We start from the raw sequence: 57671 nt of genomic DNA on the forward strand, positions 1-57671 counted from the left end.
GAGATAAACTCAGTGCAAGGAGTTTTGATAGCCAAGTGAATGAGATCCATGCACGTGTAGCAGTCCTTAACAGATTTACGGAATTAGGTCGCCCACTTACCCAAGTTACGCCTTAAATTTGGCTCAATTAGGGGCGCTTTGCATTTCAAATCTTTGTGCAACAAAGCCCTCCTAGATCCACAATCTACCACTGATATTACAAATGGCTCAGGGATAGCAGTAAGCGTTTTGACAATTATTTCATTGTTAGTATCGTTGGCTATTGGTGGATTTGTTGAAGGTTAATTGGCTCAAGCTGATGGTGCAATCCATGGCTTTATTGTCTGGTCACTTTCATTGCTGTTAGGTATCTGGTTTGGTGCAATGACCATTAGCGGCGCGGCAAAAATTACTGGTAGTGCGATTAGTTCAGTCAGTAGTGCTGCGGGTAGTGTAGTAACAGGAATTGGTCAAGGTGGCATTAATTTAACTCAGATCGGAGTTCAAGCATTTGAGGAGTTAGTTCCTTTACCAAAGCTCGAAAATAGTGATGAAAAGATGTCTGAAGCATTGTACAAAACTGGGATTGAGGAATTGCAACCCGAATTCTTAAAAGCGCAGGGTGAATGGGCAAAGGAGCAAATTAAGGTTGCCGCAAAAGAGTTGATGATTCATCCAGATAACAGTGATGCTATTATTCAAAAGTTATCAGAACAATTAAAAACTCGTGCACAATCTGTGACTGCTTCAATTAATAAGAATGAAGTCAGTGCTGCTTTAGCGAAAAATTCATCTCTAACTCCGCAAGAAGCGAATCAAGCTGTCAATAATTTCCTTATACAGCAGAATAAATTCTTTAACGATTTAGAGGCGAATATTCAATCTGCTAAATTAAAATATGCTGAACTTAAAGATCAAGCACATGAAAAAGCAGCTGATGCGACTAAAGCTGCTGCAAAAGCTGCTTTATGGTCATTTATTGGTATATTGATTGGATTGATTGTGACGATTTTTGCTGGACGTTTTGGTGTAAATCATTCAAATAATCGTTCACGTTATTTGGCTTAATTCTGAGCTTAAATTTAGAAATAAACGTTGCCCCATTAGGGTCGACTTTTTTAATAAGGTTTTTGTCTGTATTCGCGAAACCTATTCTTATCTATAAATAAAAAAGTTCAATTGTATTTTTTTAATACAGTTGTTGAAAAGTGTTAAAGTGACTTCACATCACATATTGAAAGTATTAAATTAAAAATCACAGTAGGTTGTAAATATTCAACGCTACTGACGAGTTGGACGGATCAATGACAGTTAGTTGAGTTCAGTTGAACAATAAATCTAACACTAGCCTTCCAACATAAAGCCCGCGTAAAGCGGGCTTTTTCATATCGGAATTATGCTTTAAACATGACCTCAACATCATATTTTCGAAATTCACTGAGCAGTTCTTGAATGATCGATCCACCCGTTTGTTCTGAAGCATTGAGCAGGACTTCTTTATTTTCAAGGCTATCAAAGCATTCTATGTGATTGATTTGCCATTGATGTTCTTGATCAGCTTGCTCAATGATAATACGTCGAGGCTGCAACGAGCCATCTGCTTGACGCGGAATAACATTGGTAATGGCGAGCTGGATTTTCTCCACCTGGTCATGGGCATGCAAGAAGGTGAGTACCCAATTTCCGACTTTTTTAAGATACATAGGATTATCTAAAGGATCAAATTCTAGAATTTGGCTGAGTTTAGACATAAGGCACCTATTTATACCGTTGTTGTATGATCGCATTAATATATTTATGACAACGATGTTCTACTTCGCCTTAGTCTAATAGCGGATGAGGTGGGCAGTGTTGAATGAATAAAAATAATAAAAAATATTTGATTATCATGTGCTTATATTATTTTAATTATTGGTGTAAATTTTAGTTTAATCGTTTAAAAGTATTAAAAAAATAGTTAATTTCTCACTTTGAGCTTTAGGTTCAAAGTGAGAGTCTTGAAATATTGCTTAAAGCGTATCAATTAAAGTTTTTTCTAAGGCTTTTTTCAAATAGGGATCCAAGTCTTGTTGTCTTAGTAACCATGAAACATAATCACTTGGAAGATCTACAATGGCTGTCCCACGATGTTTACCGAAGTTAATTGTACGTGGAATACGTGCATCTTCAGATACTTCATAGAGTTCTTCAATGTTTTGAATACCCAAATGATGAATAATGTGCATTAAGATATTTGCAGTCAAAATAATATCTGCGTCAGCTCGATGGGCACCTTTTAACATCTCTCTGGCTTTGCTACTGCCTTTACTAATCATATAAATTAAAGCAGAAATGTTGTGTGCTTCTGCATGAGGCCAAACTAGTCGAGAAAGAGCGAGTGTACAGATGGCTTTAATATGACTTGTTTCAACGCCGCATTGCTGAATAGCTCGAATATCATAATCAATATTATGACCAATAATATACGTCGTTTCTTGAGGTAACTCGAAAGTTCCGAAGTTGGGTTGATCTACTAAATCGCTTTCAAGAATATGATGAACCGCCATTGCAGCATAGGAAATTTTTTCGTCACCAATGCTATATAGTTGGTCAAAGATTTGTTCGCGATCAAGACTTAATTTGCCTTGTTCAATCTGAATAGGAGCATATGCAATTTCTATGGGCAAACCATTTAATGTATGGGTTTCAGTATCCAAGATAATGACTTGCATGCAAATGTCCAAGTAAATGATAAAGATGTAATTAATTTAACATTTTCAAATCTGAGCTCACAGTAATAAAGTCAATGAATTGTATAAATTATGCTGAATTGAACGAATTATGGGAATTATTTAGATAAGGTGCTCATTTAAAGAAATTTCATTTTCTATGATATTGACGCTGCAAGTTTAGACTGTACATTGTTAAAAATAATTTTCAAAAATGAATAAATTTAAAAAGAATAGTCATAATTCAGATATTTGTTTTTAATAGTAATAGATTGAACACACAAGAATTAATCAAATTTAATTGCAAACTGTTTAAACTTCATTCTCGAAATTTAACAAGTTCATGTTACAATACGCGCCAATCTTAGCACGGCTTAAAAGCCCTACATTAATAGGACCTCGCTAATGTTTGCCAATATCTCTATTGCTGACTTTGATCCAGAATTAGCTCAAGCTATTACGAGTGAAGATGCTCGTCAGGAAGCTCATATTGAGTTAATCGCTTCAGAAAACTATTGCTCTCCAGCAGTAATGGAAGCTCAAGGTTCAAAACTCACTAACAAATATGCAGAAGGCTACCCAGGCAAACGCTACTATGGCGGTTGTGAATATGTAGACGTGATTGAACAATTGGCAATTGACCGTGCTAAAGAACTCTTTGGTGCTGATTACGCGAACGTTCAGCCTCATGCTGGTTCTCAAGCAAACTCTGCAGTTTATCTAGCGCTTCTTAACCCAGGCGATACTGTTTTAGGTATGAGCTTAGCTCACGGTGGTCATTTGACTCACGGTGCTAAAGTTAGCTTCTCTGGTAAAACATATAATGCGATCCAATACGGTTTAAATCCAGAAACGGGTGAAATCGATTACGAAGAAGTAGAGCGTTTAGCTGTAGAACACAAGCCACGTATGATTGTTGCAGGTTTCTCTGCTTATAGCCAAATCGTTGATTGGCAGCGTTTCCGTGAAATCGCAGACAAAGTAGGCGCTTATCTATTCGTTGATATGGCTCACGTTGCTGGTCTTGTTGCTGCTGGTGTTTATCCAAGCCCAGTTCAAATTGCTGACGTAACAACAACGACGACTCACAAAACACTTCGTGGCCCACGTTCAGGTTTAATCCTTGCAAAAGCAAACGAAGAGATTGAGAAAAAACTTCAATCTGCTGTATTCCCAGGTAACCAAGGTGGTCCTTTAGTTCACGCTGTAGCGGCTAAAGCGATCTGCTTCAAAGAAGCAATGGCTCCTGAATACAAGGCATACCAACAACAAGTTGTGAAAAACGCGCAAGCAATGGCTGAAGTGTTAATCGAACGCGGTTATGACGTTGTTTCAGGCGGTACGAAAAACCACTTGTTCTTGTTGTCTCTCATCAAACAAGACATTACTGGTAAAGACGCTGATGCTTGGTTAGGTGCTGCTCACATTACTGTGAACAAAAACTCTGTACCAAACGATCCACGTTCTCCGTTTGTGACGTCTGGTATCCGTATCGGTACTCCAGCTGTAACAACTCGTGGTTTCGGTGAAGCAGAAGTACGTGAACTTGCAGGTTGGATCGCGGATATTTTAGATTCTAAAGGCGACGAAGCTGTCATCAATTCTGTGAAAGCTAAAGTTGAGACTGTATGCGCTAAATTCCCAGTTTACGCAAAATAATCTTCGACTTGAGAAAAGCCCCCTCAAGGGGGCTTTTTTATTGAATATTGGAATGTCAAATCTGTCATTTTTCAATAGTTCTGATATAACTGATGTATCTATTAATTATTCAATTGTCGTTATACATTTGAATTGGAGCAGAAAATGAGCCATCCAAATATTATTATTTCTGAACAAGATTTAAATCGTTTAGAAACCATGTTGGAGCATCAACCACAGTTGACTTCAACGATGGAACATTTAGAAAACGAGTTGGCTCGTGCTGAAGTAGTACAGCCTAAAGATATCCCTGCCAATGTAGTGACGATGAATGCTAAAGTGCTGATAACGGTTGCACCATCGACTGAACCTACAGAGATTGTGCTGGTATATCCCCATGACTTTAAAGGTGAAAAGGGGCAGGTTAATGTGATTGCACCCATTGGCGCAGCAATCTTAGGTTTGGCGGAAGGACAGGAAATTGAATGGCCTCAGCCTGATGGGCAAACAATGAAAGTAAAAATTGATAAAGTGCTCTATCAGCCTGAACGTGAGGGTATATATCTTTAATTAAAAAAATAAAGCCTCTTATAGAGGCTTTAAACTTTTATTGTTTCATGGTGGTTTGTTGCATATATTTATTTAAATAAGTTTCACGTATTTCCTTGCGCTGCTCGGCAGTCGTCGCGTTCATCATTTTTTTACGTAAATCATTTCGTTCACTTGAACTCATCTGTTGCCAAGTTTCACGCATTTGTATCTTTTCTTGTTCAGGCAGTTTAGTAAACCAATCCATTCTTTGCTGTAGAACAACACTTTGTTCTTCAGGAATTTCTTTCAAATTTTGATAGCGTTTAATCAGTGCTTTTTGTTCATCTTCAGAAAGAGATTCCCAAGATTCATTAAGTTCAGAATTATTGTCTTTCGAGAAGATCCAAAAACGTTCATAGCCTGCAAAACTGGTTTGTAAAAAACCTAATGTGCAGAGTGCAATTGCTAAGCCTTTAGCTGCCATGAGCTGATTTATCCTCACCAAAAACAGATAACATTTCTAGATCTTCCATCATTTGCGGAGAAAGTTTAGGGGTGACAATCACTTGTTGTGGGCTTGGAGCTTCTTCCAAATCAAATGCATTTGGAAGTACCACAAATCCTGTGATCGCGGCTGCTAATGCAAAACCAGTAACTTTCCAAGTCATCAACTGAGAAAATAACGGTTTGTCTTTAATCTCATCGAGTACATGCTCCATCACGACCGCTTTATTGCGATGTTGTGATGCCAGTACATTCAATTTTTCAGTCACTTGTTTCGTAAATTCATCATGATTCATCCGATGATCCCCCGTCAATTGGGTTTAAGTGAGACAAAGCAGATCTTAAGCCCTGTATAGCTCGATGGTAATGGGTCTTTACACTGCCTTCTGAACAATTCATGATTTCGGCTGTGGTTTGTGTATCAAACCCTTCCCATGCTCTCAACATAAATGCTTGTTGTTGGCGAACAGGTAACTTAGAAATTGCATTTTGAATCTCCTCAACAGCCATCTCTTGTGCAAGAAATTGCAGCGGATTAGGTGTTGATTCATCCACAATATTGATGGTTTCGTCATCATCTTCATCGTGGTTATTTTTTTTAAATAACGAGAATGGAAAAGCCCGTCGAGATTCTTTACGACGCCAATCCTGAAGTTTGTTATTTAAAATGGTATAGAAAAGGGGATACCACTCTGCAGTGGATTTATCAGCATAAGATTTATGCAAAGATATAAAAGCTTCTTGGACTAAATCCATGGCAATGCCATTGTGTCCTTGAGTTGCACTTTCCATCATCACCAATGCACGCCCAGTGACGTCTTGCATAAAATATTTAAGACGTTGTTCGGCCGTATTCAAAAGAACACTCGAATCTTCAGGCTTGACTTTTTTTGGTGCTAAATCCATAGAGATGGAAAATCCCGTCATTGGGTACCCACCATTATTTTCTAATCGTTATTTATATAACGTCAAAACATAATGGTAGGTTGACAATCTAAGCAACTATTTTTTAGCAGTTTAATAGATTTTTTTATTTTCAGTGGTTTCGTTAATATATTTTAACGAATCATATCCGTTGGCGTACCATTTCAAAGAAACAAATCGATCCGGCAACTGCAACGTTTAATGATTCTTGACCACCCGGTTGGGGAATGGTAATTGCTGAAGCATGTGCTAGGGCATATTCCGAAACGCCTTGACCTTCATTGCCCAGTACCCATACGCAAGCTTGAGTTAAGTCTTTTGCATATAAACTTTCTGATTCATGTGAGCTCGTGACATACACGGGAATTTTGAATTGAGACAGCACATCTTCAAGCGCAACGTTTTCATAGGTTTTTAATGAAAAGTGCGCACCCATTCCTGCTCGTAATACGCGAGGAGACCACAAAGATGCTGAACCTTTGGTGCAAACAATTTGTTCAATACCTGCAGCCGCAGCTGAACGAAGTAATGTACCCACATTGCCTGGATCTTGAACATTTTCAAGAATTAAAGTGTCTTGAGTATAATCTAGAGCATCACGTTGAGTTGGTAAATCTACAATCGCTAAACATGCTAAGGTGGTTCCTAGCGTGCTAATGTCTTTATAGAGTGATTCACTAATAACAAACACTGAACCTGTATAGTGTTGTGCGATTTCGTCAAAATCGGCGTGTTCCATTGCTTTTTCAGTGGTAAAAATCGAATTCAGCTTACGATTTTTTTCTAACCAAGCTAAGCACAAATGTGTGCCTTCTAGAACAGTTTGGCCTTGCTTTTTACGGTAACTATTTTGATCAATTAAACCACGTAAATGTTTAATTTTCGGGTTGTCTTTAGATTCTAAAAAGATAATGGCCATTCAGTTTGACTTCCATGAGAGCCTAAATCAATAGGCTCTCAATTGTAAAATTATTGATGATAAGCAGTAACAAGCTCAACTTCATTTTTTGAACCAATAACGACTGGTACACGTTGGTGAAGTTCAGTCGGTTGGATTTCCATAATACGCACGCGACCTGTTGTAGAAGCACCACCTGCTTGTTCCATGAGCATACTCATTGGATTTGCTTCATACATAAGACGTAGACGACCAGCTTTCTTAGGATCTTTGGTATCGTAAGGATATAAGAAGATCCCACTACGGCAAAGAATACGGTGGATATCACCAACCATGCAGGCAACCCAGCGCATATTAAAGTCTTTTTCACGTACAGATGTTTTACCCGCTTGTAGCTCACCAATATAGCGTTGAACAGGTTCTTCCCAATGACGTTGGTTTGAAGCATTAATGGCGTATTCTTTTGTATCGGCATCCACTTGGATATTTTCAGTCGTCAACAGGAATGTTTTTGACTCTGGATCAAATGTAAAGAAAACAGTACCTGCACCAACGGTTAATGCCATCATAGTTGATGGGCCATATAACACATAACCAGCTGCGACTTGTTCAGTGCCTGCTTGAAGGAAATCTTCTGCTTGTGTCACTGAATTTTTGGCAGGCAAGATAGAGAAGATGGTGCCAACACACATATTGATATCGATATTACTTGAGCCATCTAGTGGATCGAATAAAACTAAATACTTACCGTTCTCTTGTGCTGGGGTAAACTCATCGAGTTCTTCAGAAGCTAAACCGCCTACATTTTCGTTGTTTTTTAGCGCATCAATTAAATAGTCATTTGAAATAACATCTAATTTTTTTTGCGCTTCACCTTGTACGTTTTCATTACCAGCACTACCTAACACACCCGCTAAGGCACCCTTTTGCAATGCTGAATCGATGGTTTTACACGTTTCAGCAATGGTTTCAATCACATTAGAGAGTTCAGGCGTTAGATTTCCTTGTTGTTGTGCAAGATATTGTGACAAGGTGAGGTATGACATTACAAGGACGCTCCTAAAAGCTTTAAAAGAATAAAATTTAGATCTTGGGCTATTTTAGATGAGTTCAGTGCAAAATAGAAATTATCCTGCGTTATTTGTGGTGATTTTGCACTTGCCAGAGTTTTAGAACATGGTATGTTGATAGGAGGATGATTTTAAAAGGAGCTTTAAAATGAGCATTCAAAAGTTTGAAGCAACTCCAACGCCAGGTGAGGCAATCGACTTAAACGAAATTAGTTCAGAGAGTTCCAAGGAAGCATGGAAACAGTACGAGGCTAAACCTGAATATAAAGAGTTTAATAAGCATGACATGATTGAGTCTATGCAAGTGCCCATGCCAGACTCGCAAAGGTCTTAAACCTGATATAAAAAAGCGCTCGAATTGAGCGCTTTTTTTGCATTCATTAGCGAAGAAGTGGTGGCACTGCTTCATAATTGAGTTCTACACGACGGTTTTCTTTCCAAGCAGCTTCATTGTTACCTGTATTAATTGGCATTTCTTTACCATAACTCACAGCTTCGAGTTGGTCTGGATTTACACCATTTGTAACCAAATAACTTTCAACTGCTTTGGCGCGTCGCTCACCCAAAGCCATATTGTATTCACGCGTTCCACGTTCATCGGTATGACCAGTTAATGCGATTTTAGAGTTTGCATTTGCCAATAAAAATTGTGCATGTGCTTGGAGGGTTTGATAGTCCTCAGTAGATAGCTCACTGCTGTCATAATCAAAGTGAACAACACGTTTAGCCAAGAAAGCTTTATTGGCTTCAGTTACCCCTTTAGCAGAAGCACCCGTTAAGTTTTGAGCATTTAATGCTGCATCTTCACTGAGACCAGTCGTATTCACAGAGGTGGACGTTGATGGTGGTGTCATCGTAGTGGTATCTGTAGTTGCTGGTTTACGGCTTGCGCAACCCGTCATTACTAAACTTACAGCAATGAGTGGAAGAGCAAACGTTTTAATCGCGTTCATGTTCATCTCCTTGAAAGATTAAATTCGATTATTTAGGTGCCCAAGCAGGTTCACGAACTTCACCTTGTTCGCTAGGTAGGTTCATGCGGAAGCGACCGTCTGTAGACATAATCGATAACAATCCACGGCTGCCTTCACGTGTCGCATACACGACCATTTGACCATTTGGTGAAAAGCTTGGTGATTCATCTAAACTGGTTGGCGTTAAAATGTTCGTGATTCCAGTTGAGATTTCTTGAATTGCTACCTTATAGTTGCTGCCTGAAGGGCGATGTACTAAAGCAACATATTTACCATCGGCACTTAAACTGCCACGTGCGTTGAATGCTCCGCGGAAAGTCAAACGTTTTGTTGAACCATCAGCAAATGTGTAATGATAGATCTGTGCTGAACCACCACGGTCTGAGGTAAAGATAAAACCTTTACCATCTGGGGTATAGCGAGCTTCTGTATCAATTGCTGTATTATTTGTCATACGCTTCACTTGGCGCGTATTTAAATCCATTTGATAAATTTCAGGGTTGTCATGCATTGAAGCAGTGAACAACATGCTTTTACCATCAGGGGAAAAACTTGGCGCACCGTTTAAGCCACGGAAGCCAGCTAATTTTTCACGTTGTCCAGTCGCTAAATCTTGAACATAGATCGCTGGACGTTTGGTTTCGAATGAAACATAAGCGATTTTTTTGCCATCAGGCGTCCAAGCAGGGGATAAAATTGGATCGCGCGAACTCAATACAGTGCGTGGTTGTTCGCCGTCCGTATCTGCGATTTGTAAAGTGTAGCGATTATCAGGAGTCGCAGGATTTCGCAAAACATAAGCGATGCGACCACTAAAGTCACCAGGAATACCTGTTAATGCTTGGTAAATCGCATCACTAATCATATGTGCTGCAGATCGAATGCGTGATGGTGGTACAGTTAATAGTTCATTGAGCAAATATTGTTGTTTTTGGACATCATAGAGTTGGTAATGAACAGCCAATGAACCATCAGGATTGGTTTTAACTTCACCATTCACAACATAAGGTACGCCTGCAGATTGCCAAGCAGCACCATTGGCTTGATTGATGGTTGCTGTTGCAGGTAAATTTTTAGATGAACTGGTAAAGCGACCTGAACGGTTTAAATCTTGCTCTACAACAGGGTATAAGCGTTGATCACCTACGAATGGCACGATAGCAATTTTGGGTGCTTCTTCAGGTGCTTTAGCAATTTCAAGATGAAGCTGTGCATAAGAGGTCGTAATGAGAGCAGGGCTAAATGCTGCCAAAATTGCTAAACCGAGAAGATGTTTTGAGATCATTTTCATGAGAGGTCACGTACTCAAGATACTAATTTTTCGAATATTCTAGCTTTTTAGCATATAGCTCCGTACCGAATCTATATAAAGCGTGTAATTATCCGCAATTCATGAAAAAACCTTTCGACGAATCGAAAGGTTTTTTTATTATTTCACGGTGAATGAAGAAGTGAAACTACGAGCTTCACGCCTTGCATCAGGATCGGATGGCATCGGATATGGTGCTGCTGCACGAACAGCCTGTTCGACACTGGCTTTGACATCTGGATCTGATGCATTGACGATGACCGAAGTCACAGAACCACTGTCAGATAATGTCACGCGTGCTGTCGCTTTTTGACCTGAAGAGCCTATTGGCATTCTCCAAGCACCTTTAATTTTTTGCTCAAAGTCTCTTTTTGCTGAAGAAGCGATGCGTTTAGATTCAGCTTTTTTGTTGGCTGCTTCTTGTCTAGCTTTTTCAGCGGCAGATTCTCGAGCTTCAGCTTCGGCACGCTCTTTGGCTTCAGCGTCTGCTTTTCTTTGTGCTTCCTGACGAGCTTTAGCATCAGCCTCTTGTTTAGCTTTGGCATCAGCTGCAGCCTTAGCTTTACGATCAGCATCCTGTTTGGCTTTTGCATCTGCTTCCGCTTTAGCTTTACGATCAGCATCTTGTTTGGCTTTGGCTTCAGTAGCAGCTTTGGCTTTCCGATCGGCTTCTTGTTTGGCTTTAGCATCGGCCTCTGCCTTAGCTTTCCGGTCAGCTTCTTGCTTAGCTTTGGCTTGAGTTGCCTCAGCTTTAGCTTTTCGATCAGCTTCTTGTTTCGCTTTTAAAGCAGCATCAGCTTTCGCTTTTTGCTGTTGTTCCTGTTTTGCACTTTGCTCTGCTGCTTTGGCTTTTTGGGCGGCCTCAGCTTTAGCTTTACGATTCGCTTCTTGAGTTGCTTGACGTTGTGCTTCAGCCGCTGCTTTACGTTCGGCTTCTTGTTGAGCTTTAACCGCAGCCGCTTGCTCAGCTTTACGGTCGGATTTTGGCTCTTCAACTTTTGGTTGAGCTGGAGGAGGTACAGCAGGTGCAACAGGAATCACTGGTGAATTTTGAATCGGCTCATTGGTCTGTTGAACATTTTCTTGAACGTTCTGGTGCGCTGTATCTGAATGATCAGATTCAACCAATAGCGTGGGTTCAGGTGGTACTAGATCCTCAGGTTTCACTAAAACTGTTTTAACAGTTTTAGTTGGCTCAGGAGGTTGAGTCAATCCAAGAAACAATAAGCCTGTGATCGCAATCACATGGACCGCAACAGTGAATCCGATTGCAATTTTCTTTTCTTTTGAAAAGCGGGAGTTAGATTCTTTCATAGCTTATTGAATCGGTTTGGTCAGCAAGCCAACTTGATTGATCCCTGCATCTTGTAAGTTAGACATGAGCGTCATCACCTCACCATAAGGTCTAGTGTTATGACCATTAATGACGACACTAAATTGTTTATTCTCACGTTCAGCAGTTTGTTGTGCATCACGAAGTGTCTGTTGTAATTCCTGCAAGCTCAGTGGACTTGGTTGGCTACCCTTGTATTCTAAAAAGTATTGTCCTTGTTGATCTAAAGTCACCATAGCTGGTGCATCCTTAGATTCAATCGGTACACTGTTTGCTTCAGGTAAATCAACTTTTATGCCACTTGTGATCATTGGTGCAGTCACCATAAAAATCACCAAAAGTACTAACATTACGTCAATATAAGGAACTACATTCATGTCACTGTTAAGTGGTTTTTTGATGCGTTGGAAACGCCCTGAACGACGAACGGCCATTTATTCAGCTTCCTGTGTAGAACCCACAGAACGACGTTGTAAAAGCGCCACCATTTCTTCAGCAAACAAGGAGCGATCTGAGTAAATTTCTTCACTTTTGGCCGTATAGTGGTTGAATGCAAGTACTGCAGGAATCGCGGCAAATAAACCAATAGCAGTCGCAATGAGGGCTTCCGCGATACCTGGTGCGACAGTTGCTAGTGTCACTTGATCAACTTGGGCTAAGCCGATAAAAGCATTCATAATGCCCCAAACTGTACCAAATAAACCAACATAGGGTGCAACTGAACCAATACTCGCAAGCGCACTGAGACCTTGTTCCATACGGCTCTGATCTCGGCTTAAACCCACCCCAAGAATACGCTCTGTGCCATCAATGACTTGTGCTGTTTCTGCTTTGGTTTTTTTGAGTTTGAGAAACTCTGCAAAACCAAGATAAAAAACATCTTCCAAACCTTCACGCTTAGAGTTGACTTGAGCATTGTTATATAAGGTGTTGAGTTCTGCACCAGACCAAAAAATCTTCTGAAAATGATCATCGCCTTGGCGAGCTTTCTTAAACGTCATATGTAACTTGGCAATAAGGTACCAGCTAAAGAGTGAAGCCAGTACCAACACCAGCATGACCAGTTGTACGACTGGACTCGCTTGAAGAATTAAATCTGTGACGTGAAGTGAAGATTCGAGTTGTGTTGCCATAGTTACATGTGCCAATCATATTTTTATGCGTGGGCTAATTCTTTTTCGATTAGATCACGGATTTCATTTGGAATTCTCAGCGGTTTCATTTCAGCGCTAATACACGCCAATTCTACTTCCCCTGAAGCTAGCATGATTTCACCACGATAAATATTTTGTTGCAATACAAAAGACGTTGCTTTACACGAAACTACACTTGCTGTAACAGTAATTAAGTCATCCATTAATATTGGACGTGAATATTTAAGCGCTAATTTATGCACGACAAAATTGTAATCTTTTTGATGCCAGTAATGTGAAATCCCTGAAGCGCGTAACCATTCTGTACGTGCGCGTTCCATAAAGCGAATATGATTGGCATGATAAACAATGCCTCCTGCATCTGTATCTTCAATATACACTCGGATTTGAAATTCAAATTTGTTCGCCATACAGGTGTTCCATTACTTTAAATAGTCCAGTGTTTTGCAACATTCTTGACAAAGAATGCGAAACGCTGATTGATACAATGTTTGAAAGGCTTGAAGTTTAGCACTCCATTTTTACAGACCAATGGCACAAGATTTCAAAAATAGCTGTAGATTGGGCGAAATATTTTAAGATGAAAATGCAGATCTAATTGAATTTTATTCATGTTTGGCATAGGGCTTGCTTAAATAATTTCACATGAAATTTATAGTTGGATTTGGGTGTATGTTAAAAAAGTTAGCTTTATCGATTTCGATTGCTACATCGATATTAAGCCTTTCGACCATGAGTTTGGCTGAAGATTTTAAAATTTTAAAACAGATTGAAAGCAAGCCAACTTTACTAAAAAAAGGTGAGTATGCTGGACACTATTATATTCCAAGCACACTCAATACCATTCAATGGGGTTATCTACCGAATAAAGACGCCAAGCCAGTTTTAACGGTTCCATCAGGGAGTCTTGTGACTTTTGATACAGTGTCACATGAAGGTTTATTAGAAGATCAAGGGCGTGATGCTGAAAAATACTTTACATCTAAAGGTGTTAAAAAAGAGCACATTTTAGATGAAGCGAAATTGATCACCCGCTCTAATTTAAAGCATGATTTCCATAAAGATGGCCCACACATTATTACTGGTCCGATCTACGTTGAAGGTGCAATGCCGGGAGACGTGCTTAAAGTTGAAATATTGAAAATAGAACCGCGTGTTCCTTATGGTGTTATTTCAAACCGTCATGGTAAAGGTACATTGCCTGAATTCCCTAAACGTCAAAAACATGATCATGCTTCGCCAGAAAATCCAGATGCTTATGGCAATGTTTCAGTATTTACACCCATTGCTCAAAATAAAGAGGGTGTATGGGAGGGGGTGATTCAAACAGAATCTGGTAAAGCGATTCGTTTTCCATTAAATCCGTTTATGGGAACCATGGGTGTTGCACCGAATACCAGCGAACCTGTTCACTCAGTTCCACCCTCATTTTATGGTGGAAATATTGATATTAATGATTTAACTGCTGGGGCAACCGCTTATTATCCTGTTCAAGTTCCAGGTGCATTATTCTACACAGGTGATAGTCATTTTGTTCAAGGTGATGGTGAAGTTGCATTAACTGCTTTAGAAGGTTCAGCGCGTGCAACGTTTAAAATTAGTGTGTTAAAAGCGGGTAAAGATCATATTCCAGGTAAGCAACTTTCTCAGCCATTAGGTGAAAACGATCAATTTTGGATTACACCTGGCTTAGATGAAGATTTGGATGAAGCAATGCGTAAATCTACGCGTGAAGCAATCAATTTCTTAGTAAATGAATATGGCATAAGTGAAGAAATTGCATATGCTTATCTCAGCGCTGCGACTGATTTTGAAGTTTCTCAAGTTGTAGATAAAACCAAAGGCATCCATGCGATGATTCGTAAAGCAGATTTTAAAGAGTTCATCGAGCAGAAATAAATTTTTGAAATAAAAAAATCCTCCATCAAGGAGGATTTTTTTTGACTGCTGGAGTGTATCTTTGATGCCATGAATGAACTCCCTTCATTCTCAACTCCTTTATAAATTCATGTATATGTGAGAATTAGAGTTAATTTAGTGAAAACATGAATTTTTTTATTTAAAAAATAAATATTTATATAAAAAACATGTAGTTAAATTTTGGCACGCTCCTTGCGAAGTATCTGGTGGCTTAGATAGGACATTTAAGCATAAGGATAATTTAAGAACACTGGAGACGTTTCATGGATAATTTAAGTATTTTAACAAAAGGTGTGGACACCTTAGTGACGGTCGTTGGTGCAGGGTTTACTGGACTTTATGCCTTATTCAAACTGCGTGATCAGATGAAAGTTCCAGTACGCGTTTTTGAAAGTGCACCGGATGTCGGTGGAACTTGGTACTGGAATAATTATCCCGGTGCACGTTGTGATATTGATAGTGTGCATTATTCCTATTCATTTGATGAAAAATTACAGCAAGAATGGACCTGGAGTGAGAAATTTGCAGCCCAGCCAGAAATTCTACGATATCTCAATCATATGGCAGATCGCTTTGACCTGAGAAAGTACATCACCTTCAATACCAAAGTCACGTCTGTGGTCTGGAATGAACAAGAAAAAAATTGGACAGTAACGACCAATCAGGGTGAAGTCATTAAATCTCGTTTCTTTATTTCTGGTGTAGGGACATTGTCCGTGCCGAAAAAACCGGAATTCCCAGGTGTAGAAAACTTTAAAGGTCCAACACTGATTACCGGCAACTGGCCAAAACAACCAATCAGCTTGAAAGGCAAACGTGTTAGTGTAATTGGCACTGGTTCTACGGGTATCCAGCTCATTACGGAAATTGCCAAAGAAGTCGGTGAGTTATATGTGTTCCAGCGTACACCAAACTACTCCACTCCATTAGGTAATGGGCCTACTCAGGCAGAGGAAGATCTCGAGAACAAGGCCAAATATACATTAATCCGACATAATGCCCGCAATCATTTCCTGGGGGTGCCTTATAACGAAGTACAGCCTTCAGCACTGGCAGTTTCCGAAGAAGAACGTTTAAAAGTTTATGAAGACCGTTACCAGCGTGGTGGTTTCCGTCTGTTTATTGATAGTTATCAGGATATCTTGTTTGATCCGAAAGCCAATGAAACTGTATCCGAGTTTATTCGTCAAAAAATTCATGCTCGTGTGAAAAAGCCAGAAGTAGCAGATTTGTTGGTACCGAGAGATTATTGCTATGGCACTAAACGACCCCCCATGGAAAGTGGATATTACGAAGTATTTAATCAGGACAATGTGCATTTAATTGACGTTAAACAAACTCCAATTTCCCGTATTGATGAGAATGGTGTTGTGGTTGGTGATCAGTTGCATGAGGTGGATGTCTTGATTCTGGCGACCGGTTTTGATGCCATGACTGGACCATTATTTGCGTTAGGGATCCAAGGCAAGAACCATGAAAAACTGACTGAAAAATGGAAAGAAGGACCACGTACCTATTTGGGGCATACCGTGAGTGGATTCCCGAATTTATTTTTTGTGACAGGTCCACAAAGTCCTTCGGTGCTATATAACATGCCTTTAGCGATTGAAGATCATGTTGACCTTGCGACAGGCATTATCCAACACATGATTGATCATCAGTTACTTGAAGTTGATGCAGATGCTCAAGCGGAAGAAGAATGGGTGGATCATGCCAATGAGCTGGCTCAGGCAAGTCTGCTGCCAAATACGGATTCTTGGTATATGGGTGCCAATATTCCGGGAAAACCACGCCGTTGCCTGGTGTATTTAGGTGGAGCACCGAAGTATCGTGCGATTTGTGATGAGATGATTGCTAAAGGTTATCAGGGTTTTCATTTTAAAGCAGGCGATCCTAACAGTACTTTACTTCAACAAGTGTCTTGATCGGTCAGGAGAATTCATATGCCAATTACTCAAGAAATTGCAACTCTACTCGGTCAGATCCAAGAAGCAGGGGTGAAACCTTTTCATCAAAGTCAGGTAGATGAAGTGCGTGCAGTAGTTGAATCTTTCCAAAACATGCAAAAGCCGGTCGAGGTGAAAACCAAGACGACCGATGTTGAGTACCGCACAGGAACTTATCTGCGCATTTATCAGCCAGAACTTGCAGGAAAAACACTCCCTGTGCTGGTGTATTATCATGGAGGTGGCTTTGTCGCTGGTTCGCTGGCTGTAGCCGATGAAACTTGCCATGTGCTAGCGCAAATGAATCAGCATATTGTGGTGTCTGTGGATTACCGTTTGGCGCCTGAGCATCCGTTTCCAGCCGCACATGAAGATGCCAGACAGGGATTGGAGTGGGTGTTTCAACATATTCAAGAATATGGCGGTGACGAGAATTAAATCTCAGTCATAGGTGACAGTGCAGGAGGAAATCTTGCAACGACATCTGCATTATGGGCTGTATCACAGGATATGAAGATTGCCAAACAGATCTTAATATATCCAGTGATACAGCCTGAGATGGATTCTGCCTCAAGAAATGATGAAAATGGTTATCTAATTTCGCAACAGGATATGGACTGGTTCTGGAAAAATTATCAGATCCAAGATGGGCAGTCTGTTCAATATTCACCTTTACAGTATGACAATCTATCCGCTGCGCCAGAAACTTTAATTGTGACCACCGAATATGAAGTATCGCGGGATGATGCGGAATATTATGGATTCCGTTTAATCGAGCAAGGTATAACCACCACCATCAAGCGTATTCGGGGTGGTGTACATGGTATTTTCTGGCTATCTGCAGTCGTGCCTGAACACCAGACGATTCGGGAGGAAATTGCTTGATTTTTAAAGAAATAACTCCCATTCAAAACCAGCCAGTGAATGGCTGGTTTTCACATTTAAAGCGCATTAATCTTATCGATATGTGCTTGATATGCTCGATGAGATTGAAGAATGAATCAAAGGAGCAAAACGTAGTGTTTTGTAGTTTTGTCATCTTTGACACTGTATTTCTAAATTGGCGATCTATACACTGACCTAGAAACGTCTGCTTATTTATAAAAATAATAATATATTCAAATAGTTCAGGAAATTTGAAATTAATTGAGGGATGGAGTAATACTCAATGAAAAATTATATGGATATATCGGTTAGCGATTTTATTAGTAAAATTTCTTTTGATAGTGAGGACGGTAAAATCTGGTTCGATGGAGATCGATCACTTCTTTTTAATGCGAATAGTTTGTATACACTGAAGCATTTTTTAATTGATGAATATGGGATTGATCTAGCTAAAAAAGTTATCTATCGCTGGGGTTATGAAATTGGTAGTGAAGATGCTGTGCGAGCGCTCAAACTGCGTGCAGATGATCAGTTGTCAGCTTTTGTGGCCGGACCTCAACTGGCCAAGATTCGTGGCATGGTAAATGTTGATATTGAGACGCTGGATTTCAATCCCAAGCAGAACAAGTTTAAAGGTATATTCAAATGGAATGACTCCTATGAAGCCTATGCACAAATTAAGAACAGGTCTTACTCGACACACTGTTGCTGCTGGTGGTTGACGGGTTATTCCAGTGGTTATACCTCAAAATTTTTAAATGCTCCCTTTCATTATGTCGAAACACATTGTGTTGCCAAAGGAGATGAGTGTTGCCGGATTGAAAGCCATGAAGGTCAGGACCGTCATTTTGGCCTGAAATCTGAATATTTCATTGAAACTATTAAACCATTATTTTCCAACAGCTACTTTGATGCCATAGGAAAATCCAAGACCTTTGCCAGAGTGTGCCAGTTATTGCTCAAGGCAGCAGAGTCGGATATTACGGTATTGCTACAAGGCAGTACAGGGGTTGGGAAAGAAGCATTTGCGCGTGGTATCCATCAGAATAGTGCCCGTAAAGATAAAGAATTTGTCGCAATTAACTGTGCCTGTCTGCCAGAGCAACTGATTGAAGCGGAATTGTTTGGTAGTAATAAAGGCGCATTTACCGGGGCGACTGAAAACCGCATTGGTAAATTTGAACGGGCAGATGGGGCACCATTTTCCTGGACGAAATTATCGAGCTATCCCCTAAAGCGCAGGCGTCTTTGCTTCGTGTTTTGCAAACTGGAGAGTTTGAACGGGTGGGGGATACCAAGACCCGCAAGACCAATGTCAGGCTGGTGGTCGCTTGTAATGAAAGTCTGAAAAAAGCAGTAGATGAAGGACGTTTCCGCAGTGATTTATATTACAGGCTTGCCACTTATCCAGTATTAATCCCATCATTGAAAGAGCGTCGGGAAGACATTAATTTACTGCTGGAATATTATATTCGGTTCTTTGAAAAGCAGTACGAGAAGACCTTCAACGGATTTAGTGACCGGGTTTATGCTTTCTTCAACAGTTATGAGTTGCCAGGGAATATCCGCGAACTGCGAAATATTGTGGAACGGGCAGTGCTATTGTCCAATGATGCGCCATTGGACTTAGAAGACCTGATGTTGGAAGATAATGTAATTCAGAGCTTTGTTAGCCAGCATAAGCAGAAAGTGAATGGCATCAAAGGCATTGCTACTCATAGTGATCTGGATCAGTTAATTGAAAATCTGATGCACAATTCAGAACAGCTAGATATTGAATATGTCGAAGCCACAATTTTACAAACAGCTTTGCAAAAGTATCGCGGCAACGTGTCGAAAGCTGCACGTTATTTGAATATGACACGAAGTGCACTGGAATACCGGTTAAAAAAGCACGCAGTAATATAAGTTGAGGGTGTTTGGGTATGAAATATAGAGCCTTAGGATAAGGCCCTATATTTCTTTAAGCGATAATCCAATGTTGCCCGGCTAATGCCGAGTAAACGTGCTGCTTCGGAGACATTGTTCTGACTCTGTTGCATGGCTTGTACAATAATCTGCTGTTCGTAATGCTCCAATGAAAAGTCAGGAGTAAATAGTTCTGCAATTTTTTGTGAATTAAATGATTTGGAAGGGAATGTTTCCCGAGAGCTATTTGTCTCAGCGGCTACAACATCGGGAAATAAATCACGTAGTTTAATCTCTTGTTGATCATCTGTGAGTAGTGCTGCGCGTTCCAGCACATTCTCTAATTCACGGATATTGCCTGGCCAATTGTAATTTATAAAGAAATGTTTGGCTTTGTCACTCAGTCCTTTAAATTTTTTGTCATAGATATTTTCAAAGCGTTTAAGAAAATGACTGACTAGCAGGGGAATGTCCTCCCGCCGTTCGCGTAATGGCGGAATACGTACCGGAAAAATGTTTAGGCGAAAATACAGATCGGCACGGAATCGACCCTCTTTGACAGCTAATTCTAGATCTTCATTGGTAGCAGCTACCACTCTAACATCGACTTTTCGGGTCTGATAATCGCCTACACGCTCAAATTCACCTTCTTGCAGCATTCGTAATAAGGCTGCTTGGGCACGAGGGGATAACTCAGCCAGTTCATCCAGAAAAATCGTACCTTGATGGGCACGTTCAAATTTACCTATTCGTTGACTGACTGCTCCTGTGAAAGCCCCCTTTTCTACGCCAAAGAGCTCAGCTTCAATCAGGTCATGTGGGATACAAGCACAGTTAACTGCGATAAAAGGCTTATCTTTGCGTGGACTAGCATAGTGAATACCTCGTGCAAAAGCCTCCTTACCAACACCTGTTTCCCCAGACAGGAGTACGGCCACTTTACTGCCAGCCGCTTTTTTGAGGAGGTCACAGACATTGCGGTAAGCCGCAGATTCTCCGACCGCATTAAACATGCTGTAGTCGACCTCGGCACGAGTATAAATATCGTGCTTTAGCTGATTCAATTCAGCGCGTAATGCAATGATTTCGTCCGATATAGGGTCAGGAGACATAAATTGTACAAGTTCTTCGGCATTTTCCCATTCAGTTAAGGGTTTACCAATGATCCGACAATGATCATGACCTTGGGCAATACATTGGGTTTCCTGATAAATAATGGTTTGTCCCATGACATAGCTGCTATATCCACAAGCATAGCCAAGTTGTAGCCAGCAAGCAGGTTCATCGGATTTACCAAATTCGCTCAGGTGAACTTCACCTTCAAAGGAATGTCGCCAGTTAAAGTCGGCATAGAACTCATGGTTGCGATGGCTCAGCTGAAGTGTATTGACTTCGACCTGTACCATCCCACGAATACCATGCATTTGTGGTCCTGCCATAAAAGCCTCTGTTTCATTGAGGTCTGGACGAAGTTGTGCAGTGGCTTCGGCATCTCGCATACCAGCCTGATAACCACAACGAATAAAGAACCTTTTGGCTGGCTCATAACCCAGCATATCGTGCAAGTCTTTGCGTAGAAAACCAAAAATATCGGTATGTAGCAACAACATACGATTTTCTTCAAACCAAATCTGACCATGAGCGGCATCGAACTTAATCCGGTCAATCAGGTCCTGAATATCTTGTTGTGGCTTCAAAAATGGCTGCATGCGCAATGTCCTTCATTTTATTCTGTGCTCAATATCCTATGAAGCACTTTTTCATTACTTGTGTACTAATAACGAACTCAAAATTTATACATATCATCATACTGTACATAAAGTGCATGAAAATGCCAGATGGATATTTATAAAAAAAAGAGTTGAAAATAGTCTTTCATCATTTGATAAATATTTTTTTAATTGTGTTCATCATTTGATGAAATCAAAATTCAAAAAAAGACATTAAATACAATAAATATTATATAAATCAATATCTTAAAAATTTGGCACACTAATTGATATATGTATGTGGAAGGAAGTTTGTCCAGCAAGAAGGATTCTTAGTCATGACAAATCAAATAGGGATGCCACAACTCACCAAATATATCCGGGTGACGGGTGACCGTGATGCTAAATTTGTTGAATTTGATTTCGCCATTCACGATCCAAGTCTGTTTGTCGAACTGGTGCTACCTCGTGAAGCTTTTATACAGTTTTGTGAGACCAATCAAGTCGTCGAGATGACTGAAGCACAGAAAACCAGAAATGATGAGGAAGAAGAAAAATGGCGCTATGGGACTGAAGTCACTTTAGTCAATGCACAGCGATATATCCCAGATCAAGAAGATCTTTAGAAATAGCTTAAGGAGATAGCCATGTCACTTGAAATTAAAACATCTAGTATTGAACCAATACGCCAGAGTTACGCCTACATTGAACGCCGTTTTGGCAATAAACCTGCAACCCGCTATCAGGAAGTCAGTTTTGATATTCAGGCTGAAACCAACTTCCATTACCGACCATTATGGAAACCTGAGAAAACACTGAATGATAAAACGCATACAGCTATTGTGATGCAGGACTGGTATGCATTTAAGGATCCACGTCAGTTTTATTATGGGACATATGTGCAACATCGCGCCCGTTTACAAGATACTGCCGAAGCTAATTTTAACTTTTTTGAGAAACGTCAGCTGGCTGTACATATTTCTGAAGAAGTCCGTGAAAAAGTGATTTCGTTGTTTATTCCATTCCGTCATTTGGAGCAAACCGCCAACCTGCACATGATGTCAGGAAGTGCTTATGGTTATGGCACGGTACTGACCCAAGCATGTATTTATGCGGCGATGGATCGGCTCGGCATGGCGCAATATATTTCTCGTGTAGGTTTAGCCTTGGATGGTGGAACGGGGGAGTCGTTAATACCTGCAAAACAGGCATGGATGAACGATACAGCTTGGCAAGGTTTACGCAAGCTATGTGAACAAAGTCTGACAGAACAAGACTATTTCAAGCTGTTTTTATTACAAAACCTAGTGATAGATAGTTTTATGTCTGAACTGGTCTATACCCAATTTGATCAATGGTTAGCAGATCACCAAGCTCGTGATTTGGCAATGCTCACCGAGTTTATGCAAGAAGCCTTAACAGATCTGCGCAAATGGTCAGACAGCGTACTTAAAACAGCGACAGCAGAATCAATTGAAAATAAGCAATTGTTAAGTCAATGGCTGGCGGAATACCTACCCGAAGTCAAAGCGGCATTTACACCTTGGGCACAACAAGCATTATCTGCAGGTGCCATTGAACTCGCTGAAAAAAAACTGCTGGAGCGCAGTAAAAAAATTGGAATAGATCTCGAACAAGTGGCACAGGCTTAAGGAGAAGCAGCATGTCTAAAGTGTATTTGGCATTACAAGATAACGATACCTCACGTTACATCATTGAAGCGATTGAAGAAGATAATCCTGACGCCACCATTCAGTATTTACCTGCCATGATTCGCGTAGAAAGTGAGAAAGGGCTGATTGTTCGTGCGGAAACGGTTTCGGAAAAATTGGGCCAAGAATGGGATATTCAATCTTTGCAGCTCAATATGATCACGTTGGGCGGTAATGTTGAAGAAGATGACGATACGTTCCGTCTACACTGGAATTAAAAAAAAGTAAGCGTCAATGTGCCGCATTGAAGCGGTATATCAAAAGAATAAAGGACCTTAGGTATGAATTCTAAAATTAATGCAATTGGCAAAAAACTGAATGCCAAAGACCGTTACCGTGCACTCACGCGTGATCTGGACTGGGAATTTTCCTATGCAGACCGTAAAGAAGCATTTCCTTATGAAGAATTTGAAGGCATTAAAATTACGGATTGGTCGAAATGGGAAGATCCATTCCGTCTGACCATGGATGCCTACTGGAAATATCAAGCGGAAAAAGAGAAAAAGCTGTACGCAATTTTTGATGCTTTTGCACAAAATAATGGTCAGTTGAATGTCACCAACGAACGCTATTTAAATGCCATTAAACTGTTTTTAACTGCTGTAACGCCATTGGAATATCAAGCCTTCCAAGGTTATGCCCATGTAGGACGTCAGTTCAGTGGTGTTGGTGCACGTATTGCGTCCCAAATGCAGTCCATTGATGAATTGCGTCATGTGCAAACGCAGATTCATGCGATGAGCCATTACAACAAATTCTTTGATGGCTTCCAAGATTGGTCACACATGCATGACCGCGTTTGGTATTTATCTGTACCTAAATCATTCTTTGAAGATGCGCGTTCTGCAGGCCCATTTGAATTCTTACTGGCTATAAGTTTTGCCTTTGAATATGTGTTGACCAACTTGCTGTTTGTACCCTTCATGTCTGGTGCTGCCCATAACGGCGATATGGCAACCGTCACATTCGGCTTTAGCGCGCAGTCAGATGAAGCGCGTCATATGACACTAGGATTGGAAATTGTCAAATTCCTACTGGAACAGCATGAAGACAACGTGCCGATCGTACAGGAGTGGATTGATAAATGGTTCTGGCGTGGCACTCGATTACTATCAATTGTCGGCATGATGATGGATTACATGCTGCCAAACAAAGTTATGTCATGGAAAGAAGCATGGGAAACTTATTTTGAAGAAGCGGGTGGTGCGCTCTTTAAAGATCTAAGCCGCTACGGCATTCGTATGCCGAAATATTCTGAAGTCATTGAAAAAGAAAAAGAGCATGTCTCGCATCAAGCATGGTGGATTTTCTATAACTTTGGACATGCGGCTGGCTTCCACACTTGGATTCCAACCGATGAAGAAATGGATTGGTTATCAGAAAAATATCCAGACACTTTTGACAAGTATTATCGTCCACGTTGGGAGTTGGCACGCAAGATGGAAGCAGAAGGTAAACGTTTCTATAGTGCAGGCTTGCCACAGCTGTGCCAAATCTGTCAGGTACCGATGACCTTTACTGAAATGGATGGCGATCAGACCATGTTCAGTTACCGCAGCAGTGTCTATAAAGGCGAGCGTTATCACACTTGTTCTGATGGGTGCCATGATATTTTCGAACGTGAACCGGAAAAGTATGTTCAAGCGTGGTTACCCGTGAATCAAATTTTGCAAGGTAATTGTGGTGGCCCTGATCTGGAAGTGATGTTGCGCGAATATTACCGCTTTAATGTCGGTGCCGATAATTTAGATATCGAAGGTTCTCCAGATCAAGCACGTTGGAAGAAATGGAAAGGTGTGGCTTAAGTCGAATGTTTGGATAGTCCATCAAAGGGCTATCCACCTTCATCATGGAATTTAGGAGTTTAGGGATATGCCAGTAAAAGCAATTAACAACCAATATGATTTTGAACCTCGTGATCTACAAAAACATTATGGCGACAACATTCTGATTTATGTGGGATGGGATCATCACACCTTATATTGTGCGGCGCATGCCATGTTGGCATCACCACAGCAAAGCTTTCAAGATTTAATCGATCAGCAAATTAAAGGTGGATTTCACCAACATCCTGAGTTTGAGGAGATTGATTGGTCAAAAGTCGAATATTTGTTGGACGGTCAACCATTCCAGCCACAGCTGGACCAAAGTCTGGCGAGCCAAAATATCAGACATAAATCACTATTGCGCTTCGTAACACCTGGGCTGGATGGCTACCAGCATCGTCATGTTTAAGGAGCGATGAAATGAGTTATCAAGTCACGATTGAACCGATTGGAACCATCATCGAAGTAGAAGAAGATCAAACCATCTTGGATGCAGCTTTACGGCAGGGTGTATGGCTTCCATTTGCCTGTGGTCATGGCACCTGTGGTACCTGTAAGGTACAAGTAACCGACGGATACTATGATGTCGGTGAAGCATCTCCATTTGCATTAATGGACATTGAGCGTGAAGAAAATAAAGTTCTCGCATGTTGCTGCAAACCAGAATCAGATATGGTCATTGAAGCGGATGTGGATGAAGATGAAGACTTCCTTGGCTATCTGGTTGAGGATTTTCAGACAGAAGTGATTGAAATCAAAGATCTCTCACCGACAATTAAGGGTGTACGTCTAGCTTTAGACCGTCCAATGCAATTCCAAGCTGGGCAATATATCAATATACAATTCCCTGGAATTGAAGGTACACGCGCCTTTTCGATCGCCAATTCCCCAAGTGAGGAAGGTATTGTTGAATTACATATCCGCCAAGTACCGGGTGGCACAGCGACTACTTATGTCCATGAATCATTAAAGACGGGCGATAAACTTGATATTTCAGGGCCATATGGACAATTCTTCGTACGTAAGTCTGATCCTCAAGACGTAATATTTATTGCAGGCGGTTCGGGCTTATCTAGTCCTCAATCGATGATTCAGGATTTACTAGAACTGGGTGATCCACGCACAATCTATTTGTTCCAAGGTGCACGTGATGTGGCAGAGCTATATAACCGTGAAATATTCGAAAACTGGGTAAAAAAATATCCTAATTTTCGGTATATTCCAGCTTTAAATGCGCCTAAAACTGAAGATCAGTGGACTGGTTTTACAGGATTTGTGCATGAGGCAGTAGCTGAATATTTTGAAAATAAATGTTCTGGTCATAAAGCTTATTTGTGCGGTCCACCACTCATGATTGACGCTGCGATTTCCACGCTAATGCAAAGTCGTCTGTTTGAAAGAGATATTCATACAGAACGCTTTCTCAGTGCGGCCGATGGCGCATCGGATCAATCACGTTCAGCACTATTTAAACATATCTAATTGCTTGATAGGTGAACATAAAAAAAACAGCCAAATGGCTGTTTTTTTTACCGAATTACTTAAAAATGATAAGCCAGTGTAAGGCTGTAGAGACTTGGATCAATTTTGAGATTACCTGCATCCGCACCATTGATTTTCACATCGCTGTCTACTTTGACATAACGATAATCAAAACCTAGACTAATTTTATTATTGATGAAATATTCTAGGCCGGCGTTAAACGCGATGCCATGTGAATTGGACAGATCAACATCTGAACCATCTGTGCTGTCAGTATCATAAAAATAGACATAATTGTAACCGATGCCTAGATAAGGATTAATATTACCTTTGGGTTTGAAATGGTACTGGAGACTCAAGGTGGGTGGCAGATATTTGGTGCTGCCTAGTTTGACTCCATCACCATAAAAATTATGTTGTGGCGGGATACCAGCTAATAAATCCAGGCTGATGTTGTCACTGAGGAATAGCCCCATGGCTAGGGTTGGTCGATAACTTTCACCAATTGAGGTTTCAACACTGTTAAATAACAGGCCAGGATGTTTGTCTGCTTCAATCTGGGTAATACCAAATCGCAGATACTTGTCATGCGAAAGTAAAGGTGAGGCAGAAATTGCGGTGCTTACCGTTAGGGCCAAACTGGTACAGAGTATTGTTTTTTTTCATCAAATTTATTCCTTTAAATATAGTCAATTTCATTACTTTGAAATTGATTAGGAATATTGCAATAGTTGTACCATATTTATTTTTTAAAAAAAATCAATCACTTGTTTGTTTTTTAGATTTGTGGTTTTCATCATTTCATTTATTAGATGAAAAGTACGATTGAAATTTAATGAAATAATGAAATTTGCATTTCAATAAAATATGTATTTGAGAAGAGTCAAGAATTATCGTTCTAGACTCTCCTTAATTCAACTTACCATAAAATGATTTAAACTTTATTGTGTATTTTTATCCAGTCTTTTTGAACTTGTTGTGCAATAGTCGGATAGTCCATCACAAAACGAATGTGGCTTTCAACGCCAGTTTTTAATGTCGCATCATCTACAATAAATTTAGGGTTATGATTGGGTGCAGCCTTACTGATCTCTTGATCTTGAGGTGTTGCACCAATGAAAATGAACAATGAAGGCATAAGTTGACCATAATAGGCAAAGTCTTCACTTGCGCTTGCATTGTTTTCAAGCACATGTAATTTATCTTCACCGTGAACTTTCGCAAGTGATGGCGCGATGAGTTGAGTTAGCGTTTTATCGTTCCTGGTAACGGGGGCATAAGCGGCAATTTCTACTTTGGCTTTTACGTCATTTGCATGAGCATTATGTTCGATCAATTTCGGTAAATCCTTGAGAATATTCTGGCGGACCTCTTCATTATTTGATCGAATCGTGCCAACCATATTGACTTGCTCTGGTATCACATTTCCTACCGTTCCACCTTGGATACTGCCAATACTGATTGCCCCCATACCTTTGGTTAAATCTGCACGACGGCTGATCAAACTCTGCATATTACTAATCATTTGAGATGAAGCATAAATGGGATCACGTCCTAGCCATGGCATAGAACCATGAACTTGTTTTCCACTGACCTGAATGCGCAAGTGATCTGCACTGTTTAAAATAGTGCCATCTTTATAAAAAATATGACCACTTGGCATACCTGCCATAACATGCATACCGAAGATCACTTCAGGCTTAGGATTTTTTAAAGCCCCATCTGCAATCATCTTACGTGAACCAATTTGATCGCCATGGCTAAAGTTATCAATATCTGCTCCACCTTCTTCAGCTGGTTGGAAGACAAACACAACAGTACCTGCAATTTTATCTTTATTTTCCGAAAGTACTTTTGCAGCGCCGAGTAACATTGCTGTGTGAGCATCATGTCCACAGGCATGCATCACTGGCGTTTCTTTACCTTGATAGATTGCCTTTGCCTTACTCGCAAAAGAAAGTCCTGTTTTTTCCTCGATAGGTAATGCATCCATATCTGCACGTAATGCCATCACTGGGCCAGGTTTTGCACCTTTAAGAATTCCGATTACACCTGTTTTGGCATAGCCTGTGCGGACTTCAATTCCATATTTTTTTAATTCTTTTTGAACCAGAGCCGAGGTTTTAAATTCCATATTGCCGAGTTCGGGATGTTGGTGAATGTGCTGTCTTAATTTGATGGTATGTTGTTCAACCGCGTTCACACCGTCATCAACCCAATCTGCAAAACTCAAGGTTGAAGAAAGGGACAAGATAGTACAAGCAGAAATTAGCCTAAGTGATATCATGAACTCAATGTCCTAAAAATCCTAAAGTTTTATGAGCTTCTCATTCACTTCTGATGGTTGCAAAACTTAACAGGTATATCGAAATACATGAAAAGTATAGTGACCATGAAGCATTGATTTTTAATGCTTTATCCATAGATTTAAAGTTGTTATTATTTGTAAACTATTCATTTTGAATAATTATTTTAATAGTTGTGGGGGAGTTAATGAGTGTTGAAGAAGAACTAAAGCATAATCAAGATGTCATGATTCAACTGCCGTGGACTGTTCCACAGCAGCCGTTATTAATGACACAAATTCAGGTTGACCCTGAAACAAAGAAAATTCCACTCGATATAAAACATTCAACTGATACGACAGCGATTTGGATTACTGGATTATCATTTATCGTGACAGCATTCATTGTATATATGTCCACAAAGCAACAGATAAAAGCGAACAGAGAGTTAATAGAGAGTCAAAAAGATCATTTTGAAAAAGAATTAGTATTTAAAAACAAACAAGTTATAACTCAAAATTTTATTCAATATGCTTCGAAATTCATTAGTGGACAAGCAAATCTTATTATAAAACTAAGAGACTTTGGGGTATTTTACGGTTCTATTAGTGAAAAGGAAAAATTGGATCGAACTACACATGTGGGGCAGATATATCAAGAGTTAAGAGATATCTCAAATCAAGTTTTACAAGATTATCATGTCTTAGAGTTATTTTTATTGAATAAAGGACGTTCAATCACCAATTTAGAAGTAAAAAATAGACTGTTTTTTAACTTATTATGGAGATATTTAGAAATTTTATTAGATGAGCCTAAATCAGAGTCATGGTTGAAAAAAGAGGACATAACACTTAGTGATCTGTTAGAACATAGGGAATTTCAAAATATAGGAAGTGAGCTTAAAAAGAATTTAGGTGAAGATAATATTACAATTTACTTGCTGCTAAATGAGTTAAGTAGACAGATTAGCAAATTAATTAAAGCCGAATTAAAAAAAGCAGCCTAAGCTGCTTTTTATAAATCACTTCTCTTTCGGTTCAGGTGGTGTCATCCCAAACTGCAAATACGCCTGATTTGTTGCAATACGACCACGTGCGGTACGCATCACATAACCTTGCTGAATCAAGTAAGGTTCAATCACATCTTCCAGCGTGCCTGAATCTTCTGCCATTGCCGCTGCTAGAGCTTCAACACCTGCAGGACCACCATCAAAACGTTCTAATAACATGGATAAATAACGGCGGTCGAGTGTATCTAAACCATCCTTGTCCACATTCAACATATCAAGCGCACGTTGCGCCATTTCTTGTGTGACCTCACCTGTACCTTTCACTTGAGCATAGTCACGTACACGACGCAGTAAACGGTTTGCGATACGAGGCGTACCACGAGAACGACGAGCCACTTCCTTCGAACCAGCTTCAGTGATTGGAACATCCATCAGATTTGCAGAACGAGTCACGATATGGGTCAAATCTTCAACTGAATAAAACTCTAATCGCTGGACGATACCAAAACGATCTCGAAGCGGAGAGGTCAATAAACCGGCACGAGTAGTCGCAGCGACTAAAGTGAATGGCGGTAAATCTAACTTAATTGAACGCGCAGCAGGGCCTTCACCAATCATAATATCCAGTTGGTAATCTTCCATTGCAGGATAAAGGATTTCCTCGATCACTGGAGAGAGACGGTGAATCTCATCAATAAATAAAACGTCACCTTCTTCTAAGTTAGTGAGCATTGCTGCCAAATCACCAGCGCGCTCTAACACAGGACCTGAGGTGGATTTGAGATTGCCACCCATTTCACGCGCGATAATATTGGCAAGTGTGGTTTTACCTAAACCCGGGGGACCAAAAATCAAGGTATGGTCTAAAGCTTCACCACGTCCACGAGCTGCACCAATAAAAATTTCCATCTGCTCACGCACAACAGGTTGACCAATATAATCATCTAATGATGTTGGTCGAATGGCACGATCAAAATGATCTTCTGGTTTTTCAGAACCACTGATAATACGGTCTTGCATAATATGAGATCTTATTTATTCATCGATTTTAAGGCAGCACGGATAATATCGGATGCCTCAGTGAAATCACCTTTGACGGCATTGACTAACTTTTGGGCTTCTAATGGCTTGTAACCTAATGACTGTAAAGCAGCCTCAGCCTCAGCGACAGCAGAGTTACCCGTAAACTGAATTTGTGCTGTTGTAGAATTGGATGTGGATGGATGAGCTGCAAGTGCTTTAAAGCGATCTCGAAGTTCAATCATCAAACGCTCTGCTGTCTTTTTACCAACACCTGGAACTTTGACTAAAGTGTTTACATCTTCATGTTCAACGGTATGAATGAGCATGTCTACGCTGAGTGTTGAGAGAATACCCAATGCCATTTTGGGACCAACGCCGTTCACTTTAAGTAAAGTGCGGAAAATACTTTTTTCTTGTGCGTTGCAAAATCCATACAGTAATTGGGCATCTTCACGTACAGCCAAATGCGTCCACAATGTGACTTTTTGTCCTTTCTGTAATTGGCAAAATGTTGAGAGAGGTGTATCAACCTCATAACCAACACCATTTACATTCAATAAAACTGTTGGTGCTTCCAAAGCAAGCACTTCACCAATAAGACATCCAATCATTCAATTATTTCACTTATTTGTCGATGTTAAATTCACTATGTCAGCATAGTAGTGTCCATTGCTTCAGAACGCAAAATCAAAAAACACTTTATGCTCTTTTCTTGAACACTAAATTTAAGGTTTATAAAAATCCAACTTTATTCCCTTGAAGTTCCTGTGCCAAATGATAAGCCTGATGATCCGAAAATTTTGAGATCACATCTAAGACTTGCATGATATTGTCATAGTGATCATCACTAAAACGTACACCTAAGCCTGAGATAATAGACAGTAAACGTCCTTCCTTAAAATTATGAATTTTATTGGGGGTCGTAAGCGGAATAAAGGCATCTAGTATGTGCTGTAAGCTTTGATGTGCAATGATTTCTAAACCAGATTTTTGAGGATGCTCAAAGATTTTTTCCCGCGCTAAATTCTTTGCACAATCAATTCCTGCTTCGATATCGGGCGAGCAATATTGGAGCAAACTACCTTTAAGCTGTCCTGACAAAATTTCAAAATGATGTTTAGCAAAAGCGGAAGTGACTTCATCAACCAAGCGTTTCATCACACGACCACGCAATGCTGCAATCTTTTGTTGCCACGTGGTGTATTGCATTGCAAGTTCAGCAGGCGTGCCATAGTCACCGAGCAGATTTAAAAAAATAGGTTCGACTTGCTCATAGCTGAGCATGTTAAGAATAATGCCATCTTCTAAATCGATCAGGGCATAACAAATATCATCCGCAGCTTCGAGTAAATAGGTGAGTGGATGGCGACAGAAATGATATTCACCATATTGTATAAGACCTAATTGGTGACCAATTTGTTGCAAAATTTCTTTTTCAGATTGATAGCAACCAAACTTAGCTCGTTTACTGGCAGGAGTATTCCCCTGAGAGTCAATGGTTTTAGAAAGCCATGGGTACTTTAAGTAAGCTCCTAAGGTTGCGTAAGTGAGGCGCATTCCACCGTCATTAGGGTGATAGTCAATTTTCGTGAGTAAACGAAGACCTTGAGCATTGCCTTCAAACTGGCGAACATCGGCCTGCTGTTCAGGGGTTAAACTCGATAAAAAATCGCCGTGTGATGCATCATCAAACCATTCTCGAATCGCATATTCACCTGCATGACCAAAAGGGGGATTGCCAATATCGTGTGCAAGACAGGCTGCTTGAATAATTGCACCGACATCTGCAGGAGAGATCCACATAGGTAACTCATCACGAATTTTTTCAGCCGCCAGCATTCCCAAAGAGCGTCCGATGCAAGAAACCTCTAGGGAATGTGTTAGACGCGTATGAATGCCATCATGTTGAGTCAGGGGGTGAACTTGAGTTTTACGGTTAAGTTGCCTAAAACTCTGAGAAAAAATAATACGATCGTAATCTTTATGGAAGGGGCTACGTGCTTGTTCTGTATTTTGTTTTGAACTACCAAATCGAACTGTTGATAACAGTTCCAGCCAACGCATTTGAGTCATTTATCATTATTCATCATTACTGTATGGAACCATCATGCCAAAAAAATAGTGAAAAATATATGCTGACACGACATAATTTGGCGCATTGGAAATGCATTTCAGAAAAGTTTAAGAAGTAAAATAATAAGTATTAAGGTGTTGATTTTAAGAATTATTATCCTAATATAATTCAATTTCTTCACTCTCAAATCATATAAGAGTCTCTAATTGATTTTAAAGATAGATATCAATCATGAGATGATGCGTAGATGCTCATCGGTTCGATAATTTTTTATCGAGATAGTATGCATAATGTATCTACTTTTTATGCCGATTGTTGATCAAATTGATCCTACGATTGGCATAACATTTCAATAAAGCTATTGAAATTTGTCTATTTTGACCTCATGTTATCCTCATAAAGATGAGTTATAGAGATGTGAATTTATATGTTATTTCATTTGCCGAAACTTCCTGCCGAAATTCGAGTCACTCACTTAAATGCGCGTATTAATGAACAACGAAAAAAAATTGCGCAAAGTACTGCATCTAAACTTGAACTTCTGCAGTTGTCTCAGCAGTTTTCAAAAGAAGCACGCACGCGTAAAAAGAATAATCAGAAAGTATATGTAATTGATTTTAAAGGTGACATGGCAGCTTCAGCTGTAGAGAATCTTCGTGAAGAAATTACTTTGATTTTGGCGACTGCTAAAGCAGGGCGTGATCGTGTCGTAGTTCGTTTGGAAAGTCCAGGTGGGATGGTACATGGTTATGGACTTGCGGCTGCTCAACTGGTGCGTCTGCGCGATGCTGGTTTTCATCTAACCATTTGTGTTGATAAAGTCGCAGCAAGTGGTGGATACATGATGGCATGTATCGGTAACGAAATTATTTCTGCTCCATTTGCAGTGATTGGTTCAATTGGCGTTGTTGCTCAAGTGCCTAATTTTAATCGTTTACTTAAAGAACATAATGTTGATTTTGAGCTTTATACTGCGGGTCAATATAAACGTACCGTGACCATGTTTGGTGAAAATACGGAAGAGGGTAAAGCAAAGTTTGAAGAAGAGTTGCAACAAACGCATGCATTGTTCAAGCATTTTGTTGAAAAATATCGTCCACAGTTAAATGTTGAAAAAGTAGCAACAGGTGAACATTGGTACGGTCAAGATTCATTAGATTTGAATTTGGTTGATAAGCTTCAAACCTCGGATGAGTATTTATTAAGTTTATTGACAGTGCATGATGTTTACTTGATTCAAACTCGCCGTAAACCTACCTTAGGTGAGAAATTAGGACTGCAAGCGGCACAAATGGCGGACAGTTTGATTCCTGCTGTGATGAATAAAGTTATGGACACTTTAGTCAAAACTAATGCGAACTTAGTGCAACTACGTGATCCTAAACTTTAAATTCGATGAAATAAAAAAAGCCAATCTAATGATTGGTTTTTTTATGATTTATCATTTGTATGGTCGAGAGTCTAATTTTCGATATAACATCACTATTCCTGTGATCATGGACCCAAGTGTTGCGAACAGCATATCTTTATGGGCATCCCAAATATCACCTTGTTGACCATTATAATTTTCTGCTGCCTCAGGGGAAAGATTAATCGCAATCGACCATTCAATCCATTCGTAAATGAGACTGGTGGCCATGACAAACTGAACCACAATAAGAAAAAGTACTCGTTCAGATAATTGTGGTAAATAGAATTGAATGATCCTCAGGAAAAAAGGATAGAGAAGTAGACCATAGGCAAAATGGACCAAGCGATCATACATATTTCGCTCCCAACCCATCTGTGCATTTAAATGTATGTTGAAGTAGTGCATCAACCATTCATTATAGGGAACATACGAATATAAATAGTGCGCCCCAAGAATATGAATGATCAGAAATCCAATATAGAGAGAAAATGCGATAAAACTCAAACCAACTTTCTTTTGTATATAGATCAAAAACACCAGCATTAAAGCTGTGCCAAGTTGATGTAAGCCATAAGAAGCATATTCAAGAGGCTTTATACTTGCCAAGATCAGCACCACTATGAAAATGAAGAATACGAGGTGGTGTTTAGGAGTAAATTTTTTGTAGTACATTTTGTTATATGTTGATTTGATTAATTTCTTCATATGATTGTAATGTATCAATCCTGAGAATAAGCTGCAGATAGCATTATTTTTATAAATAGTTGTTTATATCAATAGCTCATTGCAATCAGGATGATCAGTTAGAATATGATTTATTTTGAGTTTTTATTATGACGGTTTCAGCTGCTTTTCTTGCACAGCAAAATGCATATTTTCATTATGAGTTTGAAGAGCTTACTTTGAATGACTTTCCTGAAGAGATCTCAGTATCACTTCGAGGAATGATGTTTAGGCATGACATTCAATATGATCAAGTGACTCATTATATATACTATAGCGATGTTTTAACAGGTGATGAATTAGAAAAGCTCAGAACTGACTTTATACGTTACTGCCCTGATGAAGCATGATTTTTTATCGAAACATTTGATGAGTCTCATACAAAAAAAAGCGAAGCCTAAGCTTCGCTTTTTTATTCAATACTATTTAGATTTTAGCAATCAAATCTTTAATTTGTTTCGCTTGCTCAGCAGCATTACCTGTATAAGATGCAGGTGTCATTTCAGCAAGACGCGCACGATCTGCTGCAGGAACAGCTTCTAATTCGTTACTATTTACAAAATTCACCATCATTTCGCGAGTCATTGCTTGACCACGAGTAAGGGCTTTCAGTTTTTCGTATGGTTTTTCAACGTTATAACGACGCATTACTGTTTGAATTGGTTCAGCAAGAACTTCTTGAGCGTTGTCTAAGTCTTCAAGAATACGGTCGGCATTCAATTCAAGTTTGCCCACACCTTTCAAGCAAGCTTCAAATGCGATCAAGCTTTGTGCAAAACCAACGCCCATGTTACGAAGAACAGTAGAGTCAGTTAAGTCACGCTGCCAGCGAGAAATTGGAAGCTTTTCACCAAGGTGAGCAAGGACTGCATTAGCAATACCCAAGTTACCTTCAGAGTTTTCAAAGTCGATTGGGTTCACTTTATGTGGCATTGTTGAAGAACCAACTTCACCTTCTTTTAATTTTTGTTTGAAGAAACCAAGAGAGATATAACCCCAAACATCACGGTTGAAATCGATGAGGATTGTGTTGAAACGACGAAGCGCATCAAACAATTCAGCCATGTAGTCGTGCGGCTCAATTTGAGTTGTATATGGGTTAAACGTGAGACCTAAAGATTCAACAAATGCTTGCGAGTGAGCAGGCCAGTTAATTTCAGGGTAAGCAGAAAGGTGAGCATTATAGTTACCTACCGCACCATTGATTTTACCTAGAAGCTCAACATTGTTGAATTGTTTGATTTGGCGTGCAAGACGGTATGCCACGTTCGCCATTTCTTTACCCAATGTTGTTGGGCTTGCAGTTTGACCATGTGTACGAGACAACATTGGTTGATCAGCGTGTTTTTCTGCAAGTGCAACAATTGAGTCCACGATTTGTTGCATAGACGTAGCTAGTACTTCACGACCGCTTTTCAGCATGAGTGCATGAGACAAGTTGTTGATGTCTTCAGATGTACAAGCAAAGTGAATGAATTCACCCGCATTTTTAAGTTCATCAATGTTTGCAATTTTCTCTTTTAAGAAATATTCAACCGCTTTTACATCGTGGTTGGTTGTGCGTTCGATTTCTTTGATACGGTTAGCATCGTCTTCAGAGAAATTTGCAACGATTGCATCTAAAGCTGCATTTGTTTCGTTAGAAAAAGCTGGCACTTCTGTAATTTCTGGGCGATTTGCAAGTGCTTGTAACCAGCGCACTTCAACAGTCACACGAGCATGGATTAAACCAAACTCAGAGAGGAAAGGGCGCAAAGCATCACATTTGCTTGCATAGCGACCATCTAATGGAGAAAGTGCGGTTAAAGCGTTCATAGCAATTCCTTAAACTTTGGAATGAAACGTAAAACAGAACTCGATATACATCAGGTTAAACCACCTGAAACTGTAAACGAGCGAGATCTTGAATATCTTTCAGTAACTTGCGTTTGGTGAAGATCATGCTCCATGAACTTCCACCTGACTGACGCCATAAATGCGCCATCTGTAAACCTGTAAACAATGAAGCACGAATACGATTGGTGTGCGAAGAATCCTTAAAAGCTTCTGCATTGCCTTTCACCATAATGCGAGGATTAATCTGTCCTGCAGTTTCGACATAGGTTTGAGCAAGGTTTGCAAGAATACTTGGATGTAGATAATTATGATCAAAAAAGGAGAGTTGTTTTAGTATTTTTTCTTGTGATTTTTCAATAATTTCAACGAATTTTGGGTTGCTATATACTTTCTTTTCTAAATGTAATAATGCCATTGCATAGGACATTGGAAGTTTTGCATTGGCAAATTTAGGTATTCTTGATTTTGGTGCAGTATTGAATGGTTGGGTGATGCTACTTTCTAATGTTTTTAATCCCAGAGAAATATCTGCAAGCTGGTTAAAAAAATCTAAGGTTTGACAATTCTTATTGGAAGTAGGGCGAATATTTAAACTCGCCTTAATTAATTGTTCTAAATAGAAGTTACCGTTTTCGCCAATATTTTGTCGACCTGCAATGGCTGTCATATGTGTCAGCTGAGTCGATTGAAATACTGCTGCCAAAGCCAAAGCTCTGTTTTGACGATCATTCAGAGTCTGAAGCTGCTGGAACGGTAACTCTGTCATGCCTGAAAATTCCTTTAAATAAAATCAGGTTTAGGCGCATTAGTATGATGAATCACACCGCCACCTAAACAAACTTCATCCGCGTAAAACACAACGCTTTGTCCTGGCGTAACAGCACGTTGAGGTTCATCAAATTCTACACGTACACCTTGCGGTGCATTTGGGTCATTAAATAAGACACATGCTTGATCAGGTTGTCGATAGCGAGTTTTCGCTGTGCAACGGAAACCATTTTCTGGAATCTCTTGCTCACCTGCAACCCAATCAATCGCTTCAGACCATAACATGGTACTTTGCATGAGGGGATGCTCATGACCTTGGCCAACAACTAAACGATTGCCTTCGATATCTTTGTGTAATACGAACCAAGCACCTTCTTCAGCGCCTTTCATACCACCGATACCAATACCACCACGCTGACCGAGCGTATAGTACATTAAGCCGTGATGATCACCAACCTCTTTACCATCTTCGAGGACAATTTTACCCGGTTGAGCAGGTAAATATTGCTTCAAGAAGTCATTAAATCGGCGTTCACCAATAAAACAGATACCTGTAGAGTCTTTTTTCTTCGCTGTTGCAAGATCTAAATCTTCAGCAATTTTACGAACTTGAGGCTTTTCAATTTCACCGACAGGGAACAAGGTCTTGTTAATTTCACGACCATGAACGGCATGTAGGAAATAAGTTTGGTCTTTGTTGTTATCCACGCCACGGAGTAAAGGCGCATATTGCTCACCTTTAGAGTTGGTCATGGTTTCACCGCGACGAGCATAGTGTCCTGTTGCGATGAAGTCAGCACCTAATTTCATGGCATGATCGAGGAATGCACGGAACTTAATTTCTTTATTACATAAAATATCTGGGTTTGGGGTGCGCCCCGCAGCATATTCAGCCAAGAAGTGCTCAAATACACGATCCCAATATTCCATTGCGAAGTTGGCTGTATGTAATTTGATACCGATACGATCACATACGGCTTGCGCATCTGCAAGATCATCCATAGCCGTGCAGTATTCTGTGCCGTCATCTTCTTCCCAGTTTTTCATGAAAAGACCTTCAACTTGATATCCTTGTTGAAGTAATAAAGCCGCAGAGACAGATGAGTCTACACCACCTGACATACCGACGATGACACGTTGTTGCATAGGATTAGGCATCCAAATTTGAAATTAAGGGAGAATTTTGGTGCTCATAAACGAGCGATAAAGGAAATTTTTGTCCTGATTGGGCATCTTGAATGGCTTTGATGACCAATGGGCTACGCGCGCGAGCCGTTTCTAATAGCTCATCTAGGCTCATCCAAACAGCACCTACGATACCTGTATCTAATGTTGCATTGGCAAAATACTGTGTTGATTTTGCTAAAAAACAGAAGCGGTAATAGGTACGATCTGGAAACATAGGTGGGGTATAGGTGTATATACCCAATAAATCTGTGACTTCAACTTGGTGACCTGTTTCTTCCAGGGTTTCACGAACCGCGGCTTGAATAAGGGTTTCACCAGCTTCAACATGACCTGCAGGTTGATTAAAAACGGTGTGCATGACACCTTCTGTTTGTTCTTCTACAAACAGATATTTACCATCTTTTTCAACCACTGTTGCAACAGTGACGTGAGCAGTCCAAGCGGTCATAAAAAAGCACCAGATGAAGGGAAGGCATATTGTATAAAATTTTGAGGTGTGTGGCTATGATGGGAGGGGATTTCTTTGAAAGCGTTCTATCTTAAGTTTAACTAAGAAGTTCTTTGGATCAATAATTTAATAAAGGGCGTGGAACATGAAGAATCAACAAAAAAGCCCAATTTAAGTAAATTGGGCTTTTGAATGTAATTTAAGATTATGATTTATATGAAATAAAAAAGATAATTTCGCATAAGGTGTATTATGTTAATTTTAGGAAATCTAAATACTCTTTTGATTCACACGCTTTGAAAGCTCTTCTGCACTTTCTACACGTTCAGAGTAACGGTCAGTGAGATATAAGGACTGTCCCCTGGTTAAAAGCGTAAATTTATAAAGTTCTTCCATCACATCGACAATCCTCATGTAATAAGAAGAAGGCTTCATACGACCATCCTCTTCAAACTCTAGAAATGCTTTAGGGACTGAGGACTGATTTGGTATCGTGATCATACGCATCCAACGCCCTAAAATACGTAATTGATTTACAGCATTAAAGGATTGCGAACCTCCACAAACTTGCATTACAGCTAAGGTTTTACCTTGCGTTGCACGGATTGCACCCGCTGCTAATGGAATCCAATCAATTTGAGCTTTCAATATCGAACTCATTGAGCCATGACGCTCAGGAGAGCACCACACCATGCCTTCTGACCATGCTAAGAGTTCATGGAGTTCCTTAACCTTTGGATGTTGCATATCACTATCTTCAGGGAGGGGTAGTCCTTTTGGATGGAAGATTTTCACTTCCGCACCAAAATATTCAAGGATTCGACCAGCTTCCTGAACAGCTAAACGGCTATATGATCTATCACGATTTGAGCCATACAAAAGCAGTATTCTTGGTGGATGTTTAAGGTTCTTTGCCTGAACTTTTTCTAAAGTCGGTTTTTCTAAAAGACTAGGATCAATATTTGGTAGGTTCATTCGACTCATGCCTCTTTAAACACTTTTTTTCTCAGCCATAGCGAAACTGTCACTAAGGCAATCAATACAGGAACTTCAACAAGTGGCCCAATCACGGTTGTGAAAGCCACAGGTGAAGCTAATCCAAAAGTGGCAATCGCTACAGCCAGTGCTAATTCAAAATTGTTGCCTGCCGCAGTAAAGGAAATAGCAGTTGTTTTAGGATAATCGTTACCCATCCACTTACTCATAAAGAAGCTGATGAAGAACATCGCAACAAAGTAAATTGTCAAAGGAATAGCGATTCTAAGCACGTCTAGAGGAAGGCTAATCACTTCACCACCTTTAAGACTGAACATGGCTACAATCGTGAATAAAAGGGCAATAAGGCTGATTGGGCTAATCTTTGGGATAAATTTATCCTGATACCAAGCCAAACCATTCTTTTTAACCAAAATCAGTCGGGTTAAAAACCCAAGTAAGAACGGAATACCTAGATAAATAAGAACAGCATGGGTAATTGTCCAAAAGCTCACATTAATGATTTGTGCTTCTACCCCAAAGAATGGTGGTAAGAAGGTTAAGAATAACCAGGCATAAGTACTAAAGAATAAGATCTGGAAGATACTGTTAAACGCGACTAAGGCAGCGACATATTGATTATCCCCACATGCCAGATCGTTCCAGACGAGGACCATCGCAATACATCGGGCTAAGCCTATGAGAATTAGGCCAGTCATGTATTCAGGATAGGCATGTAAAAAAATGATTGCCAAACCAAACATTAAGCAAGGTGCTATTAGCCAGTTTTGAACGAGAGATAATGTAAGGGTTCGCTTGTCCTCAAAGACTTTAGGCAAAGTCGCATAGTCTACTTTGGCAAGTGGTGGATACATCATCAAAATAAGCCCTATTGCGATAGGGATATTCACTGAATTAATGCTTAATTGATCGAGTACCACAGATGCTTGAGGAAAAAATACACCAATACCTACTCCTAATGCCATGGCAATGAAAATCCATAGCGTTAGATTTCGATCTAAGAATGAGAGCTTTGATCCGGACATTGAATTACTCGCATTGCATAGAGATAGATAAGTTGCTTGCAGGTTTATTCAGTACTTCATCATTTAAGACATTGAGCACTGCATTTACCCATTCTGGTAAATCAGGATTTAATCGGTAATACACCCATTGTCCCTTGCGTTCATCTAGCAAAATTGAGAGGTTACGGAGTAAAGCCAAGTGACGAGAAATTTTGGGTTGGCTCAGTTGTAAGATCTCTGTGATTTCACAAACACATACATTCTGTCTTTCTAAAATAATTTTTAAAATATCCAAACGTGTCGGGTCAGATAGGCATTTAAAGAAATCTGCTTGATCCATCATCTACACTCCAATATATGCTATTGCGAATATACGCATATCCATATATAAATGCAATATTATTAAGTTCTGAGTTAATCCAATGTCATCGAAAGTTAAGATCTATCACAACCCAGCTTGCGGAACATCAAGAAATACACTAGCTCTCATTCGAAATACAGGAGAAGAACCTGAAATTATTGAATACCTTCTTACCCCTCCGAGTAAGATTGAACTCATTAATTTAATTGAAAAAGCAGGGATTTCTGTACGTGAATCCATTCGTAAAAATGTAGAACCCTTTGAAACTCTCAAATTAGATGAACAACATTGGACAAATGAACAACTTATTAATTTTATGGTTGAGTATCCAATTTTAATTAACCGTCCATTTGTAGTGACTGAATTAGGTGTAAAACTATGTAGACCATCTGAACTCGTTTTAGATATTTTGTCTGCGCCTCAATTAGGAGCTTTTATCAAAGAGGATGGTCAAATCATCATAGATAAAGATGGTAAGCGGATTAAATAAATCCGCCTCATTTAACATTAAATCTCTTATGCGAAATCGAATTTTATTTGTAATTCCCCGAAACTTTAACATAATTTTGTGCTGAATACGGCAAGAACGCCATTTCCTTTTCAGTCAGTGGACGTACTTTTTTTACAGGACTACCCACATATAAATAACCACTTTCCAAAACTTTATTGGGTGGAACAAGCGAACCCGCGCCAATCATCACATCATCTTCAACAACAACATCATCCAAAATAATCGTTCCAATACCGACTAAAACACGATTACCAATAGTACAACCATGTAATTTCACATGATGACCCACGGTGACGTCCTCACCAATAATGAGCGGTGAGCCTTCAGGTTTATCCGCTTTCTTATGACTAACATGCAACATGGAATGATCTTGGATATTGGAATTTTTACCAATCCGAATAAAATTAACATCACCGCGGATCACAGCATAAGGCCAGACTGAAACATTCTCAGCCAAGGCAACATCACCAATCACTAACGCAGTTGGATCAATATAATTCGTTGTATCAAATTGTGGGTAAGTCTCTAAGTATTTGCGGATATTTTCAGTCATAAAAAATTGCCTGTTTTTATTCATTATAAACAAAAAAGCACCCAAAAGAATTTGAGTGCCTTTATATCTTTAGTCAAGCTGCGACTTAAAACAAATTACTAAAGAACTGTTTGATATGATCGATCATACGTGAGAAGAAACCAGCTTCTTCAACCGCTTGTAAAGCAACAAGCGGCTTCTCCGCAATAACTTTGCCGTCAAGTATCGCTGTTAATTTACCTACAACTTGCCCTTGTTGAAGAGGGGCATTTAAGTTCGGTTGAACCGCGATTTGAGTTTGAATGGCATTTGCTTGACCTTTTGGCATAGTCACGTTGAAGTTTTCAGCAAGACCTACACTCACTTGATTGGATTGACCAAACCAAACTTTAGAGGTGGTTAACTCTTTGTGAGCGGGTTGAACACTGACAGTTTCAAAGTTTGCATAACCCCAAGATAACAAATCACGTGTTTGCGTTGCACGTGCTTGCATTGATGGAGCGCCAAAAATCACTGAAATTAAACGCATCGGCCCACGTTTAGCTGAAGTCGTTAAACAATAACCAGCTTCAGAAGTATGACCTGTTTTAAGACCATCTACACTCGGATCTGTATATAGCAACGCGTTACGGTTGCCTTGCTTGATCCCGTTAAAAGTAAACTCTTTTTCAGAGTAGATAGGGTAATACTTTGAACTGTCATGAATGATGTGCTTCGCAAGAGTAGCCATATCTTTTGCAGTAGAATAATGACCTTCAGCAGGCATACCAGTTGAGTTCATAAAGTTCGTGTTGGTCATGCCAATACGCTTTGCTTCTTGGTTCATGCTGTGTACAAATGTACCTTCATTCCCAGAAATATGCTCAGCCATCGCCTTAGATGCGTCATTACCAGATTGAATGATAATCCCGCGTAGCATTTCCAATACGGTTGCTGTGCCATTGAGAGGTACATACATACAAGATTCTGTACTACTACCACGACACCAAGCAGACTCGTTCATACGAACTTTTTCATCTTCCGTGAGTTCACCATTCAACAACTTTTGTTCAATAATGAAACTGGTCATCATTTTGGTCATTGAAGCAGGCGCAAGTTTTTCATTTTCATTTTTACTTGCGAGAATTTGACCTGTTTCATAATCCATCAAAACGTAAGACTTGTTATTGAGCTCTGGTGGTGAAGATAAAACAGTTGCTGCATAAGTAAATGAAGGTAATAGTAATAATGCAGCAATGGCGCTTTTTCGGGTCATTCTATGTAGTTCCAATCTTGTATGAACGCAAAAATCAGCTTTGCATTCTAGGACAAAGCAAAGCCGACTTCTAGCAGTGGAGTCGGCTTATTTCAATCGAATTGTAACTATTTCGTGCTCTATTTAACTGAAGACTGATATTTTTTTATATCCTCGCACACTTGTTGATTTGCTTTATCTCCAGCGTTTTTCGCATCTTGTCTGGCTTGAGCTAATGCTTGCTGATAATCCTGTTGTTTAATTAGATTGTTCAACGTGGTTTGAGGTGAATTTTCATTAGGTAAATAGTCTTTTAATAGCTTTTGATAGCCTGCTTTAAACGCTGCATCTTCTTCCACTAAACTTGGGCATGATTCTGAAAAGACATAGATTGCAGCGAGTTCATCTTTAGTCACTTTTTGTTGAGTAACTTCGATATTTTCTTTTAAGTCTTGGGCATTGGCGAAAGTGAAACTTGAAAACAACATTGAACTGCTAATAAATGCGGTTGAAATCAATTGTAAAAAACGTTTTTGCATAAATGACTCAAAAATTAGTAAGTTAGTTATAAGAATAGAATAATCTTTTTTCGCGTTTAAAAAATACAGAAAGTGTATTAATGCTGTTGGAACTCAGAAACTAATGACGAAAAGTTCAGGTTTGAACAGGGGGGATGACTACTTGTGTAGTTCTCAAGATTAAAGGATAAGCAGATTATCAAGATTAAAGGCGTTTAAAACCTCAACATCCATGCGTGTGCTCATTGTTGTGTGGGGGGATTTTGATTAGGCTATCGAACAGATGGGATTACATGAATTGAGTGAATTGTTTTGAATATTTTGATTGCCAACGATGACGGTGTGTTCGCACCAGGAATACAAGCATTGGCACAAGCATTAAAACCTTTGGGTCGAGTCGTAGTGGTTGCTCCTGAAAGTGAGCGGAGTGGTTTTTCAAGTGCATTAACGCTTGATCGTCCATTGCGACCCGTGCAAATTTCAGAGGATGTATGGGCAATTAATGGCACGCCAGCGGACTGTGTTTATCTGTCCATGAATGGTCTATTTGATTTTGAATTTGATCTAGTTGTAAGCGGGATCAACAGTGGAGCGAATTTAGGTGATGATGTGTTGTATTCAGGTACAGTTGGGGCCGCGTTTGAAGGCCGACTCATGAAACAACCTGCAATCGCAGTTTCATTGGCTGGTCCAAATGTTCGTTCGTATCAAGATGCTCAAGATTATGCACAAGCTGCAAATTGGGTATATGAGTTTATTAAAAATGGTTTGCCTGAGTTACCACCGCGTCATATTTTCAATATTAATATTCCGGATACGGCTGAAATAAAAGGGACATTAGTGACTTATCAAGGAAGAAGAAAACAAACGAAACCGATTACCACACAAGTTGACCCGAGAGGCCGTCAAGTTGTTTGGATTGGTTTGGCTGGAGAGGCCGTAACAGATCCCGAAAAAAGCCAACTGGGTTATCAGTCAGACTTTTATGCCATTGCAAATGGATATGTCAGTGTGACACCGATCCAAATGGATGCTACCAATTATCAGGTGTTGGCTTCACTTGAATCTCAGCTAGGGCTTTAATTGAACGACCACAGGTAGGATGTGTTATAACTTTGTGAAAAATATATTTGAAACGGTGAATTTAGCATTAATTTTGCTACTCTTAAGCCGAATTCAGTCTTTTTAATCTTTTGTCAGAGAGGGAAATCATGCTTTTGGCCAGACCCAAAACAGTTTTGAAGTTGTCTAAACCATCTATTCACTCAGCATTGATCGCGGTTGCTGTCGCTTCTTTTCTTGGTTTGTCGGGCTGTGCATCGAAACCCCAAATCCACAATTCTGCTCGTTATGCGGTTGCTCCTGACTTCTATACAGTTCGTTCTGGCGATACTTTAAGTAAAATTGCGGCACGTTATGGATTGAGCTATTTGAGCATTGCGGAGATGAATGATATTGCACCGCCTTATCGCATCTATGTAAATCAATCTTTAAGATTAAAACCCTCTGGCAATCGACAAGTGACACGTTCGACCACGCGTCCTTTGACAGCGACTGAAACTCAGATTCAACGTCAAACCATTCAGTTACCAATAAAACCAACTGTGGTTACGCCACCACCACAAACTACACCAGTACCAGCGGTAACTGCTGCAGTACCGACGACTTCGACTAAAGCAACTTCATTACGCTGGGTAAAACCATCGAATGGTCCAGTCATTGAAAACTTCAATGTGGCAAGTAATGTCAAGGGATTACGTTTTGGTGGCAATGTTGGTGATCCAATTTTTGCAGCAGCTGATGGTCAAGTGGTTTACGCAGCTGATGGTTTAAAAGAATATGGTAATTTGGTGCTCATTAAACATATTGATGGTTATATCACTGCGTATGCGCACAATAACCGGATGTTAGTGAAGAGTGGGCAAAACGTAAGTGCAGGGCAACAAATTGCAGAAATGGGCTCGAGTGGTGCAACCCGTACGATGCTTGAGTTTCAAGTTCGTTTAGATGGTAAGCCAATCAATCCAGCAAATATTTTGCCAATCAACTGAAGATATTTAGTGCAATTTAACAATTTCTTCGTATAATACAATGAGTTGCTTTTGTTAATTTTTGTTAATTAGAGAAGCATCTCATAATTTCAGAGGGAAATTTATGTTAGATCAACTTCGCTCGATGGGCGTATTTGCATGTGTTGTTGAAAAAAGCTCTTTCAGTGGTGCTGCTCGAGATTTAGGCATTACGACGAGTGCAGTTAGTCAGCAAATTCGTTCACTAGAACAAGAAATGGAAGTAACACTTCTGCACCGTTCCACAAGAAAACTAAGTTTAACGGAAGCAGGGCAGGCCTTTTTTCATAGCTGTCAAGAAATGCTCGCTGCAGCAGAGCGCGGTAAAATTCGAATTAATGAGTTACGAGACGATTTAGTTGGTGATTTACGTATTGCAACAACGCCAGAACTCGGTGCAACCCATGTAGTTCCTGCGTTGTCGCATTGGATTTCGGCACATCGTGGTTTAACCGTTCACTTTGAAGTTGAAAATCAGTTTGTCGATTTGATTCAAGAAAGAATCGATATTGCAGTGAGAATGTGTTCTCGCGTAGATGAGTCTAATCACTTATCTTGTCTGCCGCTTGCACGTGTGGATCAAGTCTTGGTGGCTTCACCAAGTTATTTGAATCAAAATGCAGTTATTTCAAGACCTGAAGATTTAGCACAGCATGATTTGATTCCAGTAAATATTGTAAAAAATCAGCAAATGATGACATTTGAACACAGTACATCGCGTGAATTGGTGAATGTGTCCATGGAAAATCGTTTACAGACAAACAATGTTTATGTCGCTAAATCACTGTGCCAAAATGGTCACGGCATTGCGCGATTATTATATCTAGATGTGCAAAAAGAATTAATGAATGGCACATTGGTTGAAGTTTTACCTGAATGGAAGTTACCTGCATACACTTTGAATGCAATGACATTAAAACGTGAACAACAACCAATGAAAATTCATCGCTGCCTAGATGCTTTAAAACAATATTTCAGCCAGTTGCCTGGTGGTCGAGTATTTCAAGAAGCATCTTAAGTGTTCTTCTTAATAAAAAAGCCGCAATATGCGGCTTTTTTATTGATCTTGGCTTAAGCCAAGAAGTTTTTAATCGCTGGAACTAAGCGTTTTAATAAATCATCAGCTTGTTCTTGATTCATATTCAACGCTGGCAACAAACGAACGACATTACCTGCGGTGACATTAATAATTAGATTGTGTTCTATGCGTGCAATATCCACCAACTCTGCGCATGGTTTGGGTAATTCAATACCAATCATCATACCAAAGCCGCGAACAATAACGTTTTGATCTGCAAGTTGTGTACGGAATTGATCAACTAAGTATTGGCCAATTGTTGCTGCGTTTTCAACAATATTTTCTTTTTGCATCAAATCGATAATCGTGTAGACAATGCGCGAACCTAATGCAGTACCACTATAAGTTGATCCGTGGTTACCTGGAGTAAGAATACCTACACCTTTACCTTGAGTCATCACTGCACCAATTGGGAAACCATTACCCAAGCCTTTAGCTGTCGTCATGACATCAGGAATAATATTGGTATGTTGATACGCAAAATATTTTCCTGTACGACCGTTACCTGTTTGAACTTCATCTAGCATCATCAACCAATTATGTTGATTACAGATTTGACGAATTTCTTCAAGATAACTAAAACCTTGAGGTGCTGTATTTACACCACCTTCACCTTGGATCGGTTCAACGAGAATCGCGACGATATCTGGATGGTTGATTGCTGCTTCTTCAATTGCTTCAATGTCGCCAAAAGGTACACGGATAAAACCTTCAACGAGCGGGCCAAATCCTTCTTGTACTTTTTTATTGCCTGTCGCAGAAAGTGTTGCCATTGTACGACCATGGAAAGAATGATCAGCGACAATGACTTTCGGTAAAGCAATACCTTGCATATGACCGTATTTACGCGCAATTTTAATTGCACCTTCATTTGATTCAGCACCACTATTCGAGAAGAAAATTTCTTCCATACCAGACACTTCAGCTAACTTTTGCGCAGCTGCAGTCTGCCAAGGTACTTCATAAATATTACTGGTGTGAATAAGCGTCGCTGCTTGTTCTGCAATTGCTTCTGCCAAAACTGGATGTGCATGACCTAGACCACATACTGCAATGCCAGTCAGCGCATCTAAATATTCTGTACCTTCAGCTGTATAAAGATACGAACCTCGGCCACGCACAAAGCTGATCGGTTGACGGCTGAATACAGGCATCAAATGAGATGGTTGATCAGTTTGAACTGGAGCGAGGGTGATATTGTTCATGTCTAACTCGTATTTGTTAGGTGGAAAATAAAAGTTTATCTAAGCAAAATCTGCTTAAGATTAAAAGCCTAATTGCAAATTAAACTGGAAAAATTTAGCAATCCATACTCTTTACGGCGGTTTTAGGTATAATGCAGGCAGAATAGTTGAGGATTTAATCAATGACTGAACAAGTGCGTGATACAGAAGCGTTAATTCGTGATCAAATTGCAAAACATGCAGTTCTTCTTTATATGAAAGGCACACCACAGTTCCCACAATGTGGTTTCTCTGCACGTGCAGTTGAAGCATTGAGCCAAATTGGTCGCCCATTTGCTTATGTAAATATTCTTGAAAATCAAGACATTCGTGCGACTTTGCCACAAATTGCAAACTGGCCAACATTCCCACAATTATGGATCAATGGTGAGTTGATCGGTGGTAGTGATATTATGCTAGAAATGTTCCAAACAGGCGAATTAAAAATGCTCGTGGAGCAATATAGCCCAGCGCCTGAAGCTTAATTTAAGCGCAATAAAAAAAAGCACCGATGGGTGCTTTTTTATTTTGAAAACTTCAAATTAGTTTGAAGTCTCATCAGCGAGTTGAGAGGGTTGTTCTTCAGCATTGATCGCTTTATCTTTTTTAGCTTTGTCTTTTTTCTTCTTTTTTTTCTTTTTCTTTGGCTCTTCTTCAATTTCAGCGCCATCTTCAATGGCTTGCCAATATTCTAGCTGCTCCATGACAGCAGCGTAAATTGATCCTTTGGTATAGCGACCTTTTTTATTTAATTCTCCGACAGGACGCGCCATGAGAATCTCAAGTGCTTGATCAATTGTGTTGATGGCATGAATATGGAATTGACCGGCCTCGACAGCATCAATCACATCTTGACGTAACATTAGATGCTGCATGTTTTGACGTGGAATAATGACACCTTGTTTGCCTGTTAAACCTTGAAGTTTACATGCATCAAAGAAACCTTCGATTTTGGCATTGACGCCACCAATCGGTTGTACTTGACCCAGTTGATTCATTGAACCCGTAATCGCCCATGACTGATCAATCGGCAGTTGGCTGATCGCAGAAATTAAAGCGGAGAGTTCTGCAACGGTTGCACTATCACCATCGACTTGACCATAACTTTGTTCAAAAGCCAAAGCGGCAGAGAAGTGCAAGGTTTGTTCACGTCCGAAATGTGCCTTTAAGAAAGACGACATTAATAGTACACCTTTAGCATGAAGTGAACCACCTAACTCCACGCTACGTTCGATATCTAAAATATCGCCGCCACCCTGATACACTGAAGCAGTCAAGCGTGATGGTAGGCCAAATTCGACATCGGCGTAGTGAATCACGGACAAAGCATTTATCTGACCGAGTCGATGACCACGCGTTTCGATAAGCTGTGTACCACGAGATAAATCTTGCCAGTACAACTCTCGTAAATAACCTAGACGATATTGGCGGTGTTTGAGCGCAGTGCCGATATGTTCTGCTGTCACCATAGTTGCATTAGATTTGGATGCATGGTGATGAGATTCATGAATCAGATCACCTAAAGTTAAGGCATGTAGTGACAACGAACTCTGATCCTCTGCTTGACGACTTGAGTCGGTCAGTAAAGCAGCCAAGGCAGAACGATCAAATGGAAGTAGTTTAGAGGATTGAACATAGTCTGCAATCAAATGCATATAAGCTTGTTCATTTTCGTCATTACGTTGTAATGTGTCGGTAAAATCAGCTCTGATTTTAAAGATACTTCCTAACTCAGGCTCCACCTCCAGAATCTCATAATAGATTTCTGGTTCAGCCATTAAAATGACTTTCAATTGTAATGGAATCGATGCGGGCTCAATTGAAATGCTGCCCGTCAGCGTTAGCATGTGCTCTAGAGATGAGAGTTTAATTTGACCAGACTTAATCGCTCGTTTGAGTCCTTGCCATGCATAAGGTTGTTCTAAAAGCTGCTCAGCCTCAAGCATTAAAAAACCACCATTGGCACGATGCAGTGCACCAGGTCGTATTAAAGTGAAATCAGTGCTGATAGTGCCATTTTGCGTTAATTGTTCAACATGGCCAAGTAAGTTGTAATGTGTGGGGAAATCTTCAAAGATGACTGGTGCCCCAGAATTTGGCTTGTTGCTAATGACTAAATTTGCTTGATAACGCGCAGGGACACGGTTAAATAATGCAGGTGAAAAATCAATTTCTTCCTGTTCTAGTACGGTCTCCACATTGTCGATAATATCTTGAGCATATAGTTTTAAATATTGTTCAAGATGTTTGATATCTGGAAATTTATTTAAAATATGTTCCATGCGGGGAATAATGACTTGTTTGGCAATGTCACGATTCAACTCAGACACCATATCTCGAGCTTCATCTTCGAGATCACCAATCTGTAAACCTAAACGCTCAAGCTTTTTATCCATATAACGAATATTGGACGCAATTTCAGAACGTTCTTTGCTACTCAGTGCATTGATGTCATCTTGAGACATCTCTTGAATTTTATTGTCTTTAAGATGAACAGGAATAAAGCAGTGTTCTTCATTACGACTGATCAACTTTAAATCAAGCTCTTCACCTTCTTTGGTAAGCTCAATCAAAGCTTGTTGTTGTTCATGACCTGTCGTTAAACGAATTTTTTCAATCCGATTGTGATACGTTTCAGCACTAAAACGACGTTCGAGCTGTTTGAAAATGGTTTGCCATGTTTGATGTAGCGTACTTTGAAACTTTGCGCCTTGTCCTGCAGGAAAGTTAAGCGCAATTGGGTTGCGTGCATTTTTGAAGTTGTATACATAAACCCAATCATCCGGTGTAGGCATATCTTTGGCATGTTGTTGGAGTAAGCGCTTGATCATGGTGCGTTTACCCAACCCTGCAGTACCCACAGCAAAGATGTTATAGCCTGAGTATGGAAGGGCAATGCCTGCTTCTACAGATGCTTTAGCACGATCTTGTCCTAAAAAATTATTAAGAGGCTTGATACGTTTTGTAGACGCAGGAATATTGTCATAATTTGGAATATGCGTCAGTTGTTCTGGTTTGAGTGCTGTTGCATTCAAGGTGTTTTGCGTGGCTTCAAGTTCAAATACGGATAGGAGCTTGTTTTGTGAGTTTTGTTCTAAGTTTGTGGATGTCGTGGTTAAAGCTACTGCGGTGGAACTAATTTGATCGTGTCTCTGGGTCACAGGTGAAATCCAAAACTATAATTTACATTTGATAGTTTAAGGTATACAGGTTTAGCCAAAAATATCAAGTTGAGATAGATCAAATTGATGAAATACTCGGTGAAGTTTGCGTAAATTATATTGAAACCAAGCGCATTACAGAGTTGAATAGCGAGAGTACTTTTCACTGAAAATAACAACGCAATGACATCACAATCTTCGTCACCAGAATCAGCTGGATGGACTTCGGCATTTAAAGCCTTTCTTGATCGACGCGCGATCATTATGCTTTTTTTGGGTTTCTCATCAGGTATCCCAATTTTTCTGATTTTTTCAACTCTATCTTTCTGGTTGAGTGAAGCCGGTATTCAGCGTAGTACCATTACCATGTTTTCATGGGCAGCCTTAGCTTATGCCTTCAAGTTCATTTGGGCACCTTTGATTGACCGATTACCATTGCCTTATTTAACAAGGAAATTGGGTAAACGACGAGGGTGGTTGTTGGTTTCACAGATTTTGGTCGCAATTGCTATTTGTTCAATGGCATTTACTGATCCGAGTATTCATGGAGGAAGTATAGGGCCATTTTCAAGTTTAACGTTCATGGCGATATCCGCAATCTTTCTCGGATTCTCATCAGCGACACAAGATATTATTGTGGATGCTTATCGTATTGAGTTGACACAAGATACGAGTGTTCAGACGGTTATGGCTTCGACCTATAACGCAGGTTATCGAATTGCGACCATCGTAACTCAGCTCGGTGCATTACTCTTCGCTGCATCACTTGGTACAGCCATGGGTAACTATATTTATGAGGCGTGGCAGTCCACCTATTTGCTCATGGCTGGATTGATGATGATCGGGATTGTGACGACTTTAGTGATTCATGAACCGGTAGTAAATCAAGAACCTCATCAGTATCAAGCAAAGGATTATTTTCAGTTATTTATCGTCTTTGTGATTTCAACAGTAGTCTTCGTTTGTGGGTTTCTCCAATTTGGTGCTTGGATTTCACAGTTAAATATCGATGGTAATTTTCTGTCATTTATCGGGCAAGTTTTACGTTTCTTCGCAAGTGTGGCGTTGGCTGTGTTGGTCGTATTTGGATTAACCCGAGCAAAACTCATTGATGAAAAAATAGTCGTCGAGACATGGCTATCACCGATTTTAGATTTCTTCAAACGTTATGGTTTGAAAGTTGCGTTAGCTATTTTATTACTCATTGGTTTTTATCGAATTTCAGATATTGTCGCTGGGGTGGTCGCCAATCTTTTTTATCTTGATTTGAATTTTGATAAAGAAGAAATCGCTTGGTTTAACAAGTTTTTCGCCATTTTTTTTGTAATTTTAGGTGGCTTCCTTGGAGGCTTATTAGCTCAGCGTTATAACATTATGAAAATGATGTTGGTGGGCGCTATTGTTGCCAGCACGACCAATCTCATCTTTGTGGGGCTCGTAAAATCTGGACCAACGATGAATCAAGTCTTGGTACAAATGGGAGGTCAACAGCATCAAGTGACTCCTGATGAAGTGGGGAACTGGTCTTTAAAGCTCCCTGCATCTAATTTTGCTGAACATAATAGTATTCAAGTGTTATCCACCCCTGATGGTTATGATAAAGCCCTGAATGTTGAAATCCCGCTTCAACGCTATTCGAGTCAGGATGATTCTCAGATTTTCATCCAAGCCATTGGAGGGGATAATGTTCTCTACCAAGATGAGTTAAGCAAGGATGTCATTATTCGCGGTCAACTCTCGAACTTAAAAGCTGAAAGCACACTACAAACACTGAATATTCGTATTTCAAATCAGCAAGTGATACCTGCGAAGTTGGATCAAAATAATTGGAGCGTGGTCGTCCCCGGAGACAGTCTAAAAGACCACACTAAATTTACGGTGCAAGCGGTTGTACAGCATGCAGGTCAGGCGCATGAATTAACCCAAGATCATATTTATAAAACAGTTTCAACGATCCAACCGAAGTCACGTATGGCTTTATCTGATCTTCCAGCTGTTCAAGTTGATAGTGATCAAATAGTCGAACTCAAAGGTAAAGTGGTTGTCCCTTATAGCAAGGTGTGGCTGGTGATGGGGATTGTATTTGACAATCTCGCATCAGGACTTGCTGGTGCAGTATTTATTGCGTTCCTATCAAGTTTGACTAGCGTTTCATTTACAGCAATGCAATATGCAATTTTTAGTTCATTGATGTTATTACTTCCAAAGATGATTGGTGGCTATTCAGGTACAATAGTGACAAACTTCGGTTATTCATCATTCTTCTTTATGACTTTTTTAATGGGTTTACCTATTTTGTTACTTGTTATTTGGGTGGCGAAATTGTTAAATCAGTTGAAAAGTACATCTTTCAATCAATAGGTAAATTTTATGCGAATGTTACATACCATGTTACGTGTAGGCAATTTAGAGCGTTCATTGGCGTTCTATACTGAAGTACTCGGTATGACTTTGCTTCGTAAACGTGATTATGAAGAAGGTCGATTCACTTTAGCCTTTGTGGGTTATGGTGATGAAGAAAACAATACTGTTCTTGAGCTAACGTATAACTGGGATACAGACAGCTATGAGCTGGGTAATGCGTATGGTCATATTGCGATCGCAGTGGATGATGCGTATAAGGCGTGTGAAGAAATCAAAGCACGTGGTGGTAACGTTGTCCGTGAAGCTGGACCAATGAAAGGCGGCGTAACCGTAATCGCTTTTGTGGAAGATCCAGATGGTTACAAGATTGAACTTATTCAACAAGACAGTAACGCGAGAAATAATTAAATTTCACTCGCTGATTTGTGAGTAAAATTTTAAAGATAAGCCCAATCAATGTGTATTGGGCTTATTTTCAATTCAGATAGAATAAAAAGAGGGATATGGGGTGCTAAAGTTCTTAGCGTTAGATCGTTTCACGATATTGCTGTTTGTTATGGTGATTTTAGCGTCAGTGATGCCAATTTCAGGTGTTGCTGCTCACTATTTTTCTTATTTCACCACGATTGCAATTGCAATCCTATTTTTTTTACATGGTGCAAAGTTATCACGTGAGGCGGTGATTCAAGGCATTAAACATTGGCAATTACACAGTTTGGTCTTTGCACTGACGTTCGCAGTTTTCCCAATTCTAGGATTAATAGCTAAACCTGTATTGCTACCGCTACTTGGACAAGAACTGTATTGGGGCTTCTTGTTTATGTGCTTTTTACCCTCAACAGTTCAGTCTTCTATTGCATTTACTTCTGTAGCAGGTGGTAATGTCGCAAGTGCTGTGTGTAGTGCTTCATTCTCTAATATTATTGGTATGTTTATCACTCCTATATTAGTGACCTTATTTATTTTAGGTCAGTCTGATCATGGGTTCGATCCAACCAATGCGATAGTCAAAATTATTCTGCTCTTATTGGTTCCATTTATTCTGGGACAATTATTGCGTCCTATCGTTTTTCCTCTGATTCAAAAAGCCCCGAGTATTGTCAAAACTTTTGATCAAGGATCAATTCTTTTGGTGGTGTATGGCGCATTCAGTAGTGCAGTCGTAGCAGGTCTATGGAATGAAGTCAGTGGGGTGACCTTAATGTGGTTAATTATTGCATGCTCTGTGCTTCTGACTTTGATTATGCTTTTAGCCTATCACGCCCCAAAGTGGTTTGGATTTAATCGTGCCGATCAAATTGCTGTATTTTTTTGTGGTTCTAAGAAAACACTCGCAAGTGGAGTGCCTATGGCGCAAATTCTTTTCATTGGACAACCTATGGGGATGATCATATTGCCAATTATGATTTTCCATCAAATCCAATTAATGGTGTGCGGAATTATTGCAAATCATTGGTCCAAGCAAATTGAAAAGTCTTAAAGGAAAAATTCGCTATCTGAAATAAAGTGGCGTATAATGTCGTCCACTTGTTGTGCTTAGCTCTGACGGAAGCCGTCTCGGTGGGCCAAAAGAATGGTCTGTTGTGGTGTTGATCTGCTGTATTTCAGCCTTTCCTCTGCGTCTGTTGTAATGGATGAAGAGAGTGATCAATTGCGATGACAGCTAAAGCCTTCTTAACTCTATGGAGAATCGACCATGCGCGCCGATATTCACCCAAAATACGAAAAATTAGTTGCTACTTGCTCTTGCGGTAACGTAATCGAAACTCGTTCAGCTGTTGGTAAAGAAACACTTTACCTAGACGTATGCTCAGCTTGCCACCCATTCTATACTGGTAAGCAAAAGAACGTTGACACTGGCGGTCGTATCGACAAGTTCAAACAACGTTTTGCTGGTATGTCACGTTCTATCAAACGTTAATACCCAAAATAAAAAAAACAGGCGTTCAGCCTGTTTTTTTATGTCCAAAATTTGGAATTAACTTTGATCTTGAACATTCATGAGCTGATCCAATTTACGCTGGTAATAATCACCTTGTAAAAATCTCACGTCGACATTCCACGCGTTGGCAAAGCTATTCATATCATTGAGATTTTTGAGTAATAAATTGACTGATCGATGACTATTGAAGTATTCAATCGCTTGTTTAAAACGTTCAATACCTTCTTCAGTATTTAAATCATCTGTGAATTCTTCATGCAGCGTGAAATTCTGAATATTGGCAACTTTGAGAATGAGATCGCTACATTTACTTAATCCAAACTCGCAAACGGCAATATCTGCACCTTGTGCTCTCAATACCTCAATCGCAGGCAGAATTTCATTTAAATGTTGAGCAATGTATTTTTCTTTAAACTGTAAAATCAGTGGTTGAGGTGCTTTTGCTCCTACAATCATGAGCAGTTTTGAAATTAATTCTGCCAATTGATGATGCTTTAAAAGAACATGGTGTCGTAAATTAATAATCAGTTTAGCTTCAGGATATTGTGTTAAAAAATTGTGCAGTTGCTTTGCTGCTTCAACCAAAATCCATCGGTCAATTTTAATAGACAACTCAGGGTCACCCACCAATTCTTCAATATCGTCCAATTGAATCCATTGGTTTTCAAAAATAAACCCACTGCTTACTTCATAGGTATTAAGACTAGTGTCTTCTTTATCATAGATTTGTTGGAACTTTAGCGTAATTTGATCGCGTTCAAGAACTTTACGAAGATGTACTAGGATATCGCCGTGAACTTCGTCTGACTGTACAGGTTCTTCAATTGCTTGAAATACAAATTCTGTTGAATGATCAGGCTCTACTTCAGAAGAAGGTGTATTCAACTGAATAGAGGTCGGCTCATCTGCTTGAGTAACTTCAAAATGAATCTCTTCAATTTCTTCAAGCGTTGTCTCTAAAGCAGCATCATTGCTCAATAAATTGGGTAGGGGTGTGTTATAAGCATTTGCAATGAGCTGTTCAAAATTATCTACATTTAAATCTGACAGTTTGAAGAGACTATAACCAATTTTGACATGCTGTTGATAGGTTTGATCTCCCAGATTGACGAGCCTAGGTTTTTCAAGCGCATGTAGTGCAGAGAGTCTTGATTTTAGAACTTCAATCGTTTCAGCTTGAATGATAGTGGCATACAGGGCTGTTTCAATTTTAAATACAGCGCCATTGGTCTGTTCGAGAATAAAGTCTGAAAGTTTGCCGAAATAGCCTTTAAAAGTATCCCAATCAGAACTCAAGATATAGTCTGGACAACTGGCTAGGCTGAAGATGACCAAAGCATTTTCTTGAGCAGGGTGTTCTTCAAGATGTTGTAAAATTTTTGCCAATGTTGTGTGTGGTGCAATTCTACTGTCTTGGTGAGGTGCAGTCTCAAGTTGAGGACTAAATGGTTGATCATCCTGTTGAAAATGCGTTGAAATCGTAATTTCAATGATTTGATTTTG

58 protein-coding genes and 3 pseudogenes (1 of these 61 running past the window's edge) are annotated in these 57671 nt (G+C 39.8%); 28 read left to right on the plus strand and 33 right to left on the minus strand.

Annotated elements, in window-relative coordinates; all coding sequences use genetic code 11:
* Both AC1M9D_RS05560 and AC1M9D_RS05565 read left to right on the plus strand, forming a co-directional pair.
* Positions 1–116: pseudogene (locus AC1M9D_RS05560) on the plus strand (IS5/IS1182 family transposase); the annotation flags it as partial.
* Positions 117–285: 169 nt separating this feature from the next.
* Complete coding sequence (locus AC1M9D_RS05565) at positions 286–1047, plus strand: hypothetical protein (protein WP_481611681.1); 762 nt, start codon at positions 286–288, stop codon at positions 1045–1047.
* A gap of 326 nt (positions 1048–1373) precedes the next feature.
* On the opposite strand, the gene AC1M9D_RS05570 is transcribed toward AC1M9D_RS05565, so the two are convergent.
* Positions 1374–1730, minus strand: a complete 357-nt coding sequence (locus AC1M9D_RS05570; protein WP_180027532.1) for a hypothetical protein — start codon at positions 1728–1730, stop codon at positions 1374–1376.
* Positions 1731–1988: 258 nt separating this feature from the next.
* Positions 1989–2690, minus strand: coding sequence for a putative quorum-sensing-regulated virulence factor (locus AC1M9D_RS05575; RefSeq protein WP_481611682.1), 702 nt, complete (start codon positions 2688–2690; stop codon positions 1989–1991).
* Positions 2691–3092: 402 nt separating this feature from the next.
* On the opposite strand from AC1M9D_RS05575, the gene glyA reads away from it, so the two are divergent.
* Both glyA and rnk read left to right on the plus strand, forming a co-directional pair.
* Positions 3093–4346: a serine hydroxymethyltransferase gene (gene glyA / locus AC1M9D_RS05580; protein WP_180027534.1), complete on the plus strand. Its 1254-nt coding sequence runs from the start codon at positions 3093–3095 to the stop codon at positions 4344–4346.
* 144 nt (positions 4347–4490) lie between these two features.
* The gene (gene rnk, locus AC1M9D_RS05585; RefSeq protein WP_481592890.1) at positions 4491–4895 is read left to right on the plus strand and encodes a nucleoside diphosphate kinase regulator; all 405 of its coding nucleotides are present in this window, start codon (positions 4491–4493) and stop codon (positions 4893–4895) included.
* Between the two features lie 37 nt (positions 4896–4932).
* On the opposite strand, the gene AC1M9D_RS05590 is transcribed toward rnk, so the two are convergent.
* The 5 genes from AC1M9D_RS05590 to AC1M9D_RS05610 form a co-directional block, all read right to left on the minus strand.
* Entirely contained in the window at positions 4933–5340 is a 408-nt protein-coding gene (locus tag AC1M9D_RS05590) for a DUF3106 domain-containing protein (protein WP_092766069.1), read from the minus strand.
* A complete protein-coding gene (locus AC1M9D_RS05595) occupies positions 5330–5656 on the minus strand; it encodes a hypothetical protein (protein ID WP_092766070.1) in 327 nt (108 codons plus the stop codon). The genes AC1M9D_RS05590 and AC1M9D_RS05595 overlap by 11 nt, the downstream gene beginning before the upstream one ends.
* Positions 5646–6266 carry an RNA polymerase sigma factor gene (locus tag AC1M9D_RS05600; protein ID WP_481611710.1) on the minus strand — a complete coding sequence of 207 codons (621 nt, stop codon included), beginning with the start codon at positions 6264–6266 and terminating at the stop codon, positions 5646–5648. Before AC1M9D_RS05600 ends, AC1M9D_RS05595 begins: the two co-directional genes overlap by 11 nt.
* 160 nt (positions 6267–6426) lie before the next feature.
* Positions 6427–7203: a TrmH family RNA methyltransferase gene (locus tag AC1M9D_RS05605; RefSeq protein ID WP_035265712.1), complete on the minus strand. Its 777-nt coding sequence runs from the start codon at positions 7201–7203 to the stop codon at positions 6427–6429.
* 50 nt (positions 7204–7253) lie between these two features.
* Positions 7254–8228, minus strand: a complete 975-nt coding sequence (locus AC1M9D_RS05610; protein ID WP_180027536.1) for a class 1 fructose-bisphosphatase — start codon at positions 8226–8228, stop codon at positions 7254–7256.
* A 172-nt stretch (positions 8229–8400) separates the two neighbouring features.
* On the opposite strand from AC1M9D_RS05610, the gene AC1M9D_RS05615 reads away from it, so the two are divergent.
* The gene (locus AC1M9D_RS05615; RefSeq protein ID WP_035265716.1) at positions 8401–8586 is read left to right on the plus strand and encodes an NF038105 family protein; all 186 of its coding nucleotides are present in this window, start codon (positions 8401–8403) and stop codon (positions 8584–8586) included.
* Between the two features lie 46 nt (positions 8587–8632).
* Here AC1M9D_RS05615 and pal read toward each other — a convergent pair whose 3' ends face one another.
* From pal to ybgC, 6 genes are all read right to left on the minus strand, one after another.
* Entirely contained in the window at positions 8633–9205 is a 573-nt protein-coding gene (gene pal / locus AC1M9D_RS05620) for a peptidoglycan-associated lipoprotein Pal (RefSeq protein WP_481611683.1), read from the minus strand.
* A 28-nt stretch (positions 9206–9233) separates the two neighbouring features.
* The gene (gene tolB, locus AC1M9D_RS05625) at positions 9234–10517 is read right to left on the minus strand and encodes a Tol-Pal system beta propeller repeat protein TolB (protein ID WP_179998402.1); all 1284 of its coding nucleotides are present in this window, start codon (positions 10515–10517) and stop codon (positions 9234–9236) included.
* A gap of 138 nt (positions 10518–10655) precedes the next feature.
* Positions 10656–11849, minus strand: coding sequence for a cell envelope integrity protein TolA (gene tolA, locus AC1M9D_RS05630; RefSeq protein ID WP_481611684.1), 1194 nt, complete (start codon positions 11847–11849; stop codon positions 10656–10658).
* 3 nt (positions 11850–11852) lie between these two features.
* Positions 11853–12302, minus strand: coding sequence for a protein TolR (gene tolR / locus AC1M9D_RS05635; protein ID WP_092766076.1), 450 nt, complete (start codon positions 12300–12302; stop codon positions 11853–11855).
* Positions 12303–13001 (minus strand): protein TolQ, encoded by a 699-nt coding sequence (gene tolQ, locus AC1M9D_RS05640; RefSeq protein ID WP_179998400.1) that lies wholly within the window; start codon positions 12999–13001, stop codon positions 12303–12305.
* Positions 13002–13024: 23 nt separating this feature from the next.
* Positions 13025–13432, minus strand: a complete 408-nt coding sequence (gene ybgC / locus AC1M9D_RS05645) for a tol-pal system-associated acyl-CoA thioesterase (RefSeq protein WP_035265725.1) — start codon at positions 13430–13432, stop codon at positions 13025–13027.
* Positions 13433–13694: 262 nt separating this feature from the next.
* On the opposite strand from ybgC, the gene AC1M9D_RS05650 reads away from it, so the two are divergent.
* From AC1M9D_RS05650 to AC1M9D_RS05670, 5 genes and pseudogenes are all read left to right on the plus strand, one after another.
* Positions 13695–14921, plus strand: a complete 1227-nt coding sequence (locus AC1M9D_RS05650; protein WP_481611685.1) for an acetamidase/formamidase family protein — start codon at positions 13695–13697, stop codon at positions 14919–14921.
* 284 nt (positions 14922–15205) lie between these two features.
* Positions 15206–16867 carry a flavin-containing monooxygenase gene (locus AC1M9D_RS05655; RefSeq protein ID WP_481611686.1) on the plus strand — a complete coding sequence of 554 codons (1662 nt, stop codon included), beginning with the start codon at positions 15206–15208 and terminating at the stop codon, positions 16865–16867.
* Positions 16868–17002: 135 nt separating this feature from the next.
* A pseudogene (locus AC1M9D_RS05660) lies at positions 17003–17773 on the plus strand (alpha/beta hydrolase).
* A gap of 295 nt (positions 17774–18068) precedes the next feature.
* Positions 18069–19357 (plus strand): annotated as a pseudogene (locus AC1M9D_RS05665) (sigma 54-interacting transcriptional regulator); the annotation flags it as partial.
* 165 nt (positions 19358–19522) lie between these two features.
* Entirely contained in the window at positions 19523–19681 is a 159-nt protein-coding gene (locus AC1M9D_RS05670; RefSeq protein ID WP_481611711.1) for a helix-turn-helix domain-containing protein, read from the plus strand.
* 32 nt (positions 19682–19713) lie between these two features.
* Here AC1M9D_RS05670 and mobR read toward each other — a convergent pair whose 3' ends face one another.
* On the minus strand, positions 19714–21390 hold the full coding sequence (gene mobR, locus AC1M9D_RS05675) for a phenol degradation transcriptional regulator MobR (protein ID WP_481611687.1): 1677 nt from the start codon (positions 21388–21390) through the stop codon (positions 19714–19716).
* A gap of 338 nt (positions 21391–21728) precedes the next feature.
* On the opposite strand from mobR, the gene AC1M9D_RS05680 reads away from it, so the two are divergent.
* From AC1M9D_RS05680 to AC1M9D_RS05705, 6 genes are all read left to right on the plus strand, one after another.
* Entirely contained in the window at positions 21729–22016 is a 288-nt protein-coding gene (locus AC1M9D_RS05680) for a phenol hydroxylase subunit (RefSeq protein WP_481611688.1), read from the plus strand.
* Between the two features lie 21 nt (positions 22017–22037).
* On the plus strand, positions 22038–23042 hold the full coding sequence (locus tag AC1M9D_RS05685) for an aromatic/alkene monooxygenase hydroxylase subunit beta (protein WP_481611689.1): 1005 nt from the start codon (positions 22038–22040) through the stop codon (positions 23040–23042).
* A gap of 11 nt (positions 23043–23053) precedes the next feature.
* A complete protein-coding gene (locus AC1M9D_RS05690) occupies positions 23054–23320 on the plus strand; it encodes an MmoB/DmpM family protein (RefSeq protein WP_179998393.1) in 267 nt (88 codons plus the stop codon).
* A 63-nt stretch (positions 23321–23383) separates the two neighbouring features.
* Entirely contained in the window at positions 23384–24907 is a 1524-nt protein-coding gene (locus tag AC1M9D_RS05695; protein WP_179998392.1) for an aromatic/alkene/methane monooxygenase hydroxylase/oxygenase subunit alpha, read from the plus strand.
* A gap of 67 nt (positions 24908–24974) precedes the next feature.
* A complete protein-coding gene (locus tag AC1M9D_RS05700) occupies positions 24975–25337 on the plus strand; it encodes a phenol hydroxylase subunit P4 (protein WP_481611690.1) in 363 nt (120 codons plus the stop codon).
* Between the two features lie 11 nt (positions 25338–25348).
* Positions 25349–26410, plus strand: a complete 1062-nt coding sequence (locus tag AC1M9D_RS05705; RefSeq protein WP_481611691.1) for a 2Fe-2S iron-sulfur cluster-binding protein — start codon at positions 25349–25351, stop codon at positions 26408–26410.
* Positions 26411–26469: 59 nt separating this feature from the next.
* On the opposite strand, the gene AC1M9D_RS05710 is transcribed toward AC1M9D_RS05705, so the two are convergent.
* Together AC1M9D_RS05710 and AC1M9D_RS05715 are read right to left on the minus strand one after the other, a co-directional pair.
* Complete coding sequence (locus AC1M9D_RS05710; RefSeq protein ID WP_481611692.1) at positions 26470–27048, minus strand: OmpW/AlkL family protein; 579 nt, start codon at positions 27046–27048, stop codon at positions 26470–26472.
* Positions 27049–27344: 296 nt separating this feature from the next.
* Positions 27345–28697, minus strand: a complete 1353-nt coding sequence (locus AC1M9D_RS05715; RefSeq protein WP_481611693.1) for an amidohydrolase — start codon at positions 28695–28697, stop codon at positions 27345–27347.
* 206 nt (positions 28698–28903) lie between these two features.
* On the opposite strand from AC1M9D_RS05715, the gene AC1M9D_RS05720 reads away from it, so the two are divergent.
* Positions 28904–29701, plus strand: coding sequence for a hypothetical protein (locus AC1M9D_RS05720; RefSeq protein WP_092766078.1), 798 nt, complete (start codon positions 28904–28906; stop codon positions 29699–29701).
* 15 nt (positions 29702–29716) lie between these two features.
* On the opposite strand, the gene ruvB is transcribed toward AC1M9D_RS05720, so the two are convergent.
* From ruvB to AC1M9D_RS05735, 3 genes are all read right to left on the minus strand, one after another.
* Positions 29717–30724, minus strand: coding sequence for a Holliday junction branch migration DNA helicase RuvB (gene ruvB, locus AC1M9D_RS05725; protein ID WP_035265728.1), 1008 nt, complete (start codon positions 30722–30724; stop codon positions 29717–29719).
* Between the two features lie 11 nt (positions 30725–30735).
* Complete coding sequence (gene ruvA / locus AC1M9D_RS05730; RefSeq protein WP_481611694.1) at positions 30736–31338, minus strand: Holliday junction branch migration protein RuvA; 603 nt, start codon at positions 31336–31338, stop codon at positions 30736–30738.
* A gap of 121 nt (positions 31339–31459) precedes the next feature.
* Positions 31460–32800, minus strand: a complete 1341-nt coding sequence (locus AC1M9D_RS05735; RefSeq protein ID WP_481611695.1) for a deoxyguanosinetriphosphate triphosphohydrolase — start codon at positions 32798–32800, stop codon at positions 31460–31462.
* A gap of 428 nt (positions 32801–33228) precedes the next feature.
* Between AC1M9D_RS05735 and sohB the strand changes: the two genes are divergently transcribed.
* On the plus strand, positions 33229–34191 hold the full coding sequence (gene sohB / locus AC1M9D_RS05740) for a protease SohB (protein ID WP_179998383.1): 963 nt from the start codon (positions 33229–33231) through the stop codon (positions 34189–34191).
* A 51-nt stretch (positions 34192–34242) separates the two neighbouring features.
* Here the strand turns inward: sohB and AC1M9D_RS05745 are convergent, their stop codons facing one another.
* Positions 34243–34884, minus strand: a complete 642-nt coding sequence (locus AC1M9D_RS05745) for a DUF2238 domain-containing protein (RefSeq protein WP_481611712.1) — start codon at positions 34882–34884, stop codon at positions 34243–34245.
* 161 nt (positions 34885–35045) lie between these two features.
* Between AC1M9D_RS05745 and AC1M9D_RS05750 the strand changes: the two genes are divergently transcribed.
* Positions 35046–35285, plus strand: a complete 240-nt coding sequence (locus tag AC1M9D_RS05750) for a hypothetical protein (protein WP_481611696.1) — start codon at positions 35046–35048, stop codon at positions 35283–35285.
* Positions 35286–35361: 76 nt separating this feature from the next.
* Here AC1M9D_RS05750 and purB read toward each other — a convergent pair whose 3' ends face one another.
* The 7 genes from purB to AC1M9D_RS05785 form a co-directional block, all read right to left on the minus strand.
* Entirely contained in the window at positions 35362–36750 is a 1389-nt protein-coding gene (gene purB / locus AC1M9D_RS05755; protein ID WP_481594239.1) for an adenylosuccinate lyase, read from the minus strand.
* Positions 36751–36805: 55 nt separating this feature from the next.
* Complete coding sequence (gene hflD / locus AC1M9D_RS05760) at positions 36806–37537, minus strand: high frequency lysogenization protein HflD (RefSeq protein WP_092766084.1); 732 nt, start codon at positions 37535–37537, stop codon at positions 36806–36808.
* Between the two features lie 14 nt (positions 37538–37551).
* Positions 37552–38685 carry a tRNA 2-thiouridine(34) synthase MnmA gene (mnmA, locus tag AC1M9D_RS05765; protein ID WP_092766260.1) on the minus strand — a complete coding sequence of 378 codons (1134 nt, stop codon included), beginning with the start codon at positions 38683–38685 and terminating at the stop codon, positions 37552–37554.
* Between the two features lie 4 nt (positions 38686–38689).
* Positions 38690–39175, minus strand: a complete 486-nt coding sequence (locus AC1M9D_RS05770) for an NUDIX hydrolase (RefSeq protein WP_481610760.1) — start codon at positions 39173–39175, stop codon at positions 38690–38692.
* Between the two features lie 270 nt (positions 39176–39445).
* Positions 39446–40150 carry an arsenical resistance protein ArsH gene (gene arsH, locus AC1M9D_RS05775; protein WP_481611697.1) on the minus strand — a complete coding sequence of 235 codons (705 nt, stop codon included), beginning with the start codon at positions 40148–40150 and terminating at the stop codon, positions 39446–39448.
* 5 nt (positions 40151–40155) lie between these two features.
* Complete coding sequence (arsB, locus tag AC1M9D_RS05780) at positions 40156–41196, minus strand: ACR3 family arsenite efflux transporter (RefSeq protein WP_481611698.1); 1041 nt, start codon at positions 41194–41196, stop codon at positions 40156–40158.
* Between the two features lie 4 nt (positions 41197–41200).
* Positions 41201–41515 (minus strand): ArsR/SmtB family transcription factor, encoded by a 315-nt coding sequence (locus tag AC1M9D_RS05785; protein ID WP_311917705.1) that lies wholly within the window; start codon positions 41513–41515, stop codon positions 41201–41203.
* Positions 41516–41597: 82 nt separating this feature from the next.
* Here AC1M9D_RS05785 and arsC point away from each other — a divergent pair, with 82 nt between their 5' ends.
* Entirely contained in the window at positions 41598–42026 is a 429-nt protein-coding gene (arsC, locus tag AC1M9D_RS05790; protein ID WP_481608669.1) for an arsenate reductase (glutaredoxin), read from the plus strand.
* A gap of 43 nt (positions 42027–42069) precedes the next feature.
* Here the strand turns inward: arsC and AC1M9D_RS05795 are convergent, their stop codons facing one another.
* The 3 genes from AC1M9D_RS05795 to AC1M9D_RS05805 form a co-directional block, all read right to left on the minus strand.
* A complete protein-coding gene (locus AC1M9D_RS05795) occupies positions 42070–42600 on the minus strand; it encodes a gamma carbonic anhydrase family protein (protein WP_481610756.1) in 531 nt (176 codons plus the stop codon).
* Positions 42601–42685: 85 nt separating this feature from the next.
* A complete protein-coding gene (gene dacC / locus AC1M9D_RS05800; protein ID WP_481610755.1) occupies positions 42686–43834 on the minus strand; it encodes a D-alanyl-D-alanine carboxypeptidase PBP5/6 in 1149 nt (382 codons plus the stop codon).
* Positions 43835–43953: 119 nt separating this feature from the next.
* Positions 43954–44352, minus strand: coding sequence for an MCR_0457 family protein (locus tag AC1M9D_RS05805; protein ID WP_035270480.1), 399 nt, complete (start codon positions 44350–44352; stop codon positions 43954–43956).
* 291 nt (positions 44353–44643) lie between these two features.
* Between AC1M9D_RS05805 and surE the strand changes: the two genes are divergently transcribed.
* The 3 genes from surE (at position 44644) to AC1M9D_RS05820 (ending at position 47418) form a co-directional block, all read left to right on the plus strand.
* Complete coding sequence (gene surE, locus AC1M9D_RS05810) at positions 44644–45414, plus strand: 5'/3'-nucleotidase SurE (protein WP_481610754.1); 771 nt, start codon at positions 44644–44646, stop codon at positions 45412–45414.
* A 128-nt stretch (positions 45415–45542) separates the two neighbouring features.
* Positions 45543–46382: a peptidoglycan DD-metalloendopeptidase family protein gene (locus AC1M9D_RS05815; protein ID WP_481610753.1), complete on the plus strand. Its 840-nt coding sequence runs from the start codon at positions 45543–45545 to the stop codon at positions 46380–46382.
* Positions 46383–46485: 103 nt separating this feature from the next.
* On the plus strand, positions 46486–47418 hold the full coding sequence (locus AC1M9D_RS05820) for a LysR family transcriptional regulator (protein WP_179998372.1): 933 nt from the start codon (positions 46486–46488) through the stop codon (positions 47416–47418).
* A 53-nt stretch (positions 47419–47471) separates the two neighbouring features.
* Here AC1M9D_RS05820 and AC1M9D_RS05825 read toward each other — a convergent pair whose 3' ends face one another.
* Positions 47472–48683 (minus strand): acetylornithine/succinylornithine family transaminase, encoded by a 1212-nt coding sequence (locus AC1M9D_RS05825; RefSeq protein ID WP_481611699.1) that lies wholly within the window; start codon positions 48681–48683, stop codon positions 47472–47474.
* Positions 48684–48844: 161 nt separating this feature from the next.
* On the opposite strand from AC1M9D_RS05825, the gene grxD reads away from it, so the two are divergent.
* Positions 48845–49186, plus strand: coding sequence for a Grx4 family monothiol glutaredoxin (gene grxD, locus AC1M9D_RS05830; protein WP_481611700.1), 342 nt, complete (start codon positions 48845–48847; stop codon positions 49184–49186).
* A 57-nt stretch (positions 49187–49243) separates the two neighbouring features.
* On the opposite strand, the gene AC1M9D_RS05835 is transcribed toward grxD, so the two are convergent.
* Positions 49244–51862 carry a Lon protease family protein gene (locus AC1M9D_RS05835; RefSeq protein ID WP_481586647.1) on the minus strand — a complete coding sequence of 873 codons (2619 nt, stop codon included), beginning with the start codon at positions 51860–51862 and terminating at the stop codon, positions 49244–49246.
* 183 nt (positions 51863–52045) lie between these two features.
* Between AC1M9D_RS05835 and AC1M9D_RS05840 the strand changes: the two genes are divergently transcribed.
* The 4 genes from AC1M9D_RS05840 (at position 52046) to rpmE (ending at position 56147) form a co-directional block, all read left to right on the plus strand.
* Positions 52046–54223 carry an AmpG family muropeptide MFS transporter gene (locus tag AC1M9D_RS05840; RefSeq protein ID WP_092766096.1) on the plus strand — a complete coding sequence of 726 codons (2178 nt, stop codon included), beginning with the start codon at positions 52046–52048 and terminating at the stop codon, positions 54221–54223.
* Positions 54224–54232: 9 nt separating this feature from the next.
* The gene (gene gloA, locus AC1M9D_RS05845) at positions 54233–54634 is read left to right on the plus strand and encodes a lactoylglutathione lyase (protein WP_092766097.1); all 402 of its coding nucleotides are present in this window, start codon (positions 54233–54235) and stop codon (positions 54632–54634) included.
* Between the two features lie 100 nt (positions 54635–54734).
* Positions 54735–55706: a bile acid:sodium symporter family protein gene (locus AC1M9D_RS05850; protein ID WP_092766098.1), complete on the plus strand. Its 972-nt coding sequence runs from the start codon at positions 54735–54737 to the stop codon at positions 55704–55706.
* A gap of 216 nt (positions 55707–55922) precedes the next feature.
* Positions 55923–56147: a 50S ribosomal protein L31 gene (gene rpmE, locus AC1M9D_RS05855; RefSeq protein ID WP_004971624.1), complete on the plus strand. Its 225-nt coding sequence runs from the start codon at positions 55923–55925 to the stop codon at positions 56145–56147.
* A 57-nt stretch (positions 56148–56204) separates the two neighbouring features.
* Here rpmE and AC1M9D_RS05860 read toward each other — a convergent pair whose 3' ends face one another.
* A protein-coding gene (locus tag AC1M9D_RS05860; protein ID WP_481588445.1) for an EAL domain-containing protein crosses the window boundary here: on the minus strand, positions 56205–57671 show its 3' portion. It continues 744 nt past the right edge of the window; 1467 of the gene's 2211 nt are visible here — the last part of the coding sequence; its start codon lies beyond the right edge, outside the window; it ends in the stop codon at positions 56205–56207.

The organism is Acinetobacter sp. ANC_7682 (assembly GCF_056779795.1).

Bases quoted from the DNA above. Each gene is read 5' to 3' on its own strand.
- AC1M9D_RS05785 (WP_311917705.1), bottom strand. From the start codon at position 41,515: ATGGATCAAGCAGATTTCTTTAAATGCCTATCTGACCCGACACGTTTG.
- grxD (WP_481611700.1), top strand. From the start codon at position 48,845: ATGACTGAACAAGTGCGTGATACAGAAGCGTTAATTCGTGATCAAATT.
- AC1M9D_RS05745 (WP_481611712.1), bottom strand. From the start codon at position 34,884: ATGTACTACAAAAAATTTACTCCTAAACACCACCTCGTATTCTTCATT.
- AC1M9D_RS05805 (WP_035270480.1), bottom strand. From the start codon at position 44,352: ATGCAAAAACGTTTTTTACAATTGATTTCAACCGCATTTATTAGCAGT.
- AC1M9D_RS05715 (WP_481611693.1), bottom strand. From the start codon at position 28,697: ATGATATCACTTAGGCTAATTTCTGCTTGTACTATCTTGTCCCTTTCT.
- sohB (WP_179998383.1), top strand. From the start codon at position 33,229: ATGTTATTTCATTTGCCGAAACTTCCTGCCGAAATTCGAGTCACTCAC.
- arsB (WP_481611698.1), bottom strand. From the start codon at position 41,196: ATGTCCGGATCAAAGCTCTCATTCTTAGATCGAAATCTAACGCTATGG.
- AC1M9D_RS05685 (WP_481611689.1), top strand. From the start codon at position 22,038: ATGTCACTTGAAATTAAAACATCTAGTATTGAACCAATACGCCAGAGT.
- rnk (WP_481592890.1), top strand. From the start codon at position 4,491: ATGAGCCATCCAAATATTATTATTTCTGAACAAGATTTAAATCGTTTA.
- AC1M9D_RS05600 (WP_481611710.1), bottom strand. From the start codon at position 6,266: ATGGATTTAGCACCAAAAAAAGTCAAGCCTGAAGATTCGAGTGTTCTT.
- AC1M9D_RS05590 (WP_092766069.1), bottom strand. From the start codon at position 5,340: ATGGCAGCTAAAGGCTTAGCAATTGCACTCTGCACATTAGGTTTTTTA.
- AC1M9D_RS05670 (WP_481611711.1), top strand. From the start codon at position 19,523: ATGCACAATTCAGAACAGCTAGATATTGAATATGTCGAAGCCACAATT.
- AC1M9D_RS05750 (WP_481611696.1), top strand. From the start codon at position 35,046: ATGACGGTTTCAGCTGCTTTTCTTGCACAGCAAAATGCATATTTTCAT.
- AC1M9D_RS05655 (WP_481611686.1), top strand. From the start codon at position 15,206: ATGGATAATTTAAGTATTTTAACAAAAGGTGTGGACACCTTAGTGACG.
- rpmE (WP_004971624.1), top strand. From the start codon at position 55,923: ATGCGCGCCGATATTCACCCAAAATACGAAAAATTAGTTGCTACTTGC.
- ybgC (WP_035265725.1), bottom strand. From the start codon at position 13,432: ATGGCGAACAAATTTGAATTTCAAATCCGAGTGTATATTGAAGATACA.
- mobR (WP_481611687.1), bottom strand. From the start codon at position 21,390: ATGCAGCCATTTTTGAAGCCACAACAAGATATTCAGGACCTGATTGAC.
- gloA (WP_092766097.1), top strand. From the start codon at position 54,233: ATGCGAATGTTACATACCATGTTACGTGTAGGCAATTTAGAGCGTTCA.
- tolB (WP_179998402.1), bottom strand. From the start codon at position 10,517: ATGAAAATGATCTCAAAACATCTTCTCGGTTTAGCAATTTTGGCAGCA.
- AC1M9D_RS05570 (WP_180027532.1), bottom strand. From the start codon at position 1,730: ATGTCTAAACTCAGCCAAATTCTAGAATTTGATCCTTTAGATAATCCT.
- AC1M9D_RS05695 (WP_179998392.1), top strand. From the start codon at position 23,384: ATGAATTCTAAAATTAATGCAATTGGCAAAAAACTGAATGCCAAAGAC.
- arsH (WP_481611697.1), bottom strand. From the start codon at position 40,150: ATGAACCTACCAAATATTGATCCTAGTCTTTTAGAAAAACCGACTTTA.
- AC1M9D_RS05825 (WP_481611699.1), bottom strand. From the start codon at position 48,683: ATGAACAATATCACCCTCGCTCCAGTTCAAACTGATCAACCATCTCAT.
- ruvA (WP_481611694.1), bottom strand. From the start codon at position 31,338: ATGATTGGATGTCTTATTGGTGAAGTGCTTGCTTTGGAAGCACCAACA.
- hflD (WP_092766084.1), bottom strand. From the start codon at position 37,537: ATGACAGAGTTACCGTTCCAGCAGCTTCAGACTCTGAATGATCGTCAA.
- AC1M9D_RS05575 (WP_481611682.1), bottom strand. From the start codon at position 2,690: ATGCAAGTCATTATCTTGGATACTGAAACCCATACATTAAATGGTTTG.
- AC1M9D_RS05795 (WP_481610756.1), bottom strand. From the start codon at position 42,600: ATGACTGAAAATATCCGCAAATACTTAGAGACTTACCCACAATTTGAT.
- tolA (WP_481611684.1), bottom strand. From the start codon at position 11,849: ATGAAAGAATCTAACTCCCGCTTTTCAAAAGAAAAGAAAATTGCAATC.
- AC1M9D_RS05820 (WP_179998372.1), top strand. From the start codon at position 46,486: ATGTTAGATCAACTTCGCTCGATGGGCGTATTTGCATGTGTTGTTGAA.
- glyA (WP_180027534.1), top strand. From the start codon at position 3,093: ATGTTTGCCAATATCTCTATTGCTGACTTTGATCCAGAATTAGCTCAA.
- AC1M9D_RS05720 (WP_092766078.1), top strand. From the start codon at position 28,904: ATGAGTGTTGAAGAAGAACTAAAGCATAATCAAGATGTCATGATTCAA.
- arsC (WP_481608669.1), top strand. From the start codon at position 41,598: ATGTCATCGAAAGTTAAGATCTATCACAACCCAGCTTGCGGAACATCA.
- ruvB (WP_035265728.1), bottom strand. From the start codon at position 30,724: ATGCAAGACCGTATTATCAGTGGTTCTGAAAAACCAGAAGATCATTTT.
- AC1M9D_RS05735 (WP_481611695.1), bottom strand. From the start codon at position 32,800: ATGACTCAAATGCGTTGGCTGGAACTGTTATCAACAGTTCGATTTGGT.
- AC1M9D_RS05770 (WP_481610760.1), bottom strand. From the start codon at position 39,175: ATGACCGCTTGGACTGCTCACGTCACTGTTGCAACAGTGGTTGAAAAA.
- tolQ (WP_179998400.1), bottom strand. From the start codon at position 13,001: ATGGCAACACAACTCGAATCTTCACTTCACGTCACAGATTTAATTCTT.
- AC1M9D_RS05605 (WP_035265712.1), bottom strand. From the start codon at position 7,203: ATGGCCATTATCTTTTTAGAATCTAAAGACAACCCGAAAATTAAACAT.
- AC1M9D_RS05690 (WP_179998393.1), top strand. From the start codon at position 23,054: ATGTCTAAAGTGTATTTGGCATTACAAGATAACGATACCTCACGTTAC.
- AC1M9D_RS05840 (WP_092766096.1), top strand. From the start codon at position 52,046: ATGACATCACAATCTTCGTCACCAGAATCAGCTGGATGGACTTCGGCA.
- purB (WP_481594239.1), bottom strand. From the start codon at position 36,750: ATGAACGCTTTAACCGCACTTTCTCCATTAGATGGTCGCTATGCAAGC.
- tolR (WP_092766076.1), bottom strand. From the start codon at position 12,302: ATGGCCGTTCGTCGTTCAGGGCGTTTCCAACGCATCAAAAAACCACTT.
- pal (WP_481611683.1), bottom strand. From the start codon at position 9,205: ATGAACGCGATTAAAACGTTTGCTCTTCCACTCATTGCTGTAAGTTTA.
- AC1M9D_RS05615 (WP_035265716.1), top strand. From the start codon at position 8,401: ATGAGCATTCAAAAGTTTGAAGCAACTCCAACGCCAGGTGAGGCAATC.
- AC1M9D_RS05650 (WP_481611685.1), top strand. From the start codon at position 13,695: ATGTTAAAAAAGTTAGCTTTATCGATTTCGATTGCTACATCGATATTA.
- AC1M9D_RS05680 (WP_481611688.1), top strand. From the start codon at position 21,729: ATGACAAATCAAATAGGGATGCCACAACTCACCAAATATATCCGGGTG.
- AC1M9D_RS05610 (WP_180027536.1), bottom strand. From the start codon at position 8,228: ATGTCATACCTCACCTTGTCACAATATCTTGCACAACAACAAGGAAAT.
- AC1M9D_RS05705 (WP_481611691.1), top strand. From the start codon at position 25,349: ATGAGTTATCAAGTCACGATTGAACCGATTGGAACCATCATCGAAGTA.
- AC1M9D_RS05700 (WP_481611690.1), top strand. From the start codon at position 24,975: ATGCCAGTAAAAGCAATTAACAACCAATATGATTTTGAACCTCGTGAT.
- mnmA (WP_092766260.1), bottom strand. From the start codon at position 38,685: ATGCAACAACGTGTCATCGTCGGTATGTCAGGTGGTGTAGACTCATCT.
- dacC (WP_481610755.1), bottom strand. From the start codon at position 43,834: ATGACCCGAAAAAGCGCCATTGCTGCATTATTACTATTACCTTCATTT.
- AC1M9D_RS05815 (WP_481610753.1), top strand. From the start codon at position 45,543: ATGCTTTTGGCCAGACCCAAAACAGTTTTGAAGTTGTCTAAACCATCT.
- AC1M9D_RS05595 (WP_092766070.1), bottom strand. From the start codon at position 5,656: ATGAATCATGATGAATTTACGAAACAAGTGACTGAAAAATTGAATGTA.